We start from the raw sequence: 57,671 nt of genomic DNA on the forward strand, positions 1-57,671 counted from the left end.
TCACCAGGAACGGCTTGATTTCCGCAGAAAGATCTTCACCAAGGCGGGCCAGCACCTGTTCAGAAATACCATCAAAGACACCCTCCACCTCTACAGGAATATTCGGGTCGTCAAAGTAAGAAATATCCAAAGAAAAATGGGCCAACAGCCAACGAATCCCCATCAGGATGTTGGTCTTACCCGCATTATTATAGCCAATCAGAGCCGTGAAACCACTAAGAGGAAACCTCTGCTTCTGGATAGAACGCAGATTAGAAATGGTAATCTCAGAAAGTCTTAAAGCCTGGGGTTGCATACTCGCAATGTATATAAAAATTCGGGATGTGGGGCAACATATACATTTTTATAAGATTTTATGAAAAAAGTCCAGTTTCCAAGGAAACTGAACTTTTGAAACGCATACTTTTAAAAGATTCGCAGAGCCCTAATGACAGTTATTTAGACTCTACGCAAGGAAAGGCAATCACTCCTTGCAGGATCTTTTTCCCAGCCATTCTTTCCGCCATTCAACCAGCCACTACCACGATCATCAACTCAATAAGTGTAAAACCTTGACGCATAATACATTCCTTCCTAGGATTCCACAAAAATAATATAAGAACGAAAAAGGGCTCCCCGCGAAATTGCGGAAAGCCCTTTTTAATTCAAACCAACAACTATTGGGCGCTGCACTTAGACAACAGCAACGGATTAGACCATTCACTGTAGTCAGAAACGCCATTCTTGTCAGTCCAAATCATACGCACCTGAACATAGAGGTCGTTCAGAGAGAAGGTTTCCGGATCATCTTCAGGATCCAACGCCCCATTTGCATCAGCATAATCAATGGCCAGACGATTTTCAGGCATAGTATCCAGCAAAGTAGGGATATTTTTCTTTGCTGTATACCAGCGAACTTCGTACATCGTGGTAGCGGTAAATTCAGAATTCACGATATTTCTGTTGGCGAAGCTGTTGGAAACATAGACCTGAGCCTTGGTAATGAGGCAAGCCGAGTCAGGAACATCAATCACTGTAACGGCACCAGTTTCTTCATCCTTAACTTCTTCCACATGTGTTGTACCGGTGGGCAACTTCTTACCCGGAGACTGCAGAGCTACAGTGGGAGTGGTAAACTTCATATCTTCACGATATGCAGTAGCCACAGTCAGCTGAACAGCACTGGTAAATGCAGTCGTATCGGCATCATCATAAGCGGCCACATGGAAGTAATGTTCCACATTGTTGTCCTTACCGGAAGTGGCATTATTTGCATAATAGTACAGCACACCGGCATCAACAGTTTCGCTTTCTTCCGTCCATTCACCCTTGCCGTTTACAGAAGATTCAACAATGAATCCCTTTTCACGACGGTCAACTTCCCTTTCGTAGGTCCAGGACAGCAGCCATACACTGGGAGCGATACGTTCAGCCTTCAAGCCAGAAGGTGCCGGCAAGGAAAGATCGATAACGTAGCCCGGAACATAGGCGGCTTCAGACATTGCGGAATCATTACCGTTAATAGCAACCACGGCATAGTACTTCGGATCTCTAGGAGCATCCACAATCAAGGAAGTAACATTTGCAGCAATGCCAGACTTATAGAGAGACCAGCTTACACCATCAGCACTGGTGTCGATGGCAAAGGACTTTGCTTCGAGAGTGCCCTGAGTGTAAGACCACTTCAGTTCAAGAGTATTCTTGCCATTATCCTTAGCGCTAAAGCCAGTAGGAGCATTCAAGGTCACTTCACTTGCATCGTAAGCAACGAAGATGGATGCAGAGAATACCGTATCCTTATCAGCACCGGCATCATAGGCCCCCACGCGATAGTAGGAACCAGTCTTAGCAAGAGCCACCTTCATCGTGGTCACAGAAGAACCGCAGGAGCCGACATCCTTCCAAGTGACACCATTCATCACCTGCACCTTGAAATTCCTTGCAGGGCGCTTAGCATTGTCGGTGTAGTTCCAGGAAATTCGAGCAGAATCTTCTGCGGCCACCTGAACACCGGCAACATTTGCGGGAGCTGCCAGAACAGGCTTTTCTGTAGCGGGAATCAGATAAATTTCAGAATAGGAAGTATCCTTGCTGTCATAAGCGCCAACGCGATAGTAGCGCACAGAATCTAAGGAAGGAATCTGGAAAATACGGGACTTCTTGTCAACCATGTCAGAAGACAATTTGCTGCCCTGGCCATTCAGACGCTGAACCACGAAAGCTTCTACAGGACGATCGTTGGAGGCGCTGTAATCCCATGCCAAGGCCAGCTTGCCGTCGGTCATTTCGGTTACGCCCTTGATGGTCGGAGCCGGAAGCAAGTAAATGCTGGTGGCATTGGCTGGAATCGTCAAGTCTGCAGAAGGAACACGACCATTGGCGTCATAGGCAACCACGCGAACATAGCGGACGTTGTTAGACACAGAAAGCAGGAACTTATTTACAGAAGCTTCAACCGTACCGAGTTTCTTCCATTCATTCTTGGAAACATCAAGTTCCTGGATTTCAAAACCAGTAACCGGACGAGTTGCATTATCTGCATAAGACCAAGACAGAGTCAGCTTATCCTTAGAATAGTCTTCCACACCAGTAATGGATGGAACACCCAAAGCCACACTTTCAGAAGTAGACGTGACCACGATATCTTCGGAGTAATTAGACTTTTCACCCTTCTTATCTACAGCCACAACACGATAATAGCTGATTTCTGCGGAAATGGATTCCAGCAGATAGCGGGTAATGCTAGCATCCACAGAATCAATCACCACCCACTTCTTCTGGGCCAGATCCTGATATTCCACAAAGAACCTGGAAGCCGGATGTTCCTCGTTGGGAGCATAAGTCCAACTCAGAACCTTGGAGCCAGCAACTTCGTTAACAGCCAGGTTTGCAGGAGCCGGGAAACCGCTTTCGGTAACCACGACTTCAGCGCAAAGTTCCGAAAGATTGCCAACAAGACCAGTGGTCGTACCGGTCTTCGTACCGATGGGGGAAGTCCAGTCGCTGAAATCTACAGCACCGTTCTTATCTCTCCATACGACACGGACCTGAGCAAAGGAGTTACATTCGTCTTCGATAGACTTAAACTTCTTGGAAACAGCCCCCTTATCCAGGGAGAAGTCCGTCGTATCCACATCATAGCTGGAGCCGTAGACAAATCGAGCTTCGTAATACACTTCGCCCGTCTTTTCACCCTTTTCCAAATTGTAAATGGAATTCAGGATAGCCTGAGACGGATAGTTACCGGTAACCACAATTTCAAGAACGCTGTCACGTTCAATATTGGCAACCAGAGACGGAACTGTGGGGAATTCAAGATCAGAGACATATTTAGCGCTGCTAGGAATCATGATCTTGTCGGAGTAAGCGGAACGTTCTTCGCCCTTCATGGCAGCCAAGCGGTAATAGAAGTCCGCATTGTTCTTACCATCAATAATAAAGTGAGTTGCGGTCGGATCCTTGAGGGTTCCCACGTCCTTCCATTCCGTTTCAGTCGGAGCAAGACGCTGCAAAACATAGGCCTCGATACCGCCAAGAGTTTCGGGACTAGCCCAATCCAGACGGAAAACGCTAGGAGCCAGTCGAGATACAGAAAGGTTTGTCGGTTTTTTAAGGGCAGAAGATTCAAGCAAATCTCCCTGATTCACATCATTGTCCAGTTTTTCGGACAAATCAACATCCTTAGAACCACTAGAGCCCTTGGTCTTGCTAGAAGAAGATGAATATTCGGTTTCCTCGTCTTCATCATCCCCATTAGAAGTCTTATTTGAATCACCGCATGCAACCAATGCAAAAGCGGTGGTCAAGGCGGTAAAACCCACCAAGGACCTTCCAAAGAACTTTTTAAAATCCATAACGGACCTCCGTATAGTAACAATCACTTTACAATATAGATATAAAAATTACAATTTTATTAACTTTCGCCTTTTTTATTGGTTTACGTCACAAAATCAAGGGGATATCGCTTATTTACAAAAATTTACACAATCTTTGCCGATTTGCTGCATGTATATATGTGAACAAGGGCTTTGCCGCTGTTCCGTCCGGCAATCTCGTCTGACGCCCCCAAAAGGAACGAATGAATCTTTATCAAATGAGCCATTTTTTGGAAGAAATCCACGATGCGAAGAAGAATGGCGGTGATATCCACGAAATCATCGAGCGTTACCATAGGCTGTACAAGTACGTATACATCTATAACGACCTCTGCGCCAAGGAAATCCTGACCGGCGGAGGCAAGGACCTTTCCCTGGTGACGAACCTGGCCAACGCCGCCCTGCGCCTTACCGGAAGCGACTGCATCAGCAACCCTACGCTGGAGAACCCCGTAGTTTCGGGCGGGTATGTTTACAAGGATATCGAGGAGGACATCCTCATCAGCCGCCGGCGCCTCGACGAAAAGGACGAACCTGTGGTGGACCGCATCGGCCTGGAAATTCAGCACGTTGGTTATGATGCCTACAACAACCGTCTGCTCTTCTACGTAGCCCGTCACGTTGGCAATATGCTCAAGAAAGGCGATTTCTACGACAAGATGCAGAACGTCCACATCATCAGCTTTCAGATGTTCGACTATCTGCCCTGGAAGGTATCCAAGCGTTACGTCCACAATGTCCGCCTCCTGGATGACGAATACCACACGTTCAGCAACCAGCAGACCCTCACCATCGTCGAGGTGAACAAGTTCCTCACGCATGCGGATACGGACTACGCCCAGGATGACAGTCGCCTTGCCCAGTGGCTACGGGCCATTGACGCGTTGAACAACAACGATGACTTTTCGACCTTCGTAAACGACAGGCATTTTCAGTGCTTGCAAAAGTACGCGGAAGTAAGTACATTTGCTCCAGAGCTTTTTGTCAAGGCAGGAGAACACATGAAAGACGATGTCGAAGTAGCCGCATATATCGCCCGCAAGGAAGGCCGCGAGGAAGAACGCGCGAAGTACGAAGTCGAGAAGGAGGAAATGGCCGCGAAGTTTGAGGCTCGCATTCGTGAACTGGAAGCGCTGTTGGCGCAAAAAGGCTAACCGCAGTTTTCTGCTGTAATTGATGTACAGGAAGGTCCCGCAGATGCGGGACCTTTTTTCGCTACACCCTCGTCACCCCGAGGACAGTCATTCTGGAGCGAAGCGATAGAATCAGGGACAGCTGTTTTTGCTCTACGTCATGCAGACACAGAAACTTGTTCAGAGCGGGCTCCAGTCAGCATCGGCTTAGCAATCCTTATGTCATCAAGAAAAGGCCCCCTTTCAAGGGGGCCTTTTAAATGATTTAGTGGGAATTATTTACGGTAAACACTGGCAGAACAGACTATTTGAGCACTAGTTCCGACAGAATTGGTTAACTCGATATAATAGTTATAATATTTATTTTTAGACAAAGAACCAAAATCAATAGACGTAAGCACGTCGCCTTTCTTCATCACCTTGGTTCCAGAAGCAACAACGTTTCCATCTAATTTAACGGCATAGGCGCAACCGCCATACTCTTCACCACAATTTTCCACTTCTCCAGTGATTTTAATATCAAAGGTATACCTTCCGTTTGACCCATAATTTTCAACAGTGGATGGACTAGCACCAAAATCATTATTTGTACATCTTGGTTTATAACCAATGCCCATTTCGGCTTCACATTGTTTTTTCCCGTTTGAATACAGTTCAAAAACATGCGTTCCCTTTTCACTATGGCTAATGTTCGTGACATACGTGGAGAAAGAACCATCGTCACCAAACCAATAGCTAGAATTGGATAGTTTGAGAACTCCATCCATATAAATCTGAACGTCAGCATTTTTTTTCCGTATGTTAGACGAACCCTTCATAGTTATGTTGGAGTTACCCCAAAGAACCGGAGTAATACTTTCAGGACTTACAGAACAATTGTTCATGACAGGTTCTTTGTTTTCTAGTGATGCCGAACAGATTGTTTGACCATTAGATGTTTTCAACACGTATGTAACAGTTCCCGCCTCAGTAGGCGTTATAGAAACATCATACTTTTTCTCAGATACATATTCACTAATAACTTTGTCCTGAGCAGAAACAGAAACCATATTCCCATTTTGATCATACAAATCCACCACATAAGTTGGACTTTTTACAGAGATGTTTTGCACAACAAACTTCGTATATCTTGTTCCACCAAGCATATCACTACTGTCTTCAAACTTACAGGTAGCGCTGTAGGCCATAGGAGCAGAAGAAGAACTGCTTACTGCGATACTGGAACTGGATCGCGGAACCGGAGGAAGTCCGTCACAACCAGGAACAGGGCCACCCGCGCCGGCAATTCCAGCAGCTTCACAACTCATACTGAAAATTTCAACATCATTCGGAACAACAAATGAGATTCCAGATGTTATCGCATAGCCAATGGCCCCCTGATTACCACCATATTCCTTAGCACCAGAACAGGCATAAGAATGGCCATTAACATTTAAAGTTTTACCCTTTGTGCAATAAATCCACCATTGAGTTGTATTGCTACAATTATGAAGGAGCTTATAATTACCCGAAGGAATATTTGTAAGTTTCGAATGCTTTTCACGACCAGCAATACCTTCATTGCCAACCAAGAAACAAAGATTTGAAGACGGTGTTGGAGCAACGGAAGAGGAACTTGCCACAGAAGAGGAACTTGCGGCAATGGTATACTGCTCCGCGCAACCAGTGCTATTATTGTTACCGTTATTCAATACCAAGACAATTCTGTTATCACCCACAGTGAAATTGGTTCCTGACAAGTCAAAGCTTACTGAATTACCTGTTGAAGATGAAACAGAGCCCAATTCACCCAGTTCATTTCCAAGGCCATCAGTAGCATACAGCTTACCATCCCAACTATCTCCAGTATAGGAAACATCGGCAGTGAATTCCTTTGTTCCTGCATTGAAGTGACAGTTAGAAGCACTAGCCGTTTTTTCATTGGAGGCAGCAACTACAGTAAATTCGCACTCCTCGTTCTTTTTACCCTGCACATCAATGGTGTAGTGGTAAGTACCAGGATCCAGCTTATAACCAACAGAATTCGCATCGCCGAAGCTCTGTTCTTGTGATGTTCCGTCAGATATTCCAGATGCCATAAAGTCACCAAAAGAAACAGAATAGTTACAATCAGGACAATTGGAAATCAGGTATGTCAGTGTAGGAATACCCGCACCTTGCTCCACCTGGTATTCAGACAGACTACAGGTTATGTCGACCGGATTAACCGTGTAGGGATCGCAAGTTTTTGATGCAACTTCACCTGTCGATGTATTTGTAACTTGCAGAGCAAAGTTAAATTCTTCGCCATAATCAGAAACCTTGGAGAGCAAACCGGGTTCAGGAAGCCTATACTGGCTAACACAGGAGCCCTTTAATTCAGAATCATCTGCAGAGGAATTATTCGGAACAATCACCTTACATTCGTCAGCATTTCTGACTTCAGCAGAAACAATCCAAGACGAGCCCGTGTACCTTGCAGTGCAGCTCTTGACGCCCAAAGCATAGGGGCATTCCGATTCCACATGTTGGATTTCGAAATTACACTCGGAACTTGTAAAACGGAATTCCTTGATTTTTTGCGGATCGAAGCCACTGGCATCAGAATAATCATCCATATCAAAATATGAATCTCCATTACTAGAAATTGTGATATTTTCAGAGGCATTTCCAGTAGAGTCAACAACACTAATAACCACATCACCTTGACAATCTCCACTATTCAGCTTGTAGTAAACGCTGGCATTTCTCAAATTAGCAGAGCCCTTGGTCGCCATGTCATGTTCAACAACGCAGGTGGAGCCCACATTGCACTGAATGGCCGAAGAGTACGGTTCCATAAAGTCATAATTCTTTTCGCACAACACAATGTCGCCTACGATAAACTGACCGCAGCTCTGGCTTGCCGTCAACGAGGATGGAGGCGTCGTAGATGCACTTTGACAATTCAGCTTTACCTTGGCATCCTTGGCAATGCCGGTACCACTTTCATGAGTGTATCCATGTTGTCCTTCTCGACTGAAATTATAGATTCCGGAGCTAACCACAGCACCATCATCCCAGTACAAGCCTATATTATCCGGATTATGGCTGCAACTGTTCCTACTGAACATGTTACTCCAAAGATCGTCTTTGCTATAGTCTGTCCAAGTACCAGAAGTTGTCGTGTTATCACAGCCATTATAATAATACTTCACGTTACATCCGGCTTGTTCATAGTCAGTTTCCTCGAAACTGGACAAAACAACCCAAGGCTTGACATCTTCATCCAAAGGTACTATTCCACCAGGATAATTGGATCTGAATGAACAGAGGATTCTAGGAGTAGCCCAACAATCACTAACATAGGTATCACTTTGCCAGGAAATATCGTATACCCTGAACTTAGGATTGGACAGCTTAAGGCCAACATACTCATTACCTTCCAGAGTTTTGCCAAACCCACTCAAGTCAAACTTGATACTCTTCTGACCATCTTTCATGGCCAAACGATCGAGTGTAAAATCAAGACTCAGCATTTTTCCGGATAGTTTCATGGTCATGCCAAACTTCGTTCCCGAAGTGATACCCAAACCTTGAGAAAGTTCCTGAGTAATATCAGTAAGCCAATTACCCGTAGTTTCCCAAGCGGAAATGGGCAACTCTTCCGTTTTACATATGGTTCTACCATTTGAGGCAGCAGTCTGTTCTTCTACAATGCATAGGTGGGCATAAATCTTGTTACTGTAAAGGCTATTTACATTAGCTAAGCCAAAAACACTTAACGAGAAATACTCAGTAGCATTCTTATTTGACCTAAAAATGAATCCAGAATTCTCATAATCGTAGCGGGACGGATGAGTTTTTCCTTGAAAAAGTTCTATCCAATCTGATACCGATTTCGGAATTTCAAATACGGTCGGTAAAATACCCGTAGTAAACAGGGATGTCATAGTACCATTGGTACCTGTCTGCTTGGCACTTAAAATTACAGCCTGGGTACCATTAATATCATTGGCGTTTGTTTCTGCACTGGCATTGGCTGCAATATAACCACCGTTTACCTCAGGATAAAGTACTTTCTTACTGTAATCTTTTTGAGCCGATTGGTATATACGTTTTTCACAACCACTAGGGATGTAATATTTATACCCTGCGATCGTTTTTTCCTCACATTTCGATTTATCGTACGATACAGGTCGCTGAGCGCTAACAAGAGGCCTATTGTCATAGACCATAACCCATTCCGGTTTTGAACCCTTATGAACAGATGCATCCAGGGCACAAGACTTGCCTATACCCATTTTGTAGTCACAGGTGTCGATACATCTCTTATCTGATCCGTCGCAGAATTTGGTGGGGAAGCCCACATTCTTTTTATCGTCGTCAAAATCTTCATAGAAGCAGTGTTCATCTTCCTCGTTGAATCGAGCTGTGACGATATTTGTATCAGAAACGGAAATTCCGTAATTGTTGAATTTTCCGCCAGCAAAGGGACAGCTCTTTCCTTCACACTTCCAAGCAGCAAATTCGTCATCACCATTTTCTTTATAGTTAAAGAAATACTTGTACCCGTGATAAGCCGTTATAACGGTATCTTTATCACAAGTCGCAAGAACAACATCTCCCTGCGTAGCATTACTTGTTTTAGAATAGGACACACTTACTTCACTACCGCTCTTTGCTCCCGTAATCTTTAGATATAGCGGATAGGACTTTCGCGTGATTGAAGCGTATAAATCAATAGTCGTATCAACTCGGGCAGAATAAATTTCCTTAGGAGCAACGGTCACCTCACATTCAGTAGACATATTGTTCTTCATGCCCTGCAATTGAACATTAGGATCAATAAAGACACTGCAGCTCCACTTTTCATTCTGAATTTCAGGACTGCAACCAATACCATTGGCACGAACCCAGGCACTGCTTCCAACCTTGTCAGAGCAAGATTCCGCCTGCATGACCTTATAAAGTTTGCCACCCACTTTACAATCTTCATTGTTCTCATTTTCATCCAGAGCGCAGAATTCATCAACAGGTTTAATATTCACATTAAAGGATCCTCCTGCCACAATGGTAGTATGGTCATATTCATGGCCAATAATACAGCCATCGCAAGGGTCAATCATCTGGAAAGTCACTGCACTAGATTCACCATTAGAAGGCATTTCTACGGTAAAGACATTGAATGTTTTCACGTCGGTTGCATGAGGTGTTACAGTCACCGTATAGACCCTAGAGCCATCCGCATTTATAGTATGAGCAGAAGCGCCAGTCACAGTCCAATTTGAAGGTAGAGGACTCTGGTAAACGTCCACATTTACCGGCTGACCATTCGCAGATGGATTGACCTTTATAGCCACTTTCTTTATTTCATTCTTGTTTATTTCAATATTTTCATCTACAAACTGGACGGGTGGAGGATTACCTCTATCGCCAGCCACAACGATATAGAACGGCACTGCGCCAAAGGTGTTACCAGCATAGTTACATCTATAAGGTTTGCCATTATTGGCAGACAAATCACCATAGCTACTAAAAGAAGCCATGGTCGGCATTGACGATGGGCTACAAGTTACAGCAGCAGGATTTTTCTGCGCCGTAGCCCCGTTCAAATTTATAACGTCATAGTAATCTGCAAGGGTTCCATAAGGGTTTGCTGGCAAATAAAGAATTCTTGGCAAAACAATAATCGAAGGAGCCAAATCAACTCCACCATTTTCGATGTTTCTTACAGACAGTTCATTATTCCTATACTGTGATTCTGTACGGATATACAGCTGAGGTGCTGCGGCAATATAGTAGGAATCCTTATCACCATTTGTACTAGAGGATCCACCAGAACCAGAACCAGAACCGCTACCATCTGCAGAACATTTGTCCGTTTCATCATTATCACAAATGACATTAATTTCAGCAAGTGCCTGAGTCAAGCTGCTATTGGCGGTCGCTGCTACAGCTGCATTATGAGTCCCAGTATTTAATGCCGAACAGTTTGCCATGTAAATGGATCCCGTCATAGGATCATTTAAATTCATTTGAAAATCTTTTATGTCGCCATCACTATAAATGAAATAATTTTTCTTTCCAGTGCTAGAAGTCTTTAAAGTTATTGTATGATTCCAACCATCAGGGAAATAGATGAATACGTTGGAATTTTCTGTCATATCCGGCAAATCTATCTGATTTGTCGGGGAAGTTCCATTGATAATCAATATGAAATTGCCTTCCAGCAATGTGCTGGAATTACCCCATTGTGGATTGCTAAATTCAGCAACAAGCCATTTATCCTTGTACAACTTAGATGCACCAAGTTCAGACGCATAACATCTATTCAGCTGGCCCACCCAATCACTAGGCCAAGAATTCCAAAGGGTTGCCCAAGTACAAGAACTTTTGTTAGTAGACGTAATCTTGTAAGAAGAACTGAGAACATCTTTATTAAACTGTAAGGGGTCCTTCACATGAAGATCTGTCTCGCAGCCCTTTTCCTTACCGCCAGGAATAATTTTTTGAGCAATTGCATCTAGAGAATCCGCTCTCCATTTTTCCAGCTCATTTTGGCTGGGTGCTCCCGATGCATAATAAGTACTATATACCTTAAAGAAACCACCATATTCAGGCTCAGCTTCGCCGCTTTTTACGCAATCAAGATCATTACAATAATACGTGGAAGGAATATTTTCATTTTCATATTTTGTATTTAACTGCGTCAAACCAGGAGCATACATCGCCGTCGCCGACAAAGGCGAGCCAAAGCTAACTCGTTCAATATCGTAATACTTGTGGTCTCCTTCAAGCCCATTTTTTATATACGAATTTCCTGTAACATCGAACTGAAATCCCCATTGATTTCCATTTCCATTTGTATTAAAAATAAGTTTGTCATCAACAGTCAAATTTTTTCCGACATGAACAACTGACTGGGAGTTATTTGTCGGCATATAGGACGCAGCTCCTAGAGTAAGATTACCCTTCACTTCAAGAATACCACCAATGGAGCCTCCACAACCACCCATCGCATTAGGGCCTCTAGTCGTAAGATCAAGGCCACCTCTTGCAAATAAATCACCATAAATGGTGTCGCCTTTTCCGCCCATAGTTGCGTACCACTTGCCACCAACATAGGCATTGCCCATCACTTTTACGTTTGTACAGCGGCTAAAATCTTCTACCACATAGAGATTACCAACCTTGGAGTTGGAGTTGAATTCGGCAGATCCTGTAATAATCAGGTCTCCTTCAACCTCAACCGAACTAAACGCACTACCACCACCATTTGTTGCATCCGGGCTACCATTAATAGTCGCGGAATTCACCTTTAAGTCGCCCGCACTGGCCAAGGAACCATGGAAGGCATCATTAAAACCGCTAAAGCTTTGTTCTGCGGGAATCTGAACCTGGTAAAGACCAGAAATTTTAAGAACAGCAACCTCGCTATGTTTTGCGCCACCATTTCTTGCCTTACCCACAGAGACAAGCTTTACCGTATAGGGCAAGGTTTCAGTATTGGCATCGACAATCCATACATCAAAATCCTGCTGGTTGTTGCTATTGGCAACAGACTTCAAGACATTAGTCAAGCGAACAGGGACTCGGTCATCCGGCTCTGGGGTCAGGTACTGACGAATGGCTGCTCCAGTTTCGTTGCCATGGTAAGTCATCCAAGCACGAGCTGATGCGATACCCGCATAAGCTGCCTGCTGGGCTTCACTTTTATATAGGCGGGATGCGCTGGAAAACCCCGAAGAGGACAGCCATTTGTAGGTTGCGGTTGCAGCAATTGTTGCAATCATCATGAACAGCAACACAGCAACAAGGGAAACACCTTTTTTTGCATTCTTAAACATACTATACCTCTTAGTTTGCACCCACACCGTTACTGGGTACGGCAATAATGTGCGAGGAAAAACCTGTTTCACCATTTTTCTTAACAACTAGGGAATCCTTAAATGCGCGAACATTTACCTTATCTTCTAGTTCAGGAACATATCCAGGCGCAAAGGTAAAGTTGAGGTCTGCCACCTTAATCAATTTCAATTGGCTGATTGCAATGGATCCCGAAGAGAACAAAGGGGAATAGGGAGCAAAGGTAAAGGCTATGCAAGCCTCCACCGGACTGTTCACCTTAAAGAGAGCTGTTCTCGCAATGGAATTTGCCGAAGCAGCAGTTGTCGGGAAAAAGCTGAAGTCGCGAAGACCTTCAATTTTATTTCCCTCGGTTGTCCTAAAGCCTACAGACATATAGTCTACGCCAGGAATGAAAGTCTGTGAATTGTCGTTATTGCCTGTTCTCGGAAGCGTAAAGGAAAGTTCGTAGGTCGTATCCGGGTTCAAATTAACCTTCGTGCAAAGATCGCTCCATTCTCCTACATTGCCATTAGCCTCGCTCGCATATAGCTGGTTCGCCTTACGTTCAGTAGTATACAATTCATTTGTAGCATCATAATTCGAGGTAAATCCGGAAATGGTTACAGCAACGCCACCATTTTCAGGAGAAAGAATCGCTCTAAAAAAATCCGTACCATCAATACGAGACAAAAGTCTAAAGGAATCACCTCCTCCCGGTGGAAATAGCTGTGCAGCATCTGCATTCGCACTCAATACAGCAGGCCTTGCAGGTCGAATCTTAAAAGATTCAACGCCTTCTGCAATAACAACATCGTAAGGATCGCTCTTTGGGCATGCGTCATCGATAACAGCAGACGCTTCGTTCACAATAGTTTGACAGGACCTGACCAGCGATGTACCGTCAACATGCCAGGAAATTCCCTCAACAGCCTGATAGGATCCATCTTCGCTATAGCGCATTTTCTTGAAATAAAGGCTATCATTCTTTGAACCGGCTTTATACACGAAGGAGGAATAATCCTGCTTTGTTACATCTGTATTATAGGGATCAATAAAAACAGCATCGTGAGCTTCGTATCCAGAAGCACCCAGAAAACTTTTTGCTCCCATCTGCGAAACATCATCCCTGATCAGGACTCCAGCATTTTCAGCGATTTCATTGGCAGTAATCATCCCCTGGGTACGAATTCGCATCTTGGTGCTATCACTATAAACCTGGCCTGCGATCACCACCACAATGCCAACAATGGCCATATAGACCAAAAGTTCCATCAATGTAAAACCACGCTTATTCATCGAATAACCCCCGAAACATTAATGGACTGATTAGACCCCTTAAATGACCAGCTTACACGAACATTAACCTGTTTCGCATAAATGTGACTAGCATCTTCATAGTTCGAATGAGACGCAGCTTCGAAATCATCCGTCTTTGCAACAGTAATCTGACGAGCATATCTTATTGTGGCGTAACCCCCAAGGCCTCGTTCCCACCGACGTGTAATGGAATCCAGAGGGTAAGTTGTATCACCATCAGCCTTCGAAGCGATTGACGCAGCACCAACAGAATTAAGGGAATCAAGTACATTCTGTGCAAGTTCTACCGCCCCGTCTCTACCGCGGATTCTGAGGAACGTATCATGATTGCTAGTCTGCAGCTTATTTAAAGCCACGACCATAAAGCCGAGAACAGCGGCAGAAACGAGGACTTCGGCGATACCGAAGCCTCGTTTGGAATTCCTGCCGATAGGCAAACAAAGATTGCTCTTTTGTTGCTTAGGTTCCATAATATCTTATCCCAGGAAAGGAATAAAACACAAAAATGTGTATTCCTATTTTGACATAATATATATAAATATTCCTTGCAGTGTAAATTGCGGTTTACCAGGAATGACCTAAAACACGTTGTTTTCGGGACATCGAATTTTACATGTTTGCAAAGGGAATTGGAATTAGTAAGGGTGATACGGTTGATACAGTGATATAAACAACACGAATCCTCCGCCAATTTTAATTGGCGAAGCTGTCAATTCATGGCTAAACGCGGTCAAAAAGGGTTGTTTGGCATAGTTTTTTCGAGTGGGCTATTTTCCGGTGGGAATACGTACGCGACGGTTGGCTCACCTTCAATGGTAAGGGGATCGTCAGGGGCCGAATCAGTCACTACCTCCACATTTCTGATTCCGATATGGAAGACACTCTCAAGTTGCTCTAAAGCATTGCTTTAGCGTTCTTGTTTTATGCCAGCAAATTATGGTAGAGGATCTTCCTGCCAATGTGTTTGATGTTAATGGAGACAAGGAACTTGGACCAGGAACATGGGATTTGATCAGTTGTTACAACGCAACCGGTTCTAAGACATTGCAATTTGCAACCGGTTCAAGCTCCGGTTGCTTGAATTGGATTAGTCCTAATCCGGGAAGTTGGTGCTGATAAAAGCGCAAAAACTTTCAGCGTTTTTAAACTGTTAGGCGTTTCTGAGGAGTTCATCAACAAAGCACACCAAATCGTCGATGCCGATGATTTGCACGATACCCAAAGCGGGTATAAGCCCTAAACAGGATTTCTTTCGAAACAATTACCTTATACGTAAAAAACTCCGCCTTTGAAGCGGAGTTTTTCTTTTTGTAACTGTCCGAGTGTACGCGCTCCTTTCCCAAGCGCAGCACCGATTACCGGAGGTTCTTAATCCGATGGACGATCGGTGCGGTCACCGTTCCGGTCTTAGTCAGCCAGGAACTTCTTGGCCTTGTCGGCGTAGTTGTTGTTGTCGCCGTAGACCACCAGGATACGTTCAGCAGTCTTCTTGGCCTTGTCGGCGGCACCCAGCTGCTGGTACACCAGAGTGAGCTTCCACATAGCATCTGCAACCATGGGGACTTCGTCCACAGGTTCATCCTTCTGGTAGCGGTCTTCCTTGTCACCGGTACGCTTTGCGTATTCGCCGATGTACTTTTCGAGCAGACCGGCAGCGGCAGAGTAGTCACCCTTTTCGATCTTCACGGAAGCGAGACCGTGGAGGGCTGCGCTACGGACCAGGGCCACAGAACCGGCATTGTCCAGAGACTTCTGGAAGAGGGCTGCTGCAGCGTCGAAGTCACCGGCTTCGTACTTGATGTTTGCGGAATAGAGAGCAGCCTTGGCCAGAGCCACGCCGCTCAGTTTGCCACCATTGATCTTAGACTGGAATTCGGCAAAAGCATTTTCCTTTTCGCCAGCATAGAGCATTGCCATGCCCGGACCAAGCAGTTCGGCCTGTTCGCTTGCGGCAGCCTTCTGGTAGTCACGGAACTGGACCACACCCACCACAATCACGATGATTGCGACAACAACTGCGATCAGCTTGGAGCCGTGAGCAACAAAGAAATCCTTAACTTCAGAGCTATTAGTATTAGTTTCGTTAGCCATGTTTAATGTCCATGTTAAATTTTTTGTGAACCAATCATAGCAAAAAAAAGAGGGCTTGTCAGCCAGTCTTGACAAATTATAGGGCGATTACTACCTTTGCACCCACTACGCCACTCTAGCTCAGCTGGTAGAGCAGCTGATTCGTAATCAGCAGGTCGGCAGTTCAAGTCTGCTGGGTGGCTCTTCGAAACGTCGGAAAGAATTTCTTTCCGGCGTTTCTTATTTTCCCCTTTCCCAGTTAGAGCTTCTTCTCCGGAGTTTTTAGTAAGTTTCAAAAACCTTGCCGTTCCCCCTGGTTTTTAGTATCTTTGGCGCCCTATGAATCCAAATGGCGCTATTATTGTTCAGAGTAACATGGAAATTATGGTGGAAGTCGACGCTCCCACCTACGAAGCAGCACGTGACGCAATCGCTCCTTTCACCGAACTGGTAAAGAGCCCGGAACACCTGCATACCTATAAGATCAGCCCCCTCAGTCTGTGGAACGCCGCAGCAACGGGCCTTCGCGCCAAGGAAGTTCTGGAACGCCTGGACAGCCAGAGCCGTTACCCCATTCCCCAGACCGTGATTTCCGAAGTGGAAGACTACATGGGCCGTTACGGCCTGCTCCGCATGAAGAAGGACGATGGCAACAACCTGATCGTGGAATCCGACGACAAGTTCATGTTCACGGAAATCTGCCAGCTGAAGGAAGTGGCTCCCTATATCCTGGAATTCATCGACGACTGCCACGCCATCGTAGACCCGGAACGCCGCGGTCACCTGAAGATGGCCCTGACCAACGCCGGCTTCCCGGTAGAAGACTTGGCAGGTTATACCGTTGGCGACCCGCTGCCCATCAAGCTCCGCGATACCATGCTCTGCGGCAAGGAATTCAAGCTTCGCGACTACCAGAAGGAAGCCGCCCAGGTGTTCTACGCCTCCGGCTCCGAAAAGGGTGGCTCCGGCGTGATCGTGCTGCCTTGCGGCTCCGGTAAGACAGTGATCGGCATCGCCACCATGGCACTCATCCAGACCAAGACCTTGATTCTTACCCCCAACATTTCCGCTTCCCGCCAGTGGATCCGCGAAATCTGCGACAAGACCGACCTTACTCCCGACATGGTGAAGGAATACTCCGGCGAAGTGAAGGAAATCGGCCCCGTTACCGTGGCCACCTACCAGATTCTAACCCAGCGCAAGCGCGCCAAGAAGTCTGACAAGGAAAATCCGGAACTGGCAGAAATCGACCTGGAAGAAGGAACCGAAGAAGAAGTCAAGAAGGAACTGGCAAACTTCCCGTTGTTTAGTCAGCAGAAGTGGGGCCTGATGATTTACGACGAAGTCCATCTGCTGCCCGCTCCCGTGTTCCGCCTGAGTACCGAAATGCAGGCCACCCGCCGTCTGGGCCTTACCGCAACCCTGGTCCGCGAAGACCACAAGGAAACGGAAGTGTTCAGCCTTATCGGTCCCAAGAAATACGACATCCCTTGGCGTATTCTCGAAGCCCAGGGCTGGATTGCCACCGCCGACTGTAACGAGATCCGCATTCCCATGGAAGCGGAATTGAAGATGAAGTACGCCCTGGCTCCGGTCCGCGAAAAGATCACCCTGGCCAGCACCAACCCCGAAAAGACGGATATCGTGCAGCGCCTGCTGAAGCACTACTCCGCTCCCGAAGACCGAGTTCTGATTATCGGCCAGTATATCGACCAGCTGGAAAACCTGTCCGCCACTCTGGACATTCCCCTGATTACCGGCAAGACTCCCAACAAGGACCGCGACCGCCTTTATGCCGCCTTCCGTGACGGAAGCCTCAAGAACCTGATGATTTCCAAGGTGGGTAACTTCGCCATCGACCTGCCCGATGCCAACGTGCTGATCCAGATTTCCGGTACCTTCGGTAGCCGCCAGGAAGAAGCACAGCGTCTGGGCCGCGTACTCCGTCCCAAGCAGGATGGCGGTGCAGCCCACTTCTACAGTATCGTGACCCAGGATTCCAAGGAACAGGAATTCGCCATGAACCGTCAGCTGTTCCTGACCGAACAGGGTTACGCCTACAAGATAATCAAGCGCGGTGACTGGGACATTCTGGCCAGAACCCCCGAAGAACTGGCCGCCCGCAAGTAAGGCCTTATTCAAGGGTATTTAAAGACCGCAGTTTATTGCTGCGGCCTTTTTTTATTTATTTTTCTTTTTGTAAAAGAAGAGGTTTTTTTGAGCCAGATTAAATTGAATGGAAAGTCGGAGACGCTTTGCATCTTCGGTAATCCTATTGGACATAGCAAATCGCCCCTGATGCACAATGCGCTTTTCGAAGCCCTGGGCATCAATGCGGCCTACGTGCCGTTCTCTCCGGAGCCCCAGAACCTGGCTGATGCCATTAAGGGTTTCAGGGCACTAAAGATCCGTGGTGCCAACGTCACCATTCCTTACAAGACTCCTGTCATGGAACTTGTAGACGAACTTTCTGACATATCAAGATTTACCTGTAGCGTAAATACGCTTTACTGGAAAAATGGAATTGTCGGCGGCACCCTCTGTGGCACCACAACAGATCCCTACGGCTGCATCCGCAACCTGGAAGAATTCGGCGTGAACGTCAGCGGCAAGAAAGTCGCCTTGTTGGGTAACGGTGGAGCCGCCAAGGCCATCGCCTACACATTGGTAGAAAAAAAATGCGAATTGACCATCGTATGCCGTACCGCAGAAAAGGGACAGGCCCTGGCCAACATGCTGAACATGGCCTTTAACGATTCCGCTCCGCAGGTCATGATGGTCACCTTCGATGACTTCGCCGCCATTACCGACTCCATCGACATTATCATCAATGCAACTTCCGTGGGTATGACACCCAATGTAGACGATTCGCCCCTTCCCAGGGAGGAACTGAGACCCCATCAGGCCGTTTGCGACATCGTTTACACGCCCCTTTGCACCAAGCTTTTGCAGCTGGCCGATGAAGTGGGATGCAAGGTCGTTACCGGCGAAGGCATGCTGGTACACCAGGGAATCGAAAGCTTCCGCAAGTGGTTCCCTAAAGAAACTGAAAACAAGACTAACGACGAACTAGCCGCAATCATGCGCAAAGGAATGCAGGGTTAATTATGGGTAAGCATATTTTCTTTACGGGTTTTATGGCTAGCGGCAAGTCCCGCACCGGTCGCGCTCTGGCAGAACGACTGAACCGCCCCTATGTGGACACCGACGCCATCATCGTCGAACGTGCCGGCAAGACTATTAGCGAAATTTTCGAACAGGACGGCGAAGCCAAGTTCCGCGAAATGGAACGTGATGTTGTAGCAGAATTCGCCTCCAAGACGGAGCCCCACGTTATTTCTCTAGGTGGTGGTGCCCTGACCCAGGATGCCAACTTGAAGGTGATCCGCGAAAACGGTACCATCATCCGTCTGTGGGCTAAGCCCGAGGTTCTCTCGGAACGTATCGGTCGCAAGAACACCCGCCCCCTGCTGGCAAACCTGAGCGATGAAGAACGCCTGGCCAAGATCAAGCAGATGCTGAAGGATCGCGAGCCCAACTACGCCCATGCAGACTTTAGCGTAGAAAGTTCCAACGACTTTACCGAAGACCACGTTATCGAACGCATTCTTCACATCCTGAAGTTCTGGGAAAGCCACGCCCTGGACGTACGCCCCAGCAGCGGCGGACGCTACCCCATCTTCATCGGCAAGAACATTATTTCTGACGTTGGCGTCCTGCTGGAAAGTCTTAAGCTCTCCCCCACCCACGACTTTTTGGTCTGCACCGACACCAACATCGCCAAGGCCCAGAGCAACACCCTGGGCGAATTGCGCTGCCAGGCCGGACGCTGCCCGGTATTCAAATTCCAGGCCGGCGAAAAGAACAAGACTTTGCACAACCTGAACCAGTTGTACAGTTTTATGCTGCACCGCGGTTACACCCGCAAGAGCTGCCTGCTGCAGTTTAGCGGTGGCGTCGTAGGCGACATGGCCGGTTTCGGCGCAGCCACCTACCAGCGCGGCATTCCCTTTATCCAGTTCCCCACCACCCTGCTCTCCATGGTAGACAGTTCCGTAGGCGGTAAGGTGGCCGTGAACCACCCCGAAGGCAAGAACATGATTGGTGCCTTCTACCAGCCCCACGCCGTGGTGGTAGACCTGGCCGTACTCAGCACCCTTCCCGAAAACGAATACCTGGCAGGCCTTGCCGAAATCGTGAAGTATGGTGTTATCTATGACGAGGAATTCTTCCGCTATATGGAAGAGAACGTAGATAAGATCAAGGCCCATGACCTGGATGTGCTGAAGCACCTGATCTACCGCAGCTGCGCCATCAAGGCTGAAGTGGTGGGCATCGACGAAAAGGAAGCCGGTCTCCGCGCCATCTTGAACTACGGTCACACCTTTGGCCACGCCATCGAGAACCTGACCCACTACGAACTGTACACCCACGGTATCGCCGTGTCCCTGGGCATGCGAGTGGCAGCCCGCGCCGCTGTTCTCCTGAACAAGATGTCTGCCGCCGACGAAGCGCGTCAGAACAAGTTGCTGGACGATCTCGGATTCCCCAAGACTTACGACATCGACGTAGCCAAGGCCTGGGACGCCATGGCTGTTGACAAGAAGGCCGAAAAGGGGACCCGCGTATACATCTTGCCCACCAAGATTGGCGAGGTGAAGAAGGTGACCAACATCGACCAGAATGTGGTGGCAGAAGCCTGGAAAGCTATCAAGTTGTAATAAAAATTTGAGTAATAATTGAGTAATACGAATCAACTTTCTTGTATTTTTATTTATAGTTTGTAGATTGGTTTTACGAGGTTATATGAGCATTCTAGTTACAGGCGGTACAGGAGCATTAGGTTTTCACATTCTTTCCAGCTTGGCTGGAACAACCCATGACCTTTACAGTTTTAGTGACGAACAGCCTCAGCCGTGGCAAAAGGCCGACGGAGTTACTTACCTGAACGGCGACCTTCTGAATTTCAAGGATGTACTTGAAATGTTGCAGAAGGTTTCCCCCACCCACATTTACCATCTGGCCAGTCAGTCTTCCGTTGGCATCAGCTACATGAAGCCCAACGAAACCCTGAACATCAACTTGATGGGAACCCAGAACCTTCTGGAAGCGGTGCGTCAGGTCTGCCCCAAGGCAAAGGTAATGCTCCTAAGTTCCAGCGAAATTTATGGCCGTACCGAAAAAAACTTGACGTACCTCCATAAGGAAACCGACCTACCTAATCCCCTTACTCCTTATGCCACTTCCAAGGCCTGCATGGAACTTCTGGGAAACCAGTTCCGCAACGCCAACGGGCTCCATGTGGTATTCGTGCGCCCCTTCTACTTTACGGGTCCTCACCACAGCCGCCGTTTCGTGATCCCATCCATCGCCTATCAGCTGGTAAAGATCAAGTACTATGGCGCTGAACCCACCATCTATTCCGGAAGCCTTGACGTAAGCCGAGACATTGTGGACGTACGTGACGTGGCCCGCGGCATGATCCAGATCCTGAACCAGGCCGAATCCGGTGACATCTACAACATCTGCTGCGGAAAGTCCTACACCATCCGCGAAGTGGTGGAGATGATGGTGGATATTGCAGACGTAAGTGTCGATTTCCGCTTCGACCCCGGTTACGAACGACGTAACGAAATACCTCTACTCATCGGTGACCCCACCAAGATTATGGATATCGGCTGGAAACCCATGATCTGCATGGAAGACAGTTTGACCGACCTGTTCAACGAAATGGTTCAGCGCCGTCGAATTGAACTGAAGATGGGCATGGGCAAAGACCTGCGACTCTAAAAATTTCTAAATTAGGACCTATGGTTAGGTCCTTTTTTTATACGCTCCTGATTTTATCGATTGGCGTTTTTGCCGCCGATGTTTCAGCCCCCAAGGGTAACGTCCGTAACGTTACCGTCAACGACTTTATGCCCCACCAGGCAACCACCAAGGAATTCAACGAAACCTGGAGCTACCAGTTTGTCTTCGACAACGGCACCCGAGCCTTCGTGAACTTTGGTCTGATGCACATCCCCGGCACCGGCCGCAAGAACACCACCGAAATGTCCTTCTGGAATTTCAAGGGAAAGTCCTACACTATCGGCCGCCAGTACCCCCCGGAACGACTCCAGCCCATAAAAGAAAAGAACACCATCAACATCAAGAACGAATACCTGATGGAAAACAAGCCGGGCAAGGGACACCGTGTACTGTTCACTGCCGACAAGAACGGCAAGTGGTTCCTGGACCTGACATTTGAATCCGCGGAACAGGGCAAGGTCTTGGGCGACGGTGTCTGGAAAGTGGGTAACGAAAAATTCGGACAATACATCCACATTCCCTATGGCCGCGTATCCGGCCGCATCGGCTATAACGAAGACACCCTGACGGTGAAGGGCTATGCCTACATGGATCAGACCTGGCAAACGGTTCAGGCCACGGACCTGGCCATCCGTTCCGTCAACTTCAGTACCAACAGCCGCAGCCCCCTTTATGCCGGCCGCATTTCCATGACCAAGGACGGAAAGCTACTGGGCTACGCCATTTACAATGGCGCCGAGGGAACGAAGGTTGTCACCCCCAAGGAAGTGAAGGAAGGCGATGCCGCCTATAACGGGAAGGACTTCCCGAAGGGTTCGTTAAACTTTTTATGGAACGAAGAGAACGTTCCCCAATTGCAGTTTAATGCAGCCAAGCCTTTCCAGAAGGCTAGTATCCTGGACAAGGTGGACGGCTGGTTCGCCAAGAAGGCTTTCAAGATTGCCGCAGGCGGCGAGGTGTTCTTCTACCGCGGACGTAGCGACTTGAACAGCGGTAAAAAACTGGATTGGTGTATTACAGGAGCCAAGGACTAACCTGGCAAAGATGTTATGACAAAATTTCGCCCTTGTATAGACCTGCACGACGGCAAGGTCAAGCAGATTGTAGGAAGTTCCCTAAATGATTCGGGAGCGGGCCTCAAGACCAATTTTGAAACGGACCGTTCTTCTGCCTGGTTCGCCGAACTTTACAAGAAAGACGGCATCAAGGGTGGACATGTCATTATGCTGGGCAAGGGAAACGTTGAAGCCGCAAAGGCTGCCCTGGCCGCTTACCCCGGCGGACTGCAAGTAGGTGGAGGCATCTCTGCCGATAACGCCAAGGAATATCTGGATGCAGGTGCAAGTCATGTCATCGTCACCAGTTGGATATTCCCCGAAGGCAAACTGGACCGCGAACGCCTGGAAGCATTGGTCGCTGTAACCGGCAAGGAACATCTGGTTCTAGACTTGAGCTGCAAGCGCACCAACGAACCCGGCTCCGAACCCCAATGGAGCATTGCCACAAACCGCTGGCAAACCCTTATCGATATTCAAATTACGCCAGAAAACCTGCAGGACCTGGCCCGTTATTGCAATGAATTCCTGGTTCATGCCGCAGACGTCGAAGGCAAGCAGCAGGGTATGGACGACGACCTGATCCGGTTCCTGTCTAAGCACAGCCCCATCAAGGTCACCTACGCAGGTGGCGCCAAGTGCCTCGCCGACCTGGAACATTGCAAAGAAATTTCTGACGGAAAAATTGACCTCACCATCGGAAGCGCACTGGACCTTTTCGGTGGCAAAGGAGTAAAGTATGACGAATGCGTCAAATTCAACCAAGCTCAAGGCTAACGAAAAGTTGGACAGCCGCCCGAATATTTTCGGACGCACCGTCACCAGTACTTTCCGCAAGGAATACGGCATCAAGCACAAGCCCCCTGGCAACATTCGCACTTGCTGGATTCCGCCCATCGTTTTCGGTTCCGCCCTGCTGAACCTGCCCAAGCTTCTGAAGCTTCGCTTTCACCTGAAGAAGGAACGCAAGGAACGTCTAAGCAAGAATCCAGACGACGTTAGCGTGCTGTACTACTCCGACAACCTGGATGAGACTAACGGCATCGCCAACAACCTGCGCAACGTGATTCCCTATATGCGTGCTCACGGTCTGAAAGCCTTCCTGGCAGGCAGCGCCTTTAATACCCGCCCCTGCGGCGTGGTCGAAAACAGCTACTGCATGTTGCTGCCCCGCATGTTCAGCATGGAACAGCTGGGATACGCCAACAGCGAACTGGCTATCCCCCGCGTAGGTCCGGTACTCCGCTTGATGAAGCGCTACCCTGTAGACATTATCGAGCTGGAAACTCCCAGCCCCGGAGCCTGGCTGATTGCCATTTGCGGTATCATTGCCGGCGTGAAGGTCATGAGCCATTACCGCACCGACGTTCCCCAGTACACCCGCACCTTGGTGAAGGCCAAGTGGATGCACGCCTACGTGCTCTGGCTGATGCAGGTATTCTACTGGATGGCCCGCCCCGTCATTAGCCCCTGCGACGACTATTCCGATGCCCTGGTAAATGAGCTGAAGGTTCCCCGCGACCAGGTGAAGCTGATGCCCCGCGGACTCCCCCTGGAACGATTCCAACCCGATATGCGCGGCAAGGGAACCTGGGAAAAGTTCGGCAGCACTCGCGAACAGCGTAAGGTTCGTTTCGCCTTTATCGGTCGAATCTCCAAGGAAAAGAATCTGGAATTCCTGAATAACGTGTGGAAGAAATTCGCTGCCCGCCACGACGACGTGGAACTGATGTACGTTGGCTACGGCTGGTATCTGGAAGAAATCAAGAAGTACTTTGAAGGGGACAAGTCTGTCAGCTTTGCAGGCGAGCAGGGTGGCGAAACCTTGTCAGGCCTGTATGCCGACGCTGACTTCTTCCTGTTCCCCAGTACCACGGACACCTTCGGAAATGTGGTGGTAGAAGCCATGTCTACGGGAACTCCGGCTGTGGTCAGCAACTATGGCGGCCCCCGCAATATCGTAGACAACGAAAAGTACGGCTGGATTCTCCCCATCGAAGAAGACAAGTGGCTTGACGCTCTCGAAAACTGCCGCACCCTGAAACTGGAACGCGAATCCGGCTACGAACAGATGCGCAAGGATTGCCATGAACGCAGCAAGCGTTACACCCTGGAAAATTCCAGCAAGTCCCAGTTCGAATTCTTCCGTCAGGTGGCAAAGAAGCACTACAAGCTGTAAGGTTCGAGGCACGAGGCCCCGGGTTTCAGGTACGAGGTATGAGGGCGGAGCCTGCGGCTCCTTTGAGCTAGATAATCGCGCCGAAGGCGCCTAATCTTAACTCACCGCTCAAAACTCATTGCTTACGACTCTTCACGGTTCACTCTTTATGTTTTCTCGCGAATTAAAGAGACTGCGCGATTGGTTCATCAAGAATGCGGCGGAACTTCCGTGGCGTCCTTCCGATGTTTGCGATTTCCGTGATCCCTATGCCGTGTGGATTAGCGAGACCATGTTGCAGCAGACCCAGGTGTCTACAGTAAAGGATTACTTCACGCGATGGATGAAGAGATTCCCGAATGTGAAGACATTGGCCGCCGCCGAGGAAGAGGAAGTCTTTAAGTACTGGCAGGGACTCGGGTATTACAGCAGAGCCAGCAACATCCTGAAGACCGCAAGAATCGTAACCGAAAATTGCGCTGGAGTCATGCCCGCCACCCGCAAGGAACTGGAAGCATTACCAGGTATCGGCGCCTACACGGCAGGAGCAATTCTAAGCCTCGCCTACCACAAACCTGAAGCCATCCTGGATGGAAATCTGGTCCGCGTATTTTCGCGTCTATACCTGCTGGATTTTCTGCCGACGGATTCCCGCGACAGTAACGAAACTTACTGGAACTACGCCCGCGAAGTATCGGACCACCCCAAGGGATTTCTGCATAACGAAGCCCTGATGGAACTGGGCCGCACCACATGCAAGGTAAAATCCCCCGAATGTGAAAACTGCCCCCTACGCAGCGAATGCAAGGCCCACGCCGAAGGCCTCACACCATCATTTCCGCCATCCAAGAAGCACTTGCAAAAAGATTGGCACGGAACAGTCCTCGTAATCGAAAGCGCAGACAATAAGATTCTAACAGTTCACGGCGGGCAGAAATTCTTTAACAATCAGTTTGCGCTCCCCCACTACGAATCCCCGAGAAATGCGACGGTGGGTGTCCCTGCGGAAATGGCCTGCTATGGCATTACGGAATCTGCGGAACTTGTAGAGGATTGCGGTTCCTTTAAGCATAGCATTACCGTACATAAGATGGACTGCCAAGTCCTTTATATAAAGTTAGCGGGACCATCCTGCGAACCCCATATAAAAAACAAAATGGAAATCCGCTGGATTGAAAAAGCCAGCGCCACAGAGGCACTGGCCAATAGTTTCAGCCTTAAGGCATTGAAGCTGGCTAAGGTTATTCCCTAGAAAGTTTTCTTTGCGGAACAGATAAAGCGTAAGGAGTTGTTGCTTGCGTTGGGAGCTTCCATGGTTTCGCTAGCCAAGACGTGCATCAAGGTTCCCGTCAGGTAAATCCCCTGCTTGGGGAACTGCTGTTCGAAAGAGGCATCCCAATACCAGTCGCCCTTGACCTCCAGAGGATTGGCGAAGCGGAGGTTCCACTGGGCATCGCTGCGATAATGGATAGAATGGCTAACCTTGAAGGACTTTCGGATAAACCAGTCGGCGGCAAAGCCAACATAGTATTCAGCAGGGCTCACTTCGGCTTCGCCAAGGTCACCATCGATGCGTTCAAATCCGGCTGAAGCCTTGAAGTTGAAAATCTTTTCGTACCACATGCCAAGCCAGAGTTCTGCAGTGACACCCTTCAGCCAGGAGTTGATTCGACCTACATCGCCATAGCGGACTTTGAATTTATTGTCCTCGGCGTAACGTTCGACTTCAAAGGTTTCGGCACCGTATTCGGTCCACACACTGGCACGGCCACCTACAGCTACATTGCCCATGGTATCGACAAAGGCCATGTAAGCCTGCAGCAAATTCATCTGTCCATCTGCGGTCAGGTTGATTTCTTCCTTGCCGTAGATTTCCTTGGTATCGGCCAGAGGATTCAGGCGGGTGGCAGAAATATTCTTTACGCCAACCAGCGAACCCATATCCTTGGGCGTGGGAGCGTTAAACTGGATACTATCCTGCACCATCCAGTCACGTTCATTTATACCGAACATCACATCGGCAGTCAAACGTTTAACAGGTTGAATGCGCAGTTCCATGAAGGGCCAGAAAACTCGATCCTCTTCCAGTTCCGTGTATACGGCTCCAGAATCGTCAACGGCACGGAAGGCCAAGCCAGCAGAAATCTGGAACACTCCATCCTTGCAAGCCTTTCCGCATCGGTAATAAACGGATCCGTTCAGTTCCTTGCGGGTGCCGCGTTCCTCTTCCAGTTTGTTCTGATATTCAGCATCTTCGTATGCCACGGTGAGGCTAAGATTCATCACATCGACACGGCCTTCTACGCGGGGTTTGTTATGAACCGGAAGCCAGCGGGAAGTTTCAGAGAAAATCCAGTAGTATTCCTCACCAGCCAAAACGGAAGCGTCGATCAAGGAGTTGGTGTAACCGAGACCACCGTAGGCAGAACTGAAGAGAGGCCAGTTTTCACCAAAATGAGAATAACTATCATCCACCATTTTTCTTCGAGAAGGCATATACTTCTGAGAAAAATGGTCATCCTGGAAAAGTCGTGCCGTAGCCCAGAAGCCGTGGAAACTGGGAGTCCTGAAACCACCTTCCAGAATAGGAGTGTAGTTCGTGGGGCGATCCTTTTCTGAGGTAATGAAATCCTGATAGAGCATATCGCCCAGCTCGTTTCCCGTCTTCATCCAGATAGAGGGAGCCATGGGAGTCCAGGACATAATTCCTGTCATGCGATTGAAAAGCAGACGGTCGCGCAGCTTGGCAGGGCTCCACAATTCACTTTCGGAATGCATGCCGCCAGCGCCCAGGATTCGATCATAGATAAAAGTGGGGCCACCAATAAGGAACGTTCCGTCAGCGCGGAGTTCTGCTTCCATGCCTTCCATTTCTGCGGGGATAATGGAGGGAACCGTTTCAGTAGCGAAGGCAGCGACACTGGTCAGGAGAAAAGCTTTCAAAAGGTGTTTCATTACCAGAGACTCCTTTCAACATAAATACCGACAGTCAGAACGTCAGATCGACGAGGCAAGGTCCAAATTTCTTCGTAGATAACATTCAAACCGACATTGAACTTTTGGTATTTCCACAGCGGAACACTAAAGCGTCCGTACCAGCCGAATTCGGTTTCGTTATCCCCCAGGGTGCCACCCGGTTTTCTGTAAAGTTCATCCTTGTCCACACCATCATCCAGGTCAGCGCGAACCCAATTGCAGGCGAAACCCGCTCCCAGGACAATGGGGCGAATCTTGGACCACTTCCAATCCAAGCCCAGGCGACCTGTAAACTGATGAGCACCGTCAAAGGAGATGTCATCGGGGCGAGGCTCGAAATAGGAATAGTTAAACATGACGATACCGTCTACGTTATCCCAGTAGGTATAGCGGAAACTGATTCCTGCATAATAGGTATTCTGTACAGCATCGGCCAAGGAACCCCAAGGGTAAACTTCACCACCTTCAATAGCCAGGTAGGCCTTGGAGAAAGCTACGTCTGTGGGGTTCTGAACCAAGTCTGCTGGGGTCTGGGACAAAGCCATAGACACCGCAAGAGCCAACAACAAGAAGATCTTTTTCATAAAACCTCGTTAGGTCTACGGGTTCTTTACAAGAGCCTGGGCAAAGAAACCGTCAAAGCGGGAATCCTTATTGGCAGGAAGCACAGGGTCTCCAACCTTCACAAATTCAGGATGAGCCTTCACGAAGCGATTCACCACCTGGGTGGTTTCCAGCGGATCGGGGCTACAGGTGGCGTACACCAGGCGACCGCCAACAGCAAGGCGGGTGGCAGCAGCTTCAAGAATGCTGTACTGCAGTTCAGCCAATTCCTTAAAGGATTGAGGGCTCAAACGGTATACCACTTCGGGGCGGCGGGCAAGAACGCCCATGTTGCTGCAGGGAACATCCAAAAGAATTCGATCATAGGCAGAAGCCAATCGGGTGGAACCGCCAATATTCTTTGTAGCCTCAGCAGACTTCAGAGAAAGAACATCGATGCAGGATGTCTTAATGTTGGCAAGGCCCAGACGCTTTGCCAAATCCTGCATTTTCGCCATACGGTTTTCAGAAACATCGCTGGCGAGAATATCCAGACTGGGGTCCATTTCGGCCATGAGGGCGGACTTGCCACCGGGAGCGGCACAGGCATCCCAGACTTTTAAACCCGACTTAAGATCCAGCAGTTTAACCACTTCGTATGCGGAAGGATTCTGCAGACTGAATTCACCCTTGACGAAAGAGTCCGATTCCAGAACCGCTTTCAGCTTCGCATTTTCGGGAACCTCGATAAAACGGTCATACAGGATAGAGGCGTTCTCGAAGCCAAGCTTCTGAGCCAACTTGGGAGCGTTAGTCTTCTGCAGGTTTACGCGAAGCCATTCTGCAGGGCGGGCCAAAGTAGTGCGGGCAATTTCTTCGGCGCGGTCGCCACCGTAAATATCAAACCAGCGACGTACCAACCATTCAGGCACAGAGTTTTCGATGGAAACCTTACGGACTCGCTGAGGAGGCAGTTCCGGCAAGCCGTTGCGACGGGCTCCGCGAAGAACTCCGTTTACAAGGCTGGCGGTTCCATCCCCAAGGCCAACAGCTTTTGCAAGGTCAGCACTTGTGGCAATGGCGGCGTAATCAGGGACGTTCATGTACAACATCTGCACAAGGCCCATTGCGATAATGGTACCCGCTTCTTCAGAAGGCATGCGCTTGGTCAAATGCTTGATGACGTACAGCAAGTACAAATACCTGCGGCACACGCCCAAGGCAAGTTCCATGGCAAAAGGAGAAAGTCCACCTTCCTTGATGAAAGCACCATCCCTCTGCCACTGCAAAAGAACGCGGTAGGCGTCCTTACGTTCCTTCAGGGGATCCACATATTTCTGGCCTTGTACCGCGTCCATCTTAGCCTCTAGCAAAAGGAAAGTCCATCATGATTCTGGATGCCACGCATAAAGTCAGCCACCGGCATAGGCTTCTTGCCTTCTGCCTGAATTTCAATCACTTCCAGAAGACCTTCACCGGTACCCACATAGAAACGTTTGTCCTTGAAGGCCACTGCGCCCGGAGTCAGGCTGGGGCCGTTTTCCGGAGTGTCGGTGACGCGGAGGTAAACCATGCGGCCACCCAGCTTGCCATATCCACCGGGCCACGGATTGAAAGCGCGAATGCGGTTGTGAATGACGCGAGCCGGCAGGTTGAAGTCAATGAGACCTTCTTCCTTCTTCAGCTTGGGTGCGCCAGAAGCCAGGGCGTGATCCTGGGTCAAATCCTTTTCGGTACCGGTAATGAGCTGGTTGATAGCATCGTCCAGAGCTTCGCAACCGGGAGCCACCATCTTTTCCAGCAAGGAGGCGGTAGTGTCCTGATGGTCGATAATGATTTCGCGCTGGGCAAGAATAGGACCGTGGTCCATCTTTTCATCCAGACGGAAAACGGTAACGCCAGTTGCAGGCAGGCCGTCGGCAATGGCGCGCTGTACAGGAGCGGCTCCACGATACTTAGGCAACATGCTGCCGTGAACGTTTACGGCACCGAACTTGGCAACGCCCAGAATGTTCTTGGGCAGGATGGAGTAAGCCACCACCACAAAAAGATCTGCACCAAAGGCGCGGAGTTCTTCTTCAAATCCCGGGGCCTTCAAATCCGTAGGCTGCAAAACCGGCAGGCCATATTCCAGAGCCAGGCTCTTCACAGGCGGAGGAGTCAGCACGCGGCCACGACCAGCGGGGCGATCCGGCTGAGTTACAACACCAACTACATCAGCGAAGTCACTTTCTTTCAAGTGCTTCAAGAAACAAGCCGCAAATTCCGGCGTACCCATAAATACAATTTTCATAGAAGACAATGTAGAAAAAGGTGTGAGGTCGCTTCGCTTTGAGGAGTGAGGTCGGGCGCATTTGCGCCCTTGGAGGTGTTCAGCAAAAAAAAGACACCCCAAAGTGAATGCCATAGGCATGAACGGCCCCATACCTCAGAGCATCCGAAGGATGCGACCTCATACCTCGCACCTCATTGCTATATTTGGCATCGCTATGAGAATACCTCTTCAAATTGCCGTAATTTTCGCCATTTGCCTGGCAGGCGAATTTCTGAACCGAGTGGTTGGCATCCCTATCCCGGGTAACATTCTCGGCATGGTTCTGCTCCTTGTATTACTTTGTACTAAAATTCTTAAACCGGAACAGGTTTCCGGCGTTTCCAGTTTCTTCTTGAACCATCTGGCACTTTTCTTCTTGCCGCCAAGCATCGCCATTATGACCGTTGGCGACGACATTCTTAGCCAGTGGCCCACCCTACTCCTTCTTTGCATCGTACTGACGCTCATCAGCTTGGCAGCCACCGGCCTTACCACGCAGTTTCTCATTGGCCATCAAGAAAAGCGTCTGAACATCGAACAACTTGAAGATGAAGAGATGAAACAATCCACTAGGGGGAAGAAATGAACACCATCATCAACTCGCCCCTGTTCGGAATTTTCTTGACCTTGGCCGCCTTCGAAGTGGGCGTGGCTCTGAACAAGAAATTCAAGTACTCCATCTTGAACCCGCTGCTCATCGGCCTCATTCTCATTGTGGGATTCCTGATGATTACGGGAATCAGCTACGACAGTTACAAAATTGGCGGCGACTACATTTCTATTCTGCTGGGCCCCGCAACCGTTGTGCTGGCAGTTCCACTCTATAGGCAGTTGGGCAACCTCAAAAAGCACTGGCTCCCGATTTTGGCAGGCATCGCCGTCGGTAGCCTCACCTCCATTTGTTGTGTGGTGGCAACCTCTAAATTGGTAGGCCTTAGCAGCACTTTAATGCTTTCATTGGTCCCCAAGTCCATTACCATTCCCATGGGCTCCGTAGTTTCCGAACAGATTGGCGGCATTCCCAGCATTACCATTATTTCCATCGTGATTACGGGAATTACCGGCGCCGTCACCGCTTCTGTGGTCTGCAAATTCTTCCACATTAAGCACAAGGTTGCCCAAGGTATCGCCATCGGTACTGCTAGCCACGCCCTAGGCACCACCCGCGCCATGGAAATCGGAGAAACTCAAGGCGCCATGAGCTCCTTGGCCATCGGCATCGCAGGAATTTTCACGGCCGTCGTGGCGCCACTGCTGCTGCAGTTAATCGGTTAACCGCCCGTTGATCAAATTATTCGCCCGTATAATTCTGACTTTCTCGGCAAGCCTTTTCCGCTTGTTCGTAGGAATATTTCGTATAAGTCTCACGAACAGGCCAAAGACTATTTGCCATTTTTTCCATAGCGTAGGCCTTAGGCACATTTGAAATATCCGCATTGCAGAAACTCATACTTCGACGCGTTTGTTTCTGAAAATCGTGGACAACAATGCCGGTGCAATATCCATCCAAAACGCTTACAGCAGTCCATTCACTTTCGTAAGCCATCATTGCTTCCCTCAGTCTCTTTGCTATGGAAGATTTCTCTTGATTAAGCAAAATCCAAGGAGTAACAATCTTTTCCAGAGGTTCCGTATATTCAGGATTCCAATCCTTGTTGTCTAAAACATAGGGACACAGGTCATACTTGACTTGATAGTAAACAGAATCAACTTTTCCTCTAATTTTCAGACTAATATCATCATAATAGGATCCTCGGCCAAGTCTAATTTCAAAATCAAATCCTTCCGATTGTTCCATTTCTTCCTTTGAAATCACAGACTCGGAATATGAGCCATACTCCTCAGCCAACAACGCCCAGCCAAAAACAACAACCAACGCAAAGGAAACAACGAATGATACGGGAAAAACAAGCCAATGGAGTTTTTTCTTTCGTTTAAACACTCGACCAAACGCACTTGTCGCCAAAAAGACCGGTACTATGGCGGCAAAGCAAACTATAGGCGTCACGGCCAGCCACAAGATTTCATAATTGAAAATATGAGCTTTAAAGATTGCCAGAACAACAATCCCCAAAATAAGTGCCATCAGCACGGACCAAAGAACAGCACCTAATTTCTTAAAGCGGGTCTGGGAATTAATAAAAGAAAATAGGAATCCCAGCCATAGCGGAATGCATAAGACCAAAGCTATTAATAAATATAAGGATACTTGTATAGCATCCGAAAGACAACTCAAAAAACAGTTTAACATACAAACTTACTTCCCCACGAGAATTTCAGAGATGACGCTTTCGCCGTCCGGCAGGTTGCAGAGTTTTTTCAGGTCGTCTTCGTAGAAGAAATGTTCACCGCGAACAGTCTTGTTCAAAACGCGGCCAGACAGATGCAAGGACTGCGCTATATACCCAGCGTTTAAATTCAAGTAGCGGTAGGCGCGCTCTCCCAGCAGGTTGCAGGCTTCCTTCAAGTCGGCAGTAAGAACCACGGCAAAGGCCGCATTTTCAACCTCTTCGGGAACAACATGACACTTGACGAATTTCTTTGCCGCCACCACTCCGCCCTGCATGTAAATAGACTTGCGTACAGGCACATAGCGGTACACGCCGGGGAACACGAACATCACGTCAAAAACCACAATCCAGATTTTTAACAGGCCTGCGCCAAACAAGTTGATTTTGCCCTGTTCCAGCCAGCGCAACATACTGGAAAATTCATCCAGGTCAAAGGAAGTTCGCTTAAAGGGAATTCGCCTCTGCGGAACCTTCCCAAGATCATTCACCACTTGACCATAAAGTTTGCTGTCATATCTTGCAGGAGTCAAGGGAAACTCATCCCCAGGCAGGGCTTGCGTAGCAAGGCGACGCACACGGATGCACTTGCTCAAATCTTCAATGCACTCTCCACGATTCTGGCGCATAAATCGGGACGGGTAACGGCTAGAGGCACTTACACAACCCGCATCAAAACTGGCACCAGGCTCCGCCGCCATCAACAAGGGATCCGCCTCGCTGCGATTGGAATATGCCGACTCCCCAACACCATCGTCAATGGAATCGTAAGCCAGTTCGCTATACTCCGGAAACACCGCAAGGCCCGCCAGAGGCACTTCCGTAGAAGGGAGTTTCAGGGAAACAGCCACCTGGTCATCCACAAAACCGCCCAAGGGGAAAACCTTCGCCCCCTTGGCCTTGGCATGCAGCATCACGCTTCCCACACAGGCACCCACATCTTGCAGAATTCGAGAGTAAGCCCCTTCCTTGAAACGACACACGGATCGTTCCAAAATTCCAGTAAACAGATACAGAATCGGAGTGTCCAGCAAAAAATCCTTATGGGGGAACGCCTCGGCCAGACGTTTCATTTCATCTTTTCCGCCGATTTTTACCAGCTGTCCCGCCACATTGGGAGCACCGCTACGGCCATCAGCATCATAGGCATAAATGCCATCGGGGAAATTGCGCCCCCGAAGCACCACATATACGCCAACTTGTTCCATCCCATCAGACGAAACATAACCGAAAGAGGGAACCTCACCTTCGTGAACATCAATACGATTGCAACCGGAATACCGACGGTCAGAAATCTTCTGACGTTCCCAATGTAACGCTGCAGCACCAGCCGCCTTTTTAGACGTCTTCTGTATGGACTGGTGATAATACTCTGTGTAAAACATTAGGAAACATAAAACAATATAAAAACATTAACTACAGTTTTGATTCTTTATTCTTTTTAAAAGGGCAAAAAAGCCCCCTCCAATTATATTTTTACATCGGAAATACAATGTCTAATTTCATCAAAAACTCTTTACGAGGATAAAATGAATCTTAAGCTGAAATCTCTGGCAACACTCTCTGCAGCAGCCACCTTCGCCCTCATGGCAACTGCTTGCGGTGACAGTTCTTCTTCCGGTGCCAATTCCGACGATCCTGCAGTTCTCCCTGCAGATACCACTAGCGGAACCGGCAACACCACGCCTGTAGACACTTTGCCGGCAGGGGACCCCCCCGTTGACACTACGACTGTTCCTGTTGTTCCGGGCGACACCACCGTCGTTCCCTCAGACACCACTGAAGAGTTCGTGTTGACCATTCCTGAAGAAGCCACCGAGATTACTCCGGCCATCAACATCCCCGCAGAAACCGGCATCGGCCTCCTGGTGGATGACTTCGAAGACGGTGACGGCGTGGCCCTGATTAACGAAGCAGGCTGGTACACCTATAGCGACAAGGACAACAAGGGCAATTCCACCATCCTTACCCCGGTAGACGATAACGGCTACCCCAAGGCACGTCGTTCCGACAACGGCACTGATTACGCCTTTGCAGTCTACTATAACCTGGACAAGGGTGGTTACGAATATGATCCGTATGTAGGCTGGGGCGTCTATATCGCCAGCGACGACATGGATTTTACCAAATACGGCGGAGTTACCTACTGGTTCAAGGGTGACGCTCATGAAATCCATGTAGAAATCTCTGACGTTGAAGACTACGACGTACATCTTGCAACTGTCAAGGCATCCCGTGTGTGGAAGAAGGTGGAAGTCCGCTTCAAGGACCTGACTCAGGGTGGCTGGGGCGAAAAGGTTGAATTCAACGCAGCCCATATCGAAAAGATCAGCTTCCAGGCCAAGGGTAAGGCAAGAATGGACTCCGTTCTTATCGACAACCTGTACCTGCAGGACACCAGCGAAGTGGCTAAGGACGTGGCCGACATGACCATCAAGGATCCTGAATTCCCGGAAAACGTCATTGGCGACATCACCATCAGCAACCCGCTGCAGGCAAAGGCAATGCAGTTGCTGGACAAGGGCATCAACATTACCAACTGGCTCGAAGATGCAAATTACACCTTCAATGGCAAGTTCAAGTTTGACGAAAGCGACATCAAGCTGATGGCCGAAAATGGAATCAAGGCTCTGCGCCTCCCCATTGACCTGGATGCTTACGCCACCAACCGCGACGACGTCGTTGCCGGTAAGGCCGCCGCCCTGGAATTTGACGACAAGAACCTCTTCGCCGTTCTGGATTCCTTCGCCACCTGGACTGAAAAGGCAGGCATGTCCTTCGTTATCGACTACCATGAATACGACAACGGCTACAACAAGGAAACCGCAGCCGATCCCCAGTACGTAACCATGATGGCAAACGTCTGGAAGCATGTGGCCCAGCACTATGCAAGCAACAGCCGCGAAAGCATCTTCTTCGAACTTTTGAACGAACCGGATATGTCCAACGGCGCAGTCACTTCCGCCTCCTGGCGCAAGGCTGCACAGGAAATCATCGACTCCATCCGTACCGTCGACAAGAACCACATGTTGGTCTTCGGCGATGCAGAATGGTACTCCATCAGCAACCTTGCCAAGGGCGAACCGCTGAACGACGACAAGATCATCTACGCCGTTCACACTTACGATCCGTTTGAATTCACCCACCAGGGTGCAAGCTGGAGCGACACCAAGACCATCAAGAACCTGATGTTCCCCTACGACAAGGAAAAGTGGAGCGAATACTCTGCAGACTTCGGCGTAACCAAGTCCACCGTAAGCTATATCAAGTCCAACATCAAGAATTACTACAAGCGCGGCAGCAAGGAATTCATCATGAGCGTTGTCCTCCCCGCCAAGAATTGGGCTGTAAAGAACAACGTTCCGGTGATCATCAACGAATTCGGTGCACTGAATACCGGTGCCGACGCACAGTCCGTGCTGAACTACATGACCGCCCTCCGCGAAATCAGCGAAGAACTTGAAATTCCGCTGCAGCACTGGGGTTACACCGGTCAGTTCGCTCTCTTCGAATCCGCAGCAGGTTCTCAGCAGGGCACCAAGCTGATCGACGGCATGAAGGAAGCCTACTTCGGCAAGTAATTCGATCTAGAAATTCATTCTCCTCCTAAACACGAAAGACCGTCTCTTATGGGACGGTCTTTTGGTATTTACGACCCCTAATTTTTATAGATTTTAGAGGAATAGATAATTTGGATTTTTATTTTGAAAAAGCTGATAAAAAAACGCATACATAAAACGAGACTTGTGAAAAAGCTGGTAGGTTCCGTAGCCCTCTTTTCGGCGACGGTCATGGCCGCAGGTTTTTACGGCAACCAGAGCGATATCAAATGGAAGACTGCAGGAACACAGCACTTCCAATTCCATTATCCCGCAGAATACACCGATCACGCGGCCAAGGCTTCGGCTTACGCCGAGGCTGTCTACGACAGCGTCGTCGGTCGTTACCACGACCTGCCCGGCCGCGTCAACGTCACACTGAACAACGCCCTCTACAGTAACGGCAGCGCCATCCCCAGCGAAAACGCACTGAACCTGTGGCTCACCAACTGGGACTTTAAGGTTCGCAGTTCCCATGGCTGGCTCACCGACGTGGTGACCCACGAATTCAGCCACCTGGTCAGTATCGAAAGCGGAAGCAAGTTTAACCCCCACGTATACGGCCTTCAGCTCAGCTACACCGACTATTACAACGAACGCACCACCAGCGATTTCGCCAGCCTGCTGCCCTTCACCCTGCAGCCCCTCTGGCTTGCCGAAGGTACGGCACAATATGAATCCAGCCGCATGGGCTTTGACGGATGGGACACCCACCGTGACATGCTCCTCCGCGTGGCCGCCCTGAACGACAGTCTGCTCAGCCTGGAATACATGCACGACTTTTCGGACAATTCCCTCTTTGCGGAATTGGGCCCCTACACTCAGGGATTCGCCCTGGTCCGCTACATCGACAAGCATTACGGTGAAGACGCAGTCCCAAAAATCTGGGAAAACCTTTCTAAATACCAGCGCATGACCCTGGATGGTGCCATCAGAAACGTTCTTGGCATTAGCGAGCAGGAACTTTACGACGCCTGGAAAAAGGAAATCACAGAAGCTTACACCGCGCAGAAAGACTCCCTGGGAAAACTGGTCGAAGGCACCAAGCTTACCGAAGACGCTTTCTGGAATGACTTTCCCATCGTAGCAGGCAAGCACCTCTACGGCGTTTCCAACTTTGGCGGCGCATGGTTTGATGGCGGCCTGTTCAAGATGCCTCTCGAAGAGGAAAAGGACAGCACCGAAGCAAACAAGGATAGTTCCGCCGTAGATACCGCCAACGTAAAAGTGGAAATTGGAGAAGTGGACATCGAAGGCGCAGACAGCACCATCGACATATCCGATTTCGCAAAGACAGGATTCAAACTGAAAAAGGCATGGCTGGATAAGGGCATCGACGTCTACGAAGATTCCATCCGCGGACCTATGCTAGCCTACGTCACCTACCAGAACCGCGACAAGGATGGCCACGCCCATTTCGACATCGCCGTTGCCGACACCAACAAGAATGAAATCACGGTATCCTACCTGACAGATGCAGTATATCCTGCAATCGATCCTCAAGGTACAACCATCGCTTTTGTCCGTCGCGAACCCTACAGCACACGCTTCGTCCTGAGTAAGGTTTCCTTCCCCAAGGATCTTAAGGATTACGAAACGGAAGAACCAGTAGACTTGTACGTTCCTGATTCCAGCCTCCGGTACTATAACATCTATAGTCCGAAATTCAGCCCCGACGGAAAGAAGATTGCTTTCGGCTTCTTCGATAACGAAACCCGCGGCATCGCCCTGCTGGACTCCGACGGAAAGAACTTCAAGATTATCAGTAACACGAAATTTGACGAACGTGACGTAAACTGGCTGAACAACGAAAAGATTGTCTTCTCCAGCAACAGAAACGGAATCTTCAACCTTATAGAGAAGAACATCAATACCGGCGTAGAGCACGCCCTGACCAACGTAGTTGGTGGCGCATTCACTCCGACCCTGGCAGGGGATACACTGTACTATACCAACTACGACAAGGACGGATTCTCCCTGTATAAGTTGGCCTACAGCATTTTTGTTCCCGCTTCTTCAGACACAACAGTTAGCGTTACCCAACGAGATTCCACCATCCAGATTGCAGATACAACCTGGAGCGTCTGCAACGCTGACACAACAAGTGGCGACACCGCCCTCACCGATTCCACCGTCGCAGACTCCGTGGCACCCTGCACACCGCAGCCCTCCATCGTCCTCCGCGACTCCATCATAAAAATCGCAGACACCACCAGAACCATTACCTCCCACGAAGGTTCCAAGGAAATTGTTCTCAAGGGAGCCCCCTTACAGCGCGTGGTCAAGGCAATTGATTTCCAGGAATTGGAATTTGCAGGCATCGAAGAAGACTATAAGCCAATTCCGTCAGTTCCCCTGTTTGTTCCCATGGTAGCCTTCTCGGAAAACGCTCCGGACCTAACAGTCTTTGGAGACGGCCAAGTCAAGGCCAAGGCCGGTCTGGCAGTACTTCTCAATGACCCCCTCAAGAAGAACACCATCCAGATGGGACTCTTGCTGGAAATAGGTTCCGGCTTTGACTACATCAACGGAAGCGGTCTAAACCCCAGGCAAGAAAAGGAATTCTTCATTTCCTGGGAAAACCGCAGCACACCCATTGATTTGAGTCTCGCCTACTCCTACGCCAACTACACCAGCATGGACACCATCCGCTACGAAGATCCTCGAGCCTATGGAGATTCAATCGGCACCACCCATTATGCAGTCCCCATGCAATCCGTTATGGGTGCCGCAGGCTACAGCATTTTCAAGACCATCGACACGTTGCAATTCGCCCTCAGTTACGACTGGGCCAACTTCAACCTTTACGAAGACAACTTTGACTGGACTTACCAAAAGCGCGTTACCGCCTTATTCGCCCTTGGCCTCTATGGCGACCATAGCGAAGGCGGCACCGGAATTGACGGACAAGGCAACGGTCTGTTCCTTTACTATCAGACGTCCAACTCGGATTTGTATCGTCCGGGAACATTCTCCGAAAGCTTTACCGTCGACGCCTCTGGCAAGATTACCCCCAAGTACAGGAACTTCACCCTGAACCAGGTGGGCATCGATCTCTACGGAAGTCTGCAGAGTCCCTGGACGGGAGCCCGCCTTGCAGCAGGCGGAAAAATCAACGGGGTCTTCAAATGGCATACCGACACCAAGGAAGACACCCTGGACACCTACTATTATCTCCCGCTATTCCTGGAAGGTTACCCCTACCTCCGCAGTTCCGAAGACTATACCCTGGCTGGCACCAGAACCGCCATGGCCGAAGTCCACTACCTGTTCCCCATCTACAGCGACTGGCGCAAGTCTGCATGGATCTTCAGCACCCGCGATTTCTACTTCGACTTGTTCGCCCAGATTGGTGCAGCATGGAACGGCAGATGGTTCGATCCTCACAAAATGACCAAGGGCAAATTCTGGGATCGCGACGTAGGCCTGAGTTTCCGCTGGAGCAACAAGCTGTTCTATAGCATACCCCTGGATATCAGCCTGACATTCGCCCGCGGCCTCAGTCGCATCGGTGAAGACGAAAATCTAGAGGGAGGCCGCAAGCTGAATCCTATCGACTTGCCCATCATTCCCGAATGCATCGCCCCCACCCGAATCAAGTTTGCGGTTGGCATGGGCTTCCTCAACACTTGGCAGTAGCCAATACCCACAATAGCAGAAAGACCTCCGCATCAGCGAAGGTCTTTTTAAATTACTTGTGAATTTGATTGGCCTCGTTAGGCAATAACTGTCCCGGACTTGTCCTTTGGGCATCCTCTCCCTTGAAGTTGGGATTAAAGGCCTTTAACTGAGCCTGTTTCAAATCAGCCTGAACATCCAACAAATGCATTTCCCACAGTCGCATGGCTTCATCCAGTTCCTGGCGGGCATTCAGCATAAATTCTTTCAGCTGATTCAGTTCCAGCATCTTTTCGCGTTTCATCATCCAGAGTTCTTCTTCCTCCGGCATGCGTTCAATATTGAACAGCAAGTTCAGATAGTCTTCTTCAGCCTTTCTATAGGCCTTATACATATCCACGTAAACCAGGTGGCGGTCGTCTACCATCGTCTGCTGAGGCGAGGGATGGCTAGCACAACCAGCCAACAAGGCCGCGACAAAAGCTGCAGGAACCAAGCGACGCATTACTCGTTACCCTCTTCGCCAGGCTTTATGGTATTGAACATACGTTCCACGGTAATATGGCTGGTGAAGGTCACCGTATCGCGAGTTTCCGGATTCACCATGGTATGGGTACCGACCTTGGTTTCATGAGAAAGGCAGGGGATACCGGTCTTGGGGTCAATCATGATTTCGTAGCGGGTCTGGTATTCAGCCTTAAGGCCCTTGTTATACTTCTTGAACTTTTCGTCTACGATCTTGGAATTGACATGCTGTTCCCATATGAAATAGGGGAAGCTTTCCGTTTCCTGCAAGTAAACCACATAATCCAGGCAGCGACGATGGTCGCGATTTTCAAAACCGCGGACAACCACAGAATCAACCTGGATCAAGGCGAAATTCAATCGGCCTTCATCCTTCAGCTTTTGCGTGATGTTTCCCTTGGCAGGAATTTCACCCACCAGCAGGTGATCCATTTCCCAGCGGTGCTTTTCGGCACGGGCCAGGTGAGGCTTAAATTCAGGATTCAGCAACTGTTCGTGCCACAGCTTGGGCATGGGCAGTTTCGTCACAATGCTATCGTAGCCTTCGTTCAGACCGTCAATGCTAACGACCTTGCGATCGATGGCAGCCAAGTCCACAGACTTTGCACGCCAGGCCAGAGCCGTCGGGTAATAGTTCTTCAGGTAGCCACTGGAATTGTCGATGACGTAATCCCTATGGACCTTGGTGGTATCGCCCGATGTTGAATACTGAATTTTCACATTGGTCAAGGTATGAGTACCAACGCGTTCGTCACCCTTTTCATCGAGAGTGGTGATATAGCTTTCGGCAATCATTTCCATTTTAACCGGTTCCGAAAGCGTATAGTTCATGGTCACGGGAAAATCACCGCAAGCCACCAGGGCTGCACTCAAGGCAATGGCGGAACCCGCCAGGATCAAATTACTCTTCTTCATAAAATTAGCGGGTCTTTACAAGTTGAATATCCTTGGTAGCAAGCACTCGGCCATCGGCGCTAAACTCGATCATGACTGAACCGGGTTTGCGATGCTTGCACATTTCGCGGGCCAGCATCATGCCACCATGTCTAGACTTACCCTGCAAGGTATACACACCCATCTTTTCGGTAACCTTTACATCGCGAGACCAGATTTCGGCACCCTTCTGAGCCGTAGAACCTTCGTAAAAGGCAACCTTCAAGTTGGTAAAGTCGAAGTTCTTGCCATACTTGAACTGCACTACCATCTGGTCGGCCAAATCAAATTCACTGGTCGTATCGGCAACAACCATGGAGCCGGCATTCCAGTCACGGCCACAGACAATGGAAGGTTCTTCGGTAGTGCATCCGGCAAAAATTGCAAGAGCGAAAGCCATCATGGCAAGGAACAACTTTTTCATAACACCTCTTTTCTTACTATAGGTAAAGTAGCAAAAATGGAACATCTAATTGTGTAATAAAAATTTTAGCGGGACAGTACAAACATCATTTCCATATGGGGAGTCTGTGGGTAGAAGGCAAAACCTTCCGCCTGCTTCAAGCTGAACCCTGCCACAGCAAACTTGGCATAATCACGGGCTAAGGTGACGGGGTCGCAGGAAACATAAATCAGACGGTTTACGGAACTGGCAATAATGGCCTCCAGCGCCTCCTTGGGAAGTCCTGTTCTAGGAGGGTCCACAATAAGCGTAGCAGGAACATCCACCACATGGTTGGCCAGCCAATCTTCGGCAGGGGCAGAAACATTTTCGCAGTTGGCGGTACCCGCCAGATTCACCTTGGCATGCTTAAGGCAACCGTCTTCACGTTCCACCGTCGTCACGCGTTTAAACTTGTCCTGCAAAAGGGCGGCAAAGAAGCCTACGCCGCTGAACAGGTCAATCAGCCATTCATCGCTGGATTCTCCGGAGGCGATACCAGCCTCCACAGCCTTACGAACGCTTTCCACCAGTTCCGGCAACAATCCTAAATTACTCTGGAAAAACACCGACGCATCGGACTCGATTTTCTTGCCGCAAATATCCACCACGCTGACCGCATTCTTTTCAAAATCGGACTTGGGCATACCGCGATAGAAATAGCTGACTTCGCCCGCACCGTTATCAAAGATGTTCAGTTCGCGGGCATCGCGGTTAGCGGCACAAAGTTCCCGGCCGGCACCGTTCAGGAATTCATTCAGGGCAGGTGTCAGTACAGGGCACTTCTTGAAAGGCACCACATCGTTGCTTTCCTGACCGCGGAAACCGAAAGCTCCTCTTTCGCCCTTGCCGCGGTCGCCGCAATAAACTACGCGGGCACGATTGCGATATCCCCAAGGTTTACCAAAGTGAATTCTAAAATCGGCAGGCAGTTCCGTATGAGCCAGGCGCTTAAAGTTTTCCCGTTCCACACGTTCCATATATTCAATCTGCCTTGATGCATCCAGGTGCTGCAGGCTACATCCGCCGCACTTACCATAATGGGGGCAAAACGGCTTTACGCGATCTGGAGATTCCTCTATGATTTCGATAGCCTTTCCGCGGGTAAAATCTTTCTTGGAAAAGGTTAGCAGAACCTTGCACAATTCCCCAGGCAGGGCTCCCTGCACAAAGCAAATTCGGCCATCGGGCAAACGGGCCATGCCATCGCCACCCTGAACCATTTTTTCGATCCGCAGTTCATAAAAGCGGGTTTCGCGGGATTCTGTTTTTCTACGGAAATTAGCCATAAATCAAATTCTAGGTTCGCTTGATGGTAGGCACACTAGCCAGCAATTTTTTCGTATAATCATCCTGGGGATTGGTCAAGACAACGTCGGCGTCGCCACGTTCAACCACCTTGCCAAAGTACATGACCAGGACTTCGTCACTTAACGCACGGACCACCTGCATATCATGACTGATGAACACAATGGAAAGCCCCAGGTCATTTCGCAGGTCATTCAACAAATGCAGAATCTGCGCCTGCACAGAAACGTCAAGGGCGCTTGTCACTTCGTCGCAAAGCAAAATTTTAGGCTGCACCATCAGACTGCGGGCGATGCACAGGCGCTGTCGCTGGCCACCGGAAAATTCATGAGGGAACTTGTCCAGGGCTCCATTGGGAATCGACACGCGGTCTAACAGTTCACGAGCCCGCTTCTCGGCTTCTTCAAAGGATGCTCCCCGAGCCACCACCGGCGCGGTCAAAATTTCAGAAACGGTCTGCCTCGGATTGAGACTGCTAAAGGGATCCTGGAAAACCATCTGCATCACGTCCGAAATGCGGAGTCCCTTGCCACCTGCGGCACGGCCCCCTTCCTGGCCAAAGACCTTGAAACTTCCGGAAGCAATGGGATTCAGGCCCACAAGGGCCTTTACAAGGGTAGACTTTCCACAGCCCGACTCCCCCACAATAGAAAGGATCTTTCCCTGGGGTAAGGTAAAGCTGACATGATCCACAGCCGTAAAGTAGCTCTGGACCTTGCTCAGAACGCCCCCGCGAATGGGGAACTTTACAGTCAGGCCATCCACCTCCAGGGCGGGGATAGAAGACGGGATTCCATTAGCAGATTCAGACATCTGTTATTTTTCCACTTCGCCATCGAGGCTAGCCAAAGCCTCTTGTACATTTTGTTCGGTTTTCAGGAGAATCTGGCGGCACTTGCGCAACAGTTCTGTCGCTTCCTGAACCTGGCCAGCCAATTCGTCAATTTCCATTTCGGAATTGTCAATCCGTTCCAAAATGGACTCCAGACGATCCATGGCATTTTTGTACTCAAAATTTTCTTCACTCATAAACAGGAATATAGAAGATTTGCTAAAATGTTTTGTATGGGAAAACTACTTTTCGCCCTATTTAACGCAGGTGCCGCCATCCTCATGGGAGCACTTCTTGTCGCATGCCTAGACATTCCCGACGCCCCAAGCACCTCTTCGGTCATCACAGGCGCGTCTGTCGTCGTAGAACAATTCGGCAAGCAGGACTCCACCCTTCGAAAAATCAATTCCAATGAGTCCTCGGCTCTAATTGCAAAGGTTCGACCCAGCAAGTATAAAGATGATGTTTCCTACTACTGGTATAACGATCAGGAACTTATTGATAGTGGACGGACATTCCCCATATCCTCAAAAAATGCCCTAGCAGGGCAGACAAATCCTAACCGCATCCCGAACAAGGTCGTCATTCACGATCAAGACGGCAATTCCATCGAGAGGGAATTCACAGTTGTTATCAATGCACCCCCTATGTTGAACGAGACAACCATTCCCTCCGACGGAGACACTCTAATCGGGGATAGCCACACCGCCTTTCTTTTCAAGTGGAGCAGTAGCGACAACGACAGGAACCAGCTGCTGGAACATGTGATTACAATCGACCACACAAATTATGCAGTGGGTGAACTCAATGAAATCAGGCAATCGGGACTTGCAAAGGGCAAGCACTCTTTCCGAGTCATTGTGACCGATCCCCTGGGCGATAGCGATACCACTTCCATAAGGACGTTCTACGTTAGAGAATCTTCCGGAGGTAAACAGTGAAAATAGCCTCCCTCCTCACCGCCCTTATTGCAATCGCAATTGTCGCCTGCACCGATTCCGACAATTATATTTTTGACGAACGCGACCACCAGGAAGTCCGGGTAGACGCCTTCATCACACAGACCTTTGACGAAACTTCCGTTCGAATCAAGAACGACACTGTCGCCCCCAACGATTCCCTGATTTTTCTGTCTTCTGTATATCCATCTAAAGCCATTCGCAGCCAGGATATCTTCTGGACCCTTGACGGAACACCCTTTGCCACAGAGTATAGTTTCAAGGCTTCAGTCAAGACACCCGGCCTGCATAAAGTCGCATTCGTCCTGGTAGACTTCTTTGGCGATACCATCAGCGACACAATCACCCTCTATGCAGCCATTCCTCCCACACTGAACTTGAAAAAAATCATTCCGGCAAACAGCACCCAGGAAATTCCACCCAACGAAGACATCAACTTTTCCTGGTACACCACAGAACAAGACCGATACTGGGATACATATTACCACTTCGTCTTAAAAGAAGCCTTCCCGACATCCCAAAAAGACAACGGCATCATTCTGGACACAATCCTAAGTTCATCGACTTTCAGCTACAACAAAGGCCTTGCTCCGCTCACCAAATACACTTGGTCTGTATCGGCCTACAACGAACTGGATATGAAATCCTCGCAATCCATCGAGGGTGAGTTCTATACCGCCGGCCTTTCGAACGAAAGTGGAATTCTCGCTACGGTCATTCCCCCGTCTAAACAGATTCCCCAATCTATCCAAGTCACGATTATCAGCAATTCCGGCGACACTCTGTACAGGGCAAAGGAATTTCACGCCGATTCCGCAGGAAGATTCTACATCAAGCCAATCACCCCAGGCAAAATAACATTCATCGTATCTGCCAGCGACACTCCCGACTTACAGCCAATTATAAGGGAAATTTCCCTTAAGGAAAATCAGGTATACAGCCTTGATTCGCTGCAGTTCGCCGACATCACGCCCCCAACAATTTCTTCCATCGACAATAAAGATACCCTCCTCCTCCAGGACACTTTGAATTTCATCTTAAAGGATGGCGGAGGCAGCGTCGTACTTTCCACAAGTTCTGCAAAGCTTGACGGAAACATCATCCTGGATTACAACATTAGTAGAGACACCCTTAAGGTGATAATGCCCATCTCCAGCACATGGACCTACCGAATTCTATCCATTGAAGTTTACGATCAGAGCGGAAACAAGAGCACTCGGTACTTTTATCTGTACTCCGACAAAACATACAGAGAGGATCCATAATGAGAAAGCTATCCTTCTTACCGCTTCTCGCCTGTATGCTGGTCGCATGTGGCAGCGACGCCCTTATCGGAGAACCAGAGAACATTCTTAGCCAACAGGTGTACGTGCTACCATCGGGAGCAAGTTTATCGAACGACAACCGTTCCCACTACGTCATCGGCGACACCATCTATCTGGAAGCAAACCAGACCTACAAATTTTATGCAGGGTACACCCTCAACGACGAACCCGTCAACGAGGCTAGTTCTCTATACGCCAGTCTGCTTTGGGAACTTGACGGTCAGTTCTTCAACATAGAATCGTTCCAATACGCCTTCACTTCATCCGGAATAAAAAAAGGATTCCTTGAAACAGTAGACCTATACGGAGACACCGTTCGCACTCATTTTGAAGTTCTAGTCAACACACCCAATAGAATTCAGCTGGAATATCCCGCTAACGGTTATAACCAAGTAGAACGAAACAACGAAAAGGGCATTCCCCTCCGCTGGAAGACCGAGGGGCTGGATCCATGGGAAACAGCTTACTGCACCATTTACGCCAGCGATGAAAAGGATGACATCTGGGCCAGTTCCCTAGGCACCACAGACTGCAACAACAATATCAGCCTCAAAGGCATCGTAAACGAAGACCTTCCAAGTAATACGGTCTACTGGGCCGTCAGCATGCTCGTCACAAACGATGCAGGCAAGGGCTATACGACAACTACAGATGTCTTTAGTTTTACCACTAAAACCGAAGAGCAATCCCTATTGACCATTCCGGTCATCTATAGGGGATTCCCCTACGATCAGACGGTCAACACAGAAATCATCCTGACCAATGCTGCAGGCGACACCTTGCAAGTCGTTACGAATAGTGAATCTCACTCCGAAATTCAGGTTCCCGTGGAGGCCCAGACAGGTCTACACATTTACGCCCGCGACATTAGCAGACCGGAATACACAGCAAACAAGCAAGAAGTAGACATTCCCGAGAGTACAGCCATTACGGCAAGCACCATTTACTTTACGGATGATATTCCTCCGCAACTGGCACCAAACAAAACTAGCGCAGCCCATTCAGACACAATCTACTTCAACGTCATCGATATGGGTTCTGGAGTAAATCCCGCAAAGATTCGGGTCACATCAGGGTCAGACAATCTAACCTACAGTTTCCGGAATTCCCTACTCGCCATACCAAACCCCTGTAAATATTCCTGTTCCATTGTTATCGAAGGCGAAGACTACGCCAACAATCCGTTCCCAAATACATACTGGGTTCTAGAAAACATCAACGAACAGGTCGTCATTAGCGGGCCATTCCTTAGGGAGGGGTTCTAAGATGAAAACCATACTCTCGACCCTACTCGTCATTCTGGCATTGTTTACTGGAGCTCATGCTCAAAAGCTTTTGCATGTATCTACAATCCCCAGCAATGCAGATATCTATATCGGCACCTCCAGGCCAGACCTTGCAGATAAGCCCGACTATGTTTCATCAGCATTTGTCAGCGTATCCGAAGAACAAGCTCTCATGGGAGAAGTTTTACTGCACCTGTTCCGTCCGGAATTCACCGACACCACCATCCGAGTTACACTTTCTCCAAAAGACACTTCCTACCTGATCGTATCCCTGCACCCCACCTATGACGACAATCTGATCAAGGAACAAAACGACATTGTCGCCAAGAGGGGTCGTCGCAGTTTCGGATACAAGATGATGATCGGCTCGGCAATCCCCCTATTCGTTAGCGGAATTGCAGGTGCTGTCACCTATTACCAGATATCCCGCGCCGAAGATGCCAAGAAGACTCTAGAAAAAACTCGGATACATTCACAGTCCTATGAAAATGCAAAACAGGACTTCCGTGATTCCAGAGACAAGGCAAAAACCGCACGCAAGACAACTATCGCAGGCCTCGCAACAGGCGCCACTCTGCTCACCTTAGGATTCATCCTTTCGTTCTAGGCATTTCTATGAAAAAAATTCTTCTTCTATTATTGACTGCAGGCATCACGTTCCTGTTCGCTGCCGAGGATCACGGCGTTAGAGCCAAGGTCGACCTGGTTTCTGGCGTCACTCAATACGCCCAGTTTATCGGCATCCAACAGGATTCAGTCCTCCTTGGCGGAAACATCAAGGGACAGTTTACCATTATCAAGATTGCCAAGAACCGATTCAAGAGCATTGTTGACGAACAGGGCAATGACTTATTGAATCCCAAAGCCCAACAAGTCGCAGACACCACAGCCACCCAGGCAGATTCTTCCCAGGAAGCACTCCCGGAACAATCTACCGAGGCGTCCACCGAACAATCCGAAGAACAAAGACAGCCCACCTTCCTGGACTCCGTGGCAGGAAAGCACATCTTTGTTGCCCTAGAAAAAAGATCCATTGATTCAGCTCTCGATGCACAGCTTTCTCCAATATTACTCCAGCTGATCAAGGAATCAGGAACTCCCCTTGTCGTCGCCAACAGGACTCAATTCGGTTACTGCAGAAGTTCCGCCTGCATCAAGGATTCGCTGGCACTCTACGGAGCAGCCTCCGTATACCAGGGGAGCATCTCTGCCGGCGCAAGCCAGGATTCCCTGACACTCTACATGACACATCTCGACTTGACCGATTCAACGGCAAAGCCCCTTACCGCAACCGCAAACCTCTCTGTTTTCAATGGCTTAGGCGACGCCATTACCGACAACAAACTTTCCAACTTCATCAAACAACTCAAGGGAGAACCGCTCCCCACCAAGAAAAGAAACGTCAGCTACGTCAAGTTGGAATCGGAACCGGAAGGTGCCACAATTACCATCCCCGGCAAGGACGACATCTGTAAGACACCCTGCACTTTCGCCCTCCAGGACACCGAAAAAGTTGATATCTACGCCTACTGGAAAGTCAATAGCCAAATCTGGGGCGCAAAGAAGACCATCAAACCGATTCCCTATGACACCACAAAACTTTCTGTAAAGCTAAAGAAGGTCAAACCGGAACTTCGCGTATTCACCATTCCCGAAGGGGCCTACATTTACGCAGGATCCTCACCCATTTCCCCCACCTCACACGCCATTGGAAAATCCCCCAACAAATTCGACCTAAACGACATTGGCAGTTCATTTATTCAAATTCGCAAAGAGGGCTTCAAGGACACACTTGTTTCTTTCTATGCCAGTCCCACAGACCCGACCAGTGTAAATGTCACCCTGCAACCCATTACAACCCCCGTTGAAATGGAAATCCAGAATGCATGGGTCAAGGAACAGAAAAAGAACTTCATAGGCAAGGTCCTGATGGGTTCGTCCATCGCCCCCCTGCTGGCAGGAGCACTTCTATCCTATCTCGCCAACCAGGATTACGACGATGCCCGCCACATCAAAGACCAGTTAAACATTCCCTCGACGTTAAATGGCAGCCATTACCAGGCCCAGGTGAACAAGAACCACGACCTGGTCAAGAAGGGCGACCGCAAGTTAACTGTCGGCGGATCCCTAATTGGAACTGGGATATTAATGTTTGGAGTAGGTTTTTTACTCACTTTTTAACCATTATCCTCAAAATCGCCCCACGACAACTGTAATAAAAAATTAGATTTACACTGATGCGTAAAATATTTGCAATTTTGTCTTTTATCGCTGCCGCCTCACAGGCCGCAGACTTTGAACGTTCCAACTGGCGTACCCAGCTCTATGTGCAGGGTGAGCCCGCTTTCCTGAACTTTAAGGGTGAAAACGGCATCCTAGACGAAGGTATCGATGCTGAAGTCATGACAGTGCCCATCTCTGCCGGTGCACTCTGGTCTCCCCTCATCACCCCCTTCTGGAAGGCAGACATTCCCTTTACTATCTGGCTGGGTGTGGAAGTCAACTCCATCCAGTTCGGTACCATCGAAGATAGTCCCGAATACACCGTTCCCGATGAAGTGAATGGTGGCAAGCGCAAGGGCGAACAGAACGACCGCGAACTGTCTTTCATGACTTACGCTCCGTCCTTCCTCGCCGGTTTCTCCGTAAACCTGGTCGGCGACCTGGACCTCCGCGTTCTCGGCGGCTTCGGCTTCCACTTCTTCTCGTTCTATGACGACTATCTGGGCAACACCGAAACCCACACCGAAATTCTCAATACGGCCTTTGTCTCTGGCGCTTTGGAATACCGCATCACCGAAGTGTTCAAGGACGTGGACCTGAAGATCGGCCTGAATGTCCGCAAGGAATTCATGCCCTACGAAGACATTACAGCCCGTACCAAGGATGCAAGTGCAAGTCCGTCTCCCTACTCCGACCTGACCATGACCAAGGTTGAGTACAAATGGCCTGTACGCGTCGGCCTGGAAATTTCTCTGGACTTCGGCCGCGAAAGCCGCCGTGACCGCCAGATGCGCTTCAAGCTCCATGACCGCGACGACGTACTCCGTCAGAACAGCGAAGTCAAGGACACCCTGTCTGACTGGGACTGCATGGCCATTGAACGCGACTACCGCTTCTACCTCGACGATGACGGCAACCTGCCCGACATGAGCGAAGCATTTACTCGTACTCAATTCACCGACGTGCTCGAAAGCTACCTGGCCTTCTGCCACCCTGCAGACCTGGCCACCAAGGAACAGCTCTACGCCACCATGGACTCCAGCAAGGTTGAACTTAAGGAATACCAGGTACGCCAGGAAGACGGCCGTTTCGATCAGGTCATGGCTAGCAACGACCCCGAAATGCTGCAGATGTTCATCGAATACTATCCGGACTCTCCGCGCCGTGCAGAAGTTGAAGCCAAGCTTCGCTCTCTCAGCGAATACGACAAGTTCCGCGTCATCCAGGCACAGAACACCTTCAAGGCATTCCTCGCCTACTTGAATGACAATCCCAACGGAGCCTTCCGCGACGAAGCCGAAACCGGAATCTTCGAACTGGTTAAGGCAGGCAACCGCGTCAAGGACTACGAAATCTACCTGAAGCGTTTCCCCGACGGCAGATACGTCAACGAAGCAAAGGAAGCCATCAAGAGAGCTTCTGGCGAATCTTCTGTGATCGAATACCAGACTGGCGAAACCTACGACACCACACCTGAGGCCGAACCGGAACAGGAGGTTGTCGAACAGGAAGAAGAAGAAGAACCGGCACCGTCCAAGTCCAAGAAGAGTGGCAAGAAGGACAAGAAGGATAAGAAAGCCAAGAAAGACAAGAAAGCTTCCAAGAAAGCCAAGGGCAAGAAAAAGAAGTAATTAACTTGTTCTAAAGAATTTAAAAGCGCAGTCCTTATGGCTGCGCTTTTTCTTATTGTCATAATCTAGACAGTTTGCTTTTCTATATTTGCCCACCATGATTTACAACTTGATTATCGACTGGTACAACGCCCACCTGAACTACGGCACAATCACCCTCCTCATGGCCGTAGAAAGTTCTTTCATCCCGTTCCCGTCTGAATTGGTAGTTCCCCCTGCAGCCTATAAGGCTCTCCAGCCCGATTCCGGTCTGAACATCGTACTGATCGTGCTCTTCGCAAGCATCGGCGCCATGATCGGCGCATTCATCAACTATTATCTGGCAAAGTTCCTGGGTCGTCCCATTATCTACAAATTCGCAGACAGCCGCCTGGGCCACTTCCTGCTTCTGGACGTTCAGAAGGTTCAGAAAGCCGAAGATTATTTCCGTGAACACGGCGTCATTTCCACTTTTGTCGGCCGTCTCATCACCGTGATCCGTCAGCTGATTTCCATTCCCGCAGGCATCGCCGGCATGAAGGTTCTGCCCTTCGCCATTTTCACATTCCTGGGCGCAACCATCTGGAACTGCGTGCTGGCCTTCCTTGGCTACTTGGCTCACGGTCAGAAGGATATCATCGAAAAGTACAACTCCGAGTTGGGAATTGCACTTCTCGCCTTTGGCGTTCTATTTATCGGTTATATGGTCTGGAACGCTGTCAAGCCCAACAAGAAAAAGGGCGACAACAAGCAGGACTAGGCACCAGCCTGTTCCTCGATACTTCCATCCTTAGTACGTCGGGCACCAAGCCCAATGAACATCAACGATAGAATCAAGTAGACGTAGTTCAAAAATCCGCCGTTTTTGGCATACACTGTTTCATGGGCAGACGTAGGAACGTCAGAGATAAACAGCCTATCGTATCCCACATCCTTAAACGGTCTCCGATTGACCTCTCGGCCGTACTCGTCGCTGACAAGCGAAACGCCATCATAGGAAGTCACAACCAGATTCACACCGTGTTCCACCGCGCGAACCGCCAAGGATCTGTAATGAAAATCATTTATACCATCCCAAGCCCATGACGGAATAAAGAGTAACTGAACCTTGGGATCCAGGGGTCTAAGAAAATCCGAGAAATTGCCGTCGTAACAAATGGCAAAAGAAACAATATGGGCCTTCCCCCCTATTTCCAGAGGGACCGCAGGTAGCTTTTCACGCCCCACATCCAGATTAAAGGATTCTACCAGGGGAACAGGTTTATGCTTGTTATACTCGTATAAAATCTTTCCCTGGTTATTTATCAGTACAACCTTGTTCTGGAAGAGCCCTTCTCGGCTGTTATCCGTATCATAGACACCTAGGGACAGCAAGATGGGCATATTGAATTTACGGGCATACTCCGAGGCATTGGCAATAAAATCACCCTCACTCGAATCTGCAACGGCAAAGGCCTCCTCGCTAAAAACCAACATCTGCGCACGTTCACGGTAAGCCGATTCTGCAAGCGTGTTAAAGCTACGGAGATAACGTTCGTAACTCAAGGTTTCCCAGCTACCATCCTTGCGTTGATCGACTTTAGGCCCAATTGCCTGGGCAATTCGCACCGTATCAGACGATTCATCATGAGCCATCTGGAAAATGCCCCAGGCATGCATGGCCACCAAGGCTAGCAACATGCCAAGTCCTATACGTTTGGCACCATCACGGTTCCAATGCATAATCACGTATACGGCTACGGAACCCACAAAAGTTATAAGAAAGGTAAGTCCGAATTCCCCCACAACAGACAAAACCTGGAATATGGCCCTATTGTCGTACTGGGCATAGGATAAGTTGTTCAGGGGAATAAGATCGCAAGCCGAAAAAACAAGGTTCAAGGTACCGTATACCGTGGGGAAAACCAGCGTATTGACAAAGGGAGCCTCCTTAACACAATAGCGAACGTCCCATGCAAAAGGAACCCAAAAAAGACAAGCCTGCAAAGCCGTAAATACCAGGCACTCTTTTTCAAGCCCCACACCAAGAACCCCATAAAAACGGACACACAGGCCCACGGCCAAGAATATATAGAGAATGGCCTGGCTAAAGCGATGTTCACTCAGACGGCAATAGTACAGAAAGCAGAACGGCCAGATCCAGACACCCAGGACATACAAAACCTTAAAGTCCGGGAACATCGAGGGCAAGAACATAAACACGCAGCCCACCACCAGCAGCAGCAACGGTAGATTTGACTTGCCGTATTCTCCAACGTATGACGTAAAACGTTTCAGGAAACTCTGGATAAACTTCATTTAAGACACCTCAACCCTTTACACATCCTCTAATATAACTACGAATGTAATAAAAAGTAAGAAAAATGTATTTTTAACGAAGTTTAGGATAACGCCTACAAACCATCCTTATTTACAGCTCGGACTTCAGGACAGCTGACAATAACATAATTCATATCGCTATCATATACGACAACCCTAGGCGCCACAGACTCCCCAACATAGGAGAAGTAGTATAGAGCCAAGGGGCCCTTACTAGACAAATCGCCCCACTCATAGTGTTCTATAGAGGCGTCAGATTCACAACCGCTTACCGACCATGAGGCAGAGGGATTCGTCTCAAAATCCACCTCAGTGGCAGCAGCCTCGCACAGGCAACCTGTAATGCGGAACACCGAATGGGAACTAGACGAAACTGCAGCCGAGGATTCTATCGGGATTTCAATATTAGAACTACTGCTAGAAAATTCAGCGGAACTACTGGTTAAATTATCCTGCAGGCTGGAAGAAGAGCGGACAAAGACAAGTTCCGAAACGGAGCTGCTTAAAGGCTCCTCTTCAGATGAAGAACTTTCCGTCTGGCAGGAATATTCCTCAAACTCGTCCGCCTTAAGGGTCGTTTCAGAACAAGCCACCAGCACCACGGAAACAGCCGCTATTCCATACCGCCACTTCATGCAACCCCTTACATCATCAAACTACACAAAGCAGGAGCACTCAGCCGAAGCGAAAGACTATAATCCCCCGTGGCTTTATCACAAGGCAAATCCACCGAATGAAAATACGAAACTTCGTATTCCTCGCCATCTACGACCATGATAGAATAGCCTCCGCCTTCGAAGCTACAGTAAAAATCGGCTCCAAAACTATCGGCACAACGTTCTTTCGGCGCCGTCATAAGCACGCTAAAATCTCCCGCCGGAAATTCCACCCTTTCATGTCCATCCATCTGATACTCAGCACCTTCAGTCACCTTCACGCCAGGACACAGTACTTCCATCTGGGTATTGTCGGAATTGTTGACCGTCAGCACGGGAGCATAACTAGCCCGAGGTTCATTAAAAGTCTTGGTATAGCTGACATCATCGCCAGCCGGCCTGCCATCCCAGGCATAAGTCAGGGAAGCCGCCTCGGTTCTGCAACCCGAAACAGACCAAGTCACTTCGGGAGTTTCTTGATAGTTCACCACTTTAGCATCAGAATTACATGAGCATCCAGAAATCGGCACACCGTTCACATGAACGGGACATGCTACAGTCTGCACCTTATCGCCGATAGAAACGATCACATGAATCTTATGATCTCCACCGGAACTAAAGAGGACCTTACTGCTAGTTCTTCCATTTTCGGAATCATCGGAAATTTCAAAATCACCATAATCCCATTCGTAGGTCGCCGTAGTCAAAAGAGCCGGATCTTCAATCAGGGAACCGTCTGCCGTAAACTTGAAAGCAACAGAAGTTCCCTTACCAATGGAGGTACTGCCATCAACAGGGGCACAGACGCCCAAGGCAGGCTCACTCATTCCATTTAATACAACCCTAGAAGAAGAACTGATATCGTCGATAGACAATACAGACGAAGAAGATTCCTCCTTAGCCGAATTGGATGATTTGGCCTTGCTACTGGAAGACGCCTTGGAATCGCTAGACTTTTTCACAGCGACTTCATCGCCCTCATCGCCAACCCATTTTCCATCTTCACACTGGTACGAAAAGGAAACCTTGTCAGGATTACTCATGATAATGATTTCCCCCTCGTTCTTGGACGTACAAGAATGAGACGTCAGTTCATCCAGGGAACTGACAAAATTTTTCTGATAATTTCCGTCAGAAAGATCTTCCGTAAAATCAGAACATCCCCATACGGCCAGTACAATCGGCAAAGCTACAAAACTTCTAGACATGGACCCTCCTGGTTTTAGTCAATTCTATACAGCGAGGTTTTCTACTTCTATAGTTAAAATATAATTACAAAAGCAATAGAAAACGTCTAACCGGATATAAAAAGACCGACTCCAGAGGAGCCGGTCTTTTGCTTGAATTTCATCTACAACTTAGTTAGTACCCAAGCCACATTCTGCCTTACCCGGATCAGTTGCACCGAATCCAGCAGCAGTATAGTCAATGCAAATCATGTCGATGTTGATGGCACCAACACCAATCTTTCCAAGACCGAGACTTACGTTGTTAACACCATACTGACCTTCATCAGAAGCTGTTTCAGTACCATGAGTAATGGTCAAAGAAACACCCTGACCCTTCAGGTCACAAACAACCTTCAAGGACGGCAGATAGTTGGCTTCAGTCCATTCACCCGTTACGGTAAGGCAGCCACCATTTGCAACTTCAACCTTAGCCTGAGGAATCTGGTTACCAACAATTTTAATTTCGTATTCAGCGCCCTGGGTAGTCTTCACTGCGGGGCAAGTCACTTCAACCAGGGAATTGTCGTCACTCTTGACCACAAGCTTGGGAGCATAACCCAGCTGAGCTTCTGCAAAAGTCTTGGCAAAGGTTGTAGTACCTTCAGCATTATCCCAATAGTAGCTGAGGGTATGACCAGCAGAAATACAACCGCCTGCAGTCCAAGCCACTTCCGGAGAAACAGTATAGTCAACAGTTTTTTCTGGTGTGGTACATTCGCAACCAGTGATGGGGTCACCATTAATATGCAGCGGGCAAGGAATAGTTTCAGATTCTCCACCTGCATAAATGGTCACGGAAACGTCTGCGTCACCGGACTCGGTAAAGGTGATGTTATCACTAGTCTTCTTGCCGTCGCCGGAACCATCGGGAGTACCACTGTTATAGTGCCATTCATAAGTGGCGCTAACAATAGCCATAGGATCAGGCAGGGCAGCACCATTAGGAGTCACCTTGAATCGAACAGATTCACCCTTGGTAATGGAGGTCTTGCCAGTTGATTCGGCACAGGTACCCAGACCAGTTATAGTGCTACCACCACCAGAGGTAGAGCTGGCGACAGGATCAGTTCCGGTATTGATAGTGGCGGAAGATACAGGGTTGCCACCAATCACACGGGAAGAAGAGGAAACGTCTACCAGAGGCTGATTGCCATTATTGGGAACTTCGCTAGCGGAAGATGCGGGAGCAACAACTTCCTGACCGCTAAGGTAAGGCACATAGGCTGCAGCGCATTCCGGGTCTGCCTGGCACTTTTCCTTGGAGACCTTGATAAGGCCAGAAACAACCATCGAGTCGTTTTCGGCATCGGTCTTAGAGGGGTTAACAAAGGTTGCGGAAATAACCTGATCATCAGAATCAGCTTCATAGATATTACCGCTACCGCAAGCCCAGAAGGTACCTACTGCAGCAGCAGACATAAGTCCAGCAATAATCTTCTTGTTCATAAATAAACCTCTTTCCTCTAAAAATACATTATT

Annotated in this window: 43 protein-coding genes and 1 tRNA gene (1 of these 44 running past the window's edge); 21 read left to right on the top strand and 23 right to left on the bottom strand. The window is 49.0% G+C overall.

What is annotated here, in order from left to right:
* The 3 genes from BUB73_RS04150 to BUB73_RS04160 all read right to left on the bottom strand — a co-directional run.
* Positions 1–295, bottom strand: the start of a protein-coding gene (locus BUB73_RS04150; RefSeq protein ID WP_073283810.1) for an ATP-dependent nuclease. Its footprint begins 1,508 nt before the window's first position; the window shows 295 of its 1,803 coding nt (coding positions 1–295); the start codon lies at positions 293–295; its stop codon lies off the left edge, out of view.
* A 211-nt stretch (positions 296–506) separates the two neighbouring features.
* On the bottom strand, positions 507–560 hold the full coding sequence (locus BUB73_RS17925; protein WP_073157404.1) for a prepilin-type N-terminal cleavage/methylation domain-containing protein: 54 nt from the start codon (positions 558–560) through the stop codon (positions 507–509).
* Between the two features lie 96 nt (positions 561–656).
* Positions 657–3,833 carry a fibronectin type III domain-containing protein gene (locus BUB73_RS04160; RefSeq protein ID WP_073283815.1) on the bottom strand — a complete coding sequence of 1,059 codons (3,177 nt, stop codon included), beginning with the start codon at positions 3,831–3,833 and terminating at the stop codon, positions 657–659.
* 224 nt (positions 3,834–4,057) lie between these two features.
* Between BUB73_RS04160 and BUB73_RS04165 the strand changes: the two genes are divergently transcribed.
* A complete protein-coding gene (locus BUB73_RS04165; RefSeq protein WP_083539633.1) occupies positions 4,058–5,008 on the top strand; it encodes a PD-(D/E)XK nuclease family transposase in 951 nt (316 codons plus the stop codon).
* Between the two features lie 254 nt (positions 5,009–5,262).
* Here the strand turns inward: BUB73_RS04165 and BUB73_RS04170 are convergent, their stop codons facing one another.
* The 4 genes from BUB73_RS04170 to BUB73_RS04185 form a co-directional block, all read right to left on the bottom strand.
* On the bottom strand, positions 5,263–12,795 hold the full coding sequence (locus BUB73_RS04170) for a hypothetical protein (protein ID WP_073283821.1): 7,533 nt from the start codon (positions 12,793–12,795) through the stop codon (positions 5,263–5,265).
* 10 nt (positions 12,796–12,805) lie between these two features.
* The gene (locus BUB73_RS04175; protein WP_073157095.1) at positions 12,806–14,092 is read right to left on the bottom strand and encodes a PulJ/GspJ family protein; all 1,287 of its coding nucleotides are present in this window, start codon (positions 14,090–14,092) and stop codon (positions 12,806–12,808) included.
* A complete protein-coding gene (locus BUB73_RS04180; protein WP_073157098.1) occupies positions 14,089–14,583 on the bottom strand; it encodes a type IV pilus modification PilV family protein in 495 nt (164 codons plus the stop codon). Before BUB73_RS04180 ends, BUB73_RS04175 begins: the two co-directional genes overlap by 4 nt.
* Positions 14,584–15,520: 937 nt before the next feature.
* Positions 15,521–16,204, bottom strand: a complete 684-nt coding sequence (locus BUB73_RS04185) for a tetratricopeptide repeat protein (RefSeq protein WP_073283823.1) — start codon at positions 16,202–16,204, stop codon at positions 15,521–15,523.
* 109 nt (positions 16,205–16,313) lie between these two features.
* Here BUB73_RS04185 and BUB73_RS04190 point away from each other — a divergent pair.
* From BUB73_RS04190 to BUB73_RS04230, 9 genes are all read left to right on the top strand, one after another.
* Positions 16,314–16,386 (top strand) — tRNA-Thr (locus tag BUB73_RS04190).
* Positions 16,387–16,522: 136 nt separating this feature from the next.
* The gene (locus BUB73_RS04195; protein WP_073157104.1) at positions 16,523–18,313 is read left to right on the top strand and encodes a helicase-associated domain-containing protein; all 1,791 of its coding nucleotides are present in this window, start codon (positions 16,523–16,525) and stop codon (positions 18,311–18,313) included.
* 87 nt (positions 18,314–18,400) lie between these two features.
* The gene (gene aroE / locus BUB73_RS04200) at positions 18,401–19,288 is read left to right on the top strand and encodes a shikimate dehydrogenase (RefSeq protein WP_249269291.1); all 888 of its coding nucleotides are present in this window, start codon (positions 18,401–18,403) and stop codon (positions 19,286–19,288) included.
* 2 nt (positions 19,289–19,290) lie between these two features.
* Complete coding sequence (gene aroB, locus BUB73_RS04205; RefSeq protein ID WP_073235634.1) at positions 19,291–20,904, top strand: 3-dehydroquinate synthase; 1,614 nt, start codon at positions 19,291–19,293, stop codon at positions 20,902–20,904.
* A gap of 85 nt (positions 20,905–20,989) precedes the next feature.
* A complete protein-coding gene (locus tag BUB73_RS04210) occupies positions 20,990–21,973 on the top strand; it encodes a GDP-mannose 4,6-dehydratase (protein WP_073157110.1) in 984 nt (327 codons plus the stop codon).
* 20 nt (positions 21,974–21,993) lie between these two features.
* Positions 21,994–23,028 (top strand): hypothetical protein, encoded by a 1,035-nt coding sequence (locus BUB73_RS04215; RefSeq protein ID WP_073283826.1) that lies wholly within the window; start codon positions 21,994–21,996, stop codon positions 23,026–23,028.
* Between the two features lie 15 nt (positions 23,029–23,043).
* A complete protein-coding gene (gene hisA / locus BUB73_RS04220; RefSeq protein ID WP_073157114.1) occupies positions 23,044–23,826 on the top strand; it encodes a phosphoribosylformimino-5-aminoimidazole carboxamide ribotide isomerase in 783 nt (260 codons plus the stop codon).
* A complete protein-coding gene (locus BUB73_RS04225; protein ID WP_073157117.1) occupies positions 23,789–25,228 on the top strand; it encodes a glycosyltransferase in 1,440 nt (479 codons plus the stop codon). The genes hisA and BUB73_RS04225 overlap by 38 nt, the downstream gene beginning before the upstream one ends.
* A 148-nt stretch (positions 25,229–25,376) precedes the next feature.
* Positions 25,377–26,459 carry an A/G-specific adenine glycosylase gene (locus BUB73_RS04230; protein ID WP_073283828.1) on the top strand — a complete coding sequence of 361 codons (1,083 nt, stop codon included), beginning with the start codon at positions 25,377–25,379 and terminating at the stop codon, positions 26,457–26,459.
* On the opposite strand, the gene BUB73_RS04235 is transcribed toward BUB73_RS04230, so the two are convergent.
* The 4 genes from BUB73_RS04235 to fmt are packed head-to-tail and all read right to left on the bottom strand — an operon-like array spanning position 26,456 to position 31,019.
* Positions 26,456–28,150 carry a hypothetical protein gene (locus BUB73_RS04235; protein ID WP_254795003.1) on the bottom strand — a complete coding sequence of 565 codons (1,695 nt, stop codon included), beginning with the start codon at positions 28,148–28,150 and terminating at the stop codon, positions 26,456–26,458. The two genes, BUB73_RS04230 and BUB73_RS04235, sit on opposite strands and share 4 nt — an antisense overlap.
* Positions 28,151–28,161: 11 nt before the next feature.
* Positions 28,162–28,767, bottom strand: a complete 606-nt coding sequence (locus tag BUB73_RS04240; protein WP_073157125.1) for a hypothetical protein — start codon at positions 28,765–28,767, stop codon at positions 28,162–28,164.
* 15 nt (positions 28,768–28,782) lie between these two features.
* Complete coding sequence (locus tag BUB73_RS04245) at positions 28,783–30,084, bottom strand: transcription antitermination factor NusB (RefSeq protein ID WP_073283832.1); 1,302 nt, start codon at positions 30,082–30,084, stop codon at positions 28,783–28,785.
* Positions 30,085–30,092: 8 nt separating this feature from the next.
* Positions 30,093–31,019, bottom strand: a complete 927-nt coding sequence (gene fmt, locus BUB73_RS04250; RefSeq protein ID WP_073283834.1) for a methionyl-tRNA formyltransferase — start codon at positions 31,017–31,019, stop codon at positions 30,093–30,095.
* Between the two features lie 196 nt (positions 31,020–31,215).
* Here fmt and BUB73_RS04255 point away from each other — a divergent pair, with 196 nt between their 5' ends.
* Complete coding sequence (locus BUB73_RS04255; protein WP_073283973.1) at positions 31,216–31,626, top strand: CidA/LrgA family protein; 411 nt, start codon at positions 31,216–31,218, stop codon at positions 31,624–31,626.
* Complete coding sequence (locus tag BUB73_RS04260; RefSeq protein ID WP_073283836.1) at positions 31,623–32,315, top strand: LrgB family protein; 693 nt, start codon at positions 31,623–31,625, stop codon at positions 32,313–32,315. The genes BUB73_RS04255 and BUB73_RS04260 overlap by 4 nt, the downstream gene beginning before the upstream one ends.
* Before the next feature lie 16 nt (positions 32,316–32,331).
* Here the strand turns inward: BUB73_RS04260 and BUB73_RS04265 are convergent, their stop codons facing one another.
* Positions 32,332–33,291 carry a tripartite tricarboxylate transporter TctB family protein gene (locus tag BUB73_RS04265; RefSeq protein ID WP_139259109.1) on the bottom strand — a complete coding sequence of 320 codons (960 nt, stop codon included), beginning with the start codon at positions 33,289–33,291 and terminating at the stop codon, positions 32,332–32,334.
* Positions 33,292–33,297: 6 nt separating this feature from the next.
* Positions 33,298–34,713 carry a nitroreductase family protein gene (locus BUB73_RS04270; protein ID WP_073283840.1) on the bottom strand — a complete coding sequence of 472 codons (1,416 nt, stop codon included), beginning with the start codon at positions 34,711–34,713 and terminating at the stop codon, positions 33,298–33,300.
* Between the two features lie 144 nt (positions 34,714–34,857).
* Here BUB73_RS04270 and BUB73_RS04275 point away from each other — a divergent pair, with 144 nt between their 5' ends.
* Together BUB73_RS04275 and BUB73_RS04280 are read left to right on the top strand one after the other, a co-directional pair.
* Positions 34,858–36,909, top strand: a complete 2,052-nt coding sequence (locus tag BUB73_RS04275) for a cellulase family glycosylhydrolase (protein ID WP_073283842.1) — start codon at positions 34,858–34,860, stop codon at positions 36,907–36,909.
* A 165-nt stretch (positions 36,910–37,074) separates the two neighbouring features.
* Positions 37,075–40,566, top strand: coding sequence for a PD40 domain-containing protein (locus tag BUB73_RS04280; protein ID WP_073283845.1), 3,492 nt, complete (start codon positions 37,075–37,077; stop codon positions 40,564–40,566).
* 52 nt (positions 40,567–40,618) lie between these two features.
* On the opposite strand, the gene BUB73_RS04285 is transcribed toward BUB73_RS04280, so the two are convergent.
* The 6 genes from BUB73_RS04285 to xseB all read right to left on the bottom strand — a co-directional run bounded on the left by BUB73_RS04285 (position 40,619) and on the right by xseB (position 44,782).
* Positions 40,619–41,050, bottom strand: coding sequence for a hypothetical protein (locus BUB73_RS04285; RefSeq protein WP_073157146.1), 432 nt, complete (start codon positions 41,048–41,050; stop codon positions 40,619–40,621).
* A complete protein-coding gene (locus tag BUB73_RS04290) occupies positions 41,050–41,985 on the bottom strand; it encodes a GIY-YIG nuclease family protein (RefSeq protein ID WP_073157149.1) in 936 nt (311 codons plus the stop codon). The genes BUB73_RS04285 and BUB73_RS04290 overlap by 1 nt, the downstream gene beginning before the upstream one ends.
* A 4-nt stretch (positions 41,986–41,989) precedes the next feature.
* Positions 41,990–42,427: a hypothetical protein gene (locus tag BUB73_RS04295; protein WP_083539634.1), complete on the bottom strand. Its 438-nt coding sequence runs from the start codon at positions 42,425–42,427 to the stop codon at positions 41,990–41,992.
* 65 nt (positions 42,428–42,492) lie between these two features.
* Complete coding sequence (locus tag BUB73_RS04300) at positions 42,493–43,734, bottom strand: class I SAM-dependent RNA methyltransferase (RefSeq protein ID WP_073235600.1); 1,242 nt, start codon at positions 43,732–43,734, stop codon at positions 42,493–42,495.
* A gap of 10 nt (positions 43,735–43,744) precedes the next feature.
* Positions 43,745–44,566 carry an ABC transporter ATP-binding protein gene (locus BUB73_RS04305; protein ID WP_073157157.1) on the bottom strand — a complete coding sequence of 274 codons (822 nt, stop codon included), beginning with the start codon at positions 44,564–44,566 and terminating at the stop codon, positions 43,745–43,747.
* Between the two features lie 3 nt (positions 44,567–44,569).
* Positions 44,570–44,782 carry an exodeoxyribonuclease VII small subunit gene (xseB, locus tag BUB73_RS04310; RefSeq protein WP_073157160.1) on the bottom strand — a complete coding sequence of 71 codons (213 nt, stop codon included), beginning with the start codon at positions 44,780–44,782 and terminating at the stop codon, positions 44,570–44,572.
* A gap of 36 nt (positions 44,783–44,818) precedes the next feature.
* On the opposite strand from xseB, the gene BUB73_RS04315 reads away from it, so the two are divergent.
* From BUB73_RS04315 to BUB73_RS04345, 7 genes are all read left to right on the top strand, one after another.
* Complete coding sequence (locus tag BUB73_RS04315; protein WP_073283848.1) at positions 44,819–45,526, top strand: hypothetical protein; 708 nt, start codon at positions 44,819–44,821, stop codon at positions 45,524–45,526.
* Positions 45,523–46,809, top strand: coding sequence for a hypothetical protein (locus BUB73_RS04320; protein ID WP_073235594.1), 1,287 nt, complete (start codon positions 45,523–45,525; stop codon positions 46,807–46,809). The genes BUB73_RS04315 and BUB73_RS04320 overlap by 4 nt, the downstream gene beginning before the upstream one ends.
* Positions 46,809–48,134: a hypothetical protein gene (locus tag BUB73_RS04325; protein ID WP_073283851.1), complete on the top strand. Its 1,326-nt coding sequence runs from the start codon at positions 46,809–46,811 to the stop codon at positions 48,132–48,134. The genes BUB73_RS04320 and BUB73_RS04325 overlap by 1 nt, the downstream gene beginning before the upstream one ends.
* Position 48,135: 1 nt before the next feature.
* A complete protein-coding gene (locus BUB73_RS04330; RefSeq protein WP_073157171.1) occupies positions 48,136–48,762 on the top strand; it encodes a hypothetical protein in 627 nt (208 codons plus the stop codon).
* Positions 48,763–48,770: 8 nt separating this feature from the next.
* The gene (locus tag BUB73_RS04335) at positions 48,771–50,336 is read left to right on the top strand and encodes a peptidase associated/transthyretin-like domain-containing protein (protein ID WP_139259110.1); all 1,566 of its coding nucleotides are present in this window, start codon (positions 48,771–48,773) and stop codon (positions 50,334–50,336) included.
* 56 nt (positions 50,337–50,392) lie between these two features.
* Positions 50,393–52,009, top strand: a complete 1,617-nt coding sequence (locus BUB73_RS04340; RefSeq protein WP_073157177.1) for a tetratricopeptide repeat protein — start codon at positions 50,393–50,395, stop codon at positions 52,007–52,009.
* Positions 52,010–52,106: 97 nt separating this feature from the next.
* On the top strand, positions 52,107–52,748 hold the full coding sequence (locus BUB73_RS04345) for a DedA family protein (RefSeq protein ID WP_073157180.1): 642 nt from the start codon (positions 52,107–52,109) through the stop codon (positions 52,746–52,748).
* Here BUB73_RS04345 and BUB73_RS04350 read toward each other — a convergent pair.
* The 4 genes from BUB73_RS04350 to BUB73_RS04365 all read right to left on the bottom strand — a co-directional run bounded on the left by BUB73_RS04350 (position 52,745) and on the right by BUB73_RS04365 (position 57,638).
* Positions 52,745–54,286 (bottom strand): nitrilase-related carbon-nitrogen hydrolase, encoded by a 1,542-nt coding sequence (locus BUB73_RS04350; protein ID WP_073157183.1) that lies wholly within the window; start codon positions 54,284–54,286, stop codon positions 52,745–52,747. The two genes, BUB73_RS04345 and BUB73_RS04350, sit on opposite strands and share 4 nt — an antisense overlap.
* 95 nt (positions 54,287–54,381) lie before the next feature.
* A complete protein-coding gene (locus BUB73_RS04355; RefSeq protein ID WP_101479631.1) occupies positions 54,382–54,942 on the bottom strand; it encodes a hypothetical protein in 561 nt (186 codons plus the stop codon).
* Between the two features lie 8 nt (positions 54,943–54,950).
* Positions 54,951–56,171 carry a hypothetical protein gene (locus tag BUB73_RS04360; protein ID WP_073283860.1) on the bottom strand — a complete coding sequence of 407 codons (1,221 nt, stop codon included), beginning with the start codon at positions 56,169–56,171 and terminating at the stop codon, positions 54,951–54,953.
* Positions 56,172–56,321: 150 nt separating this feature from the next.
* Positions 56,322–57,638, bottom strand: a complete 1,317-nt coding sequence (locus BUB73_RS04365; protein WP_073283863.1) for a hypothetical protein — start codon at positions 57,636–57,638, stop codon at positions 56,322–56,324.
* Positions 57,639–57,671 lie beyond the last annotated feature (33 nt).

Source organism: Fibrobacter sp. UWH6, from assembly GCF_900142465.1.
GTDB lineage: Bacteria > Fibrobacterota > Fibrobacteria > Fibrobacterales > Fibrobacteraceae > Fibrobacter.

Coding starts and splice junctions, on each gene's coding strand:
- BUB73_RS04360 (WP_073283860.1), bottom strand. CDS start 56,171: ATGTCTAGAAGTTTTGTAGCTTTGCCGATTGTACTGGCCGTATGGGGA.
- BUB73_RS04265 (WP_139259109.1), bottom strand. CDS start 33,291: ATGTTAAACTGTTTTTTGAGTTGTCTTTCGGATGCTATACAAGTATCC.
- BUB73_RS04225 (WP_073157117.1), top strand. CDS start 23,789: ATGACGAATGCGTCAAATTCAACCAAGCTCAAGGCTAACGAAAAGTTG.
- BUB73_RS04275 (WP_073283842.1), top strand. CDS start 34,858: ATGAATCTTAAGCTGAAATCTCTGGCAACACTCTCTGCAGCAGCCACC.
- hisA (WP_073157114.1), top strand. CDS start 23,044: ATGACAAAATTTCGCCCTTGTATAGACCTGCACGACGGCAAGGTCAAG.
- BUB73_RS04365 (WP_073283863.1), bottom strand. CDS start 57,638: ATGAACAAGAAGATTATTGCTGGACTTATGTCTGCTGCTGCAGTAGGT.
- BUB73_RS04295 (WP_083539634.1), bottom strand. CDS start 42,427: ATGAAAAAGTTGTTCCTTGCCATGATGGCTTTCGCTCTTGCAATTTTT.
- BUB73_RS04270 (WP_073283840.1), bottom strand. CDS start 34,713: ATGTTTTACACAGAGTATTATCACCAGTCCATACAGAAGACGTCTAAA.
- BUB73_RS04165 (WP_083539633.1), top strand. CDS start 4,058: ATGAATCTTTATCAAATGAGCCATTTTTTGGAAGAAATCCACGATGCG.
- BUB73_RS04180 (WP_073157098.1), bottom strand. CDS start 14,583: ATGGAACCTAAGCAACAAAAGAGCAATCTTTGTTTGCCTATCGGCAGG.
- BUB73_RS04195 (WP_073157104.1), top strand. CDS start 16,523: ATGAATCCAAATGGCGCTATTATTGTTCAGAGTAACATGGAAATTATG.
- BUB73_RS04290 (WP_073157149.1), bottom strand. CDS start 41,985: ATGAAGAAGAGTAATTTGATCCTGGCGGGTTCCGCCATTGCCTTGAGT.
- BUB73_RS04175 (WP_073157095.1), bottom strand. CDS start 14,092: ATGAATAAGCGTGGTTTTACATTGATGGAACTTTTGGTCTATATGGCC.
- xseB (WP_073157160.1), bottom strand. CDS start 44,782: ATGAGTGAAGAAAATTTTGAGTACAAAAATGCCATGGATCGTCTGGAG.
- BUB73_RS04340 (WP_073157177.1), top strand. CDS start 50,393: ATGCGTAAAATATTTGCAATTTTGTCTTTTATCGCTGCCGCCTCACAG.
- BUB73_RS04285 (WP_073157146.1), bottom strand. CDS start 41,050: ATGCGTCGCTTGGTTCCTGCAGCTTTTGTCGCGGCCTTGTTGGCTGGT.
- BUB73_RS04315 (WP_073283848.1), top strand. CDS start 44,819: ATGGGAAAACTACTTTTCGCCCTATTTAACGCAGGTGCCGCCATCCTC.
- BUB73_RS04305 (WP_073157157.1), bottom strand. CDS start 44,566: ATGTCTGAATCTGCTAATGGAATCCCGTCTTCTATCCCCGCCCTGGAG.
- BUB73_RS04335 (WP_139259110.1), top strand. CDS start 48,771: ATGAAAAAAATTCTTCTTCTATTATTGACTGCAGGCATCACGTTCCTG.
- BUB73_RS04325 (WP_073283851.1), top strand. CDS start 46,809: ATGAGAAAGCTATCCTTCTTACCGCTTCTCGCCTGTATGCTGGTCGCA.
- BUB73_RS04330 (WP_073157171.1), top strand. CDS start 48,136: ATGAAAACCATACTCTCGACCCTACTCGTCATTCTGGCATTGTTTACT.
- BUB73_RS04355 (WP_101479631.1), bottom strand. CDS start 54,942: ATGAAGTGGCGGTATGGAATAGCGGCTGTTTCCGTGGTGCTGGTGGCT.
- BUB73_RS04170 (WP_073283821.1), bottom strand. CDS start 12,795: ATGTTTAAGAATGCAAAAAAAGGTGTTTCCCTTGTTGCTGTGTTGCTG.
- BUB73_RS04160 (WP_073283815.1), bottom strand. CDS start 3,833: ATGGATTTTAAAAAGTTCTTTGGAAGGTCCTTGGTGGGTTTTACCGCC.
- BUB73_RS04245 (WP_073283832.1), bottom strand. CDS start 30,084: ATGGACGCGGTACAAGGCCAGAAATATGTGGATCCCCTGAAGGAACGT.
- BUB73_RS04350 (WP_073157183.1), bottom strand. CDS start 54,286: ATGAAGTTTATCCAGAGTTTCCTGAAACGTTTTACGTCATACGTTGGA.
- BUB73_RS04345 (WP_073157180.1), top strand. CDS start 52,107: ATGATTTACAACTTGATTATCGACTGGTACAACGCCCACCTGAACTAC.
- BUB73_RS04185 (WP_073283823.1), bottom strand. CDS start 16,204: ATGGCTAACGAAACTAATACTAATAGCTCTGAAGTTAAGGATTTCTTT.
- BUB73_RS04300 (WP_073235600.1), bottom strand. CDS start 43,734: ATGGCTAATTTCCGTAGAAAAACAGAATCCCGCGAAACCCGCTTTTAT.
- BUB73_RS04215 (WP_073283826.1), top strand. CDS start 21,994: ATGGTTAGGTCCTTTTTTTATACGCTCCTGATTTTATCGATTGGCGTT.
- BUB73_RS04210 (WP_073157110.1), top strand. CDS start 20,990: ATGAGCATTCTAGTTACAGGCGGTACAGGAGCATTAGGTTTTCACATT.
- fmt (WP_073283834.1), bottom strand. CDS start 31,019: ATGAAAATTGTATTTATGGGTACGCCGGAATTTGCGGCTTGTTTCTTG.
- aroB (WP_073235634.1), top strand. CDS start 19,291: ATGGGTAAGCATATTTTCTTTACGGGTTTTATGGCTAGCGGCAAGTCC.
- BUB73_RS04240 (WP_073157125.1), bottom strand. CDS start 28,767: ATGAAAAAGATCTTCTTGTTGTTGGCTCTTGCGGTGTCTATGGCTTTG.
- BUB73_RS04255 (WP_073283973.1), top strand. CDS start 31,216: ATGAGAATACCTCTTCAAATTGCCGTAATTTTCGCCATTTGCCTGGCA.
- BUB73_RS04260 (WP_073283836.1), top strand. CDS start 31,623: ATGAACACCATCATCAACTCGCCCCTGTTCGGAATTTTCTTGACCTTG.
- BUB73_RS04230 (WP_073283828.1), top strand. CDS start 25,377: ATGTTTTCTCGCGAATTAAAGAGACTGCGCGATTGGTTCATCAAGAAT.